At 61.6% G+C, this 54786-nt stretch carries 62 protein-coding genes and 1 pseudogene (1 of these 63 running past the window's edge); 39 read left to right on the forward strand and 24 right to left on the reverse strand.

The genetic code is table 11. From position 1 onward, the window contains the following. Positions 1 to 365: 365 nt before the first annotated feature. The 3 genes and pseudogenes from KRR38_RS27880 to KRR38_RS27890 form a co-directional block, all read left to right on the forward strand. A pseudogene (locus KRR38_RS27880) lies at positions 366 to 1424 on the forward strand (ArdC family protein); the annotation flags it as partial. Positions 1425 to 1667: 243 nt separating this feature from the next. Then, a complete protein-coding gene (locus KRR38_RS27885) occupies positions 1668 to 2066 on the forward strand; it encodes a DUF2958 domain-containing protein (RefSeq protein WP_217406653.1) in 399 nt (132 codons plus the stop codon). Between the two features lie 103 nt (positions 2067 to 2169). Beyond that, complete coding sequence (locus KRR38_RS27890; protein WP_217406654.1) at positions 2170 to 4083, forward strand: ParB N-terminal domain-containing protein; 1914 nt, start codon at positions 2170 to 2172, stop codon at positions 4081 to 4083. Between the two features lie 256 nt (positions 4084 to 4339). Here the strand turns inward: KRR38_RS27890 and KRR38_RS27895 are convergent, their stop codons facing one another. The 3 genes from KRR38_RS27895 to KRR38_RS27905 all read right to left on the reverse strand — a co-directional run bounded on the left by KRR38_RS27895 (position 4340) and on the right by KRR38_RS27905 (position 5961). After that, positions 4340 to 4555: a Lar family restriction alleviation protein gene (locus tag KRR38_RS27895; RefSeq protein WP_217406655.1), complete on the reverse strand. Its 216-nt coding sequence runs from the start codon at positions 4553 to 4555 to the stop codon at positions 4340 to 4342. Further along, positions 4545 to 5024, reverse strand: a complete 480-nt coding sequence (locus tag KRR38_RS27900) for a MucR family transcriptional regulator (RefSeq protein ID WP_217406656.1) — start codon at positions 5022 to 5024, stop codon at positions 4545 to 4547. Before KRR38_RS27900 ends, KRR38_RS27895 begins: the two co-directional genes overlap by 11 nt. 280 nt (positions 5025 to 5304) lie before the next feature. Beyond that, complete coding sequence (locus KRR38_RS27905) at positions 5305 to 5961, reverse strand: MucR family transcriptional regulator (protein ID WP_217406657.1); 657 nt, start codon at positions 5959 to 5961, stop codon at positions 5305 to 5307. A gap of 661 nt (positions 5962 to 6622) precedes the next feature. On the opposite strand from KRR38_RS27905, the gene KRR38_RS27910 reads away from it, so the two are divergent. From KRR38_RS27910 to KRR38_RS27940, 7 genes are all read left to right on the forward strand, one after another. Beyond that, a complete protein-coding gene (locus KRR38_RS27910; protein WP_217406658.1) occupies positions 6623 to 6943 on the forward strand; it encodes a DUF736 family protein in 321 nt (106 codons plus the stop codon). Between the two features lie 169 nt (positions 6944 to 7112). Then, on the forward strand, positions 7113 to 7343 hold the full coding sequence (locus KRR38_RS27915) for a helix-turn-helix domain-containing protein (protein ID WP_217406659.1): 231 nt from the start codon (positions 7113 to 7115) through the stop codon (positions 7341 to 7343). Beyond that, positions 7340 to 7924, forward strand: coding sequence for a S26 family signal peptidase (locus tag KRR38_RS27920; protein WP_217406660.1), 585 nt, complete (start codon positions 7340 to 7342; stop codon positions 7922 to 7924). Before KRR38_RS27915 ends, KRR38_RS27920 begins: the two co-directional genes overlap by 4 nt. 11 nt (positions 7925 to 7935) lie before the next feature. After that, the gene (locus KRR38_RS27925; RefSeq protein ID WP_254515012.1) at positions 7936 to 8706 is read left to right on the forward strand and encodes a lytic transglycosylase domain-containing protein; all 771 of its coding nucleotides are present in this window, start codon (positions 7936 to 7938) and stop codon (positions 8704 to 8706) included. A gap of 312 nt (positions 8707 to 9018) precedes the next feature. Next, positions 9019 to 9333 carry a hypothetical protein gene (locus tag KRR38_RS27930; protein WP_254515013.1) on the forward strand — a complete coding sequence of 105 codons (315 nt, stop codon included), beginning with the start codon at positions 9019 to 9021 and terminating at the stop codon, positions 9331 to 9333. Between the two features lie 276 nt (positions 9334 to 9609). Beyond that, positions 9610 to 11586 carry a relaxase/mobilization nuclease RlxS gene (gene rlxS / locus KRR38_RS27935; RefSeq protein WP_217406662.1) on the forward strand — a complete coding sequence of 659 codons (1977 nt, stop codon included), beginning with the start codon at positions 9610 to 9612 and terminating at the stop codon, positions 11584 to 11586. A 206-nt stretch (positions 11587 to 11792) separates the two neighbouring features. Then, a complete protein-coding gene (locus tag KRR38_RS27940; RefSeq protein WP_217406663.1) occupies positions 11793 to 12704 on the forward strand; it encodes a HEPN domain-containing protein in 912 nt (303 codons plus the stop codon). 141 nt (positions 12705 to 12845) lie between these two features. On the opposite strand, the gene KRR38_RS27945 is transcribed toward KRR38_RS27940, so the two are convergent. Beyond that, positions 12846 to 14018: a DUF3644 domain-containing protein gene (locus tag KRR38_RS27945; RefSeq protein ID WP_217406664.1), complete on the reverse strand. Its 1173-nt coding sequence runs from the start codon at positions 14016 to 14018 to the stop codon at positions 12846 to 12848. A 176-nt stretch (positions 14019 to 14194) separates the two neighbouring features. Here KRR38_RS27945 and KRR38_RS27950 point away from each other — a divergent pair, with 176 nt between their 5' ends. From KRR38_RS27950 to KRR38_RS28010, 13 genes are all read left to right on the forward strand, one after another. Continuing rightward, the gene (locus KRR38_RS27950; RefSeq protein WP_217406665.1) at positions 14195 to 15631 is read left to right on the forward strand and encodes a hypothetical protein; all 1437 of its coding nucleotides are present in this window, start codon (positions 14195 to 14197) and stop codon (positions 15629 to 15631) included. Between the two features lie 439 nt (positions 15632 to 16070). After that, positions 16071 to 17531, forward strand: coding sequence for a radical SAM protein (locus KRR38_RS27955; RefSeq protein ID WP_217406666.1), 1461 nt, complete (start codon positions 16071 to 16073; stop codon positions 17529 to 17531). Continuing rightward, positions 17528 to 18607, forward strand: a complete 1080-nt coding sequence (gene hxsC, locus KRR38_RS27960; RefSeq protein WP_217406667.1) for a His-Xaa-Ser system radical SAM maturase HxsC — start codon at positions 17528 to 17530, stop codon at positions 18605 to 18607. Before KRR38_RS27955 ends, hxsC begins: the two co-directional genes overlap by 4 nt. A 146-nt stretch (positions 18608 to 18753) precedes the next feature. Continuing rightward, positions 18754 to 19308 (forward strand): peptidoglycan-binding domain-containing protein, encoded by a 555-nt coding sequence (locus tag KRR38_RS37920; protein ID WP_375293474.1) that lies wholly within the window; start codon positions 18754 to 18756, stop codon positions 19306 to 19308. A gap of 211 nt (positions 19309 to 19519) precedes the next feature. After that, entirely contained in the window at positions 19520 to 19900 is a 381-nt protein-coding gene (locus KRR38_RS27970; protein ID WP_254515014.1) for a transposase, read from the forward strand. Further along, a complete protein-coding gene (gene tnpB / locus KRR38_RS27975) occupies positions 19897 to 20235 on the forward strand; it encodes an IS66 family insertion sequence element accessory protein TnpB (RefSeq protein ID WP_217406669.1) in 339 nt (112 codons plus the stop codon). Before KRR38_RS27970 ends, tnpB begins: the two co-directional genes overlap by 4 nt. A gap of 72 nt (positions 20236 to 20307) precedes the next feature. Beyond that, positions 20308 to 21954, forward strand: a complete 1647-nt coding sequence (locus KRR38_RS27980; RefSeq protein ID WP_217406670.1) for an IS66 family transposase — start codon at positions 20308 to 20310, stop codon at positions 21952 to 21954. Further along, on the forward strand, positions 21912 to 22187 hold the full coding sequence (locus tag KRR38_RS27985; RefSeq protein WP_217406671.1) for a hypothetical protein: 276 nt from the start codon (positions 21912 to 21914) through the stop codon (positions 22185 to 22187). Before KRR38_RS27980 ends, KRR38_RS27985 begins: the two co-directional genes overlap by 43 nt. 212 nt (positions 22188 to 22399) lie before the next feature. After that, entirely contained in the window at positions 22400 to 22795 is a 396-nt protein-coding gene (locus tag KRR38_RS27990; RefSeq protein ID WP_217406672.1) for a hypothetical protein, read from the forward strand. A gap of 12 nt (positions 22796 to 22807) precedes the next feature. Further along, on the forward strand, positions 22808 to 23161 hold the full coding sequence (locus KRR38_RS27995) for a hypothetical protein (protein ID WP_217406673.1): 354 nt from the start codon (positions 22808 to 22810) through the stop codon (positions 23159 to 23161). Positions 23162 to 23646: 485 nt separating this feature from the next. Beyond that, the gene (locus tag KRR38_RS28000; RefSeq protein ID WP_217406674.1) at positions 23647 to 24168 is read left to right on the forward strand and encodes a hypothetical protein; all 522 of its coding nucleotides are present in this window, start codon (positions 23647 to 23649) and stop codon (positions 24166 to 24168) included. 667 nt (positions 24169 to 24835) lie between these two features. Further along, complete coding sequence (locus KRR38_RS28005; RefSeq protein WP_217406675.1) at positions 24836 to 25882, forward strand: alpha/beta hydrolase; 1047 nt, start codon at positions 24836 to 24838, stop codon at positions 25880 to 25882. Positions 25883 to 26057: 175 nt separating this feature from the next. Continuing rightward, positions 26058 to 26567, forward strand: coding sequence for a DUF6933 domain-containing protein (locus KRR38_RS28010; RefSeq protein WP_217406676.1), 510 nt, complete (start codon positions 26058 to 26060; stop codon positions 26565 to 26567). Positions 26568 to 27037: 470 nt separating this feature from the next. Here the strand turns inward: KRR38_RS28010 and KRR38_RS36535 are convergent, their stop codons facing one another. From KRR38_RS36535 to KRR38_RS28030, 4 genes are all read right to left on the reverse strand, one after another. After that, a complete protein-coding gene (locus KRR38_RS36535) occupies positions 27038 to 27514 on the reverse strand; it encodes a hypothetical protein (protein WP_254515015.1) in 477 nt (158 codons plus the stop codon). 88 nt (positions 27515 to 27602) lie between these two features. Further along, on the reverse strand, positions 27603 to 28274 hold the full coding sequence (locus KRR38_RS28020) for a hypothetical protein (protein ID WP_217406677.1): 672 nt from the start codon (positions 28272 to 28274) through the stop codon (positions 27603 to 27605). Positions 28275 to 28668: 394 nt separating this feature from the next. After that, positions 28669 to 28968 (reverse strand): helix-turn-helix transcriptional regulator, encoded by a 300-nt coding sequence (locus tag KRR38_RS28025; protein WP_217406678.1) that lies wholly within the window; start codon positions 28966 to 28968, stop codon positions 28669 to 28671. Between the two features lie 34 nt (positions 28969 to 29002). Next, on the reverse strand, positions 29003 to 29602 hold the full coding sequence (locus KRR38_RS28030; protein ID WP_217406679.1) for a PEPxxWA-CTERM sorting domain-containing protein: 600 nt from the start codon (positions 29600 to 29602) through the stop codon (positions 29003 to 29005). A 263-nt stretch (positions 29603 to 29865) separates the two neighbouring features. Here KRR38_RS28030 and KRR38_RS28035 point away from each other — a divergent pair, with 263 nt between their 5' ends. Beyond that, entirely contained in the window at positions 29866 to 31071 is a 1206-nt protein-coding gene (locus tag KRR38_RS28035) for a hypothetical protein (protein WP_217406680.1), read from the forward strand. A 368-nt stretch (positions 31072 to 31439) separates the two neighbouring features. Further along, positions 31440 to 32213, forward strand: a complete 774-nt coding sequence (locus KRR38_RS28040) for an alpha/beta fold hydrolase (protein ID WP_217406681.1) — start codon at positions 31440 to 31442, stop codon at positions 32211 to 32213. Between the two features lie 1130 nt (positions 32214 to 33343). Here KRR38_RS28040 and KRR38_RS28050 read toward each other — a convergent pair. From KRR38_RS28050 to KRR38_RS28080, 7 genes are all read right to left on the reverse strand, one after another. Beyond that, on the reverse strand, positions 33344 to 33487 hold the full coding sequence (locus tag KRR38_RS28050; protein WP_217406682.1) for a hypothetical protein: 144 nt from the start codon (positions 33485 to 33487) through the stop codon (positions 33344 to 33346). A 295-nt stretch (positions 33488 to 33782) separates the two neighbouring features. Continuing rightward, positions 33783 to 34028, reverse strand: coding sequence for an AI-2E family transporter (locus KRR38_RS28055; protein ID WP_217407503.1), 246 nt, complete (start codon positions 34026 to 34028; stop codon positions 33783 to 33785). A gap of 10 nt (positions 34029 to 34038) precedes the next feature. Next, the gene (locus tag KRR38_RS28060) at positions 34039 to 34761 is read right to left on the reverse strand and encodes an AI-2E family transporter (protein WP_217406683.1); all 723 of its coding nucleotides are present in this window, start codon (positions 34759 to 34761) and stop codon (positions 34039 to 34041) included. 85 nt (positions 34762 to 34846) lie between these two features. Then, positions 34847 to 36253, reverse strand: coding sequence for a DUF2254 domain-containing protein (locus KRR38_RS28065; RefSeq protein ID WP_217406684.1), 1407 nt, complete (start codon positions 36251 to 36253; stop codon positions 34847 to 34849). After that, on the reverse strand, positions 36250 to 36759 hold the full coding sequence (locus KRR38_RS28070) for a DUF421 domain-containing protein (RefSeq protein WP_217406685.1): 510 nt from the start codon (positions 36757 to 36759) through the stop codon (positions 36250 to 36252). Before KRR38_RS28070 ends, KRR38_RS28065 begins: the two co-directional genes overlap by 4 nt. A 361-nt stretch (positions 36760 to 37120) precedes the next feature. Further along, positions 37121 to 37654: a DUF305 domain-containing protein gene (locus KRR38_RS28075; RefSeq protein WP_217406686.1), complete on the reverse strand. Its 534-nt coding sequence runs from the start codon at positions 37652 to 37654 to the stop codon at positions 37121 to 37123. A gap of 160 nt (positions 37655 to 37814) precedes the next feature. Further along, entirely contained in the window at positions 37815 to 39677 is a 1863-nt protein-coding gene (locus KRR38_RS28080) for a transglycosylase domain-containing protein (protein ID WP_217406687.1), read from the reverse strand. A gap of 241 nt (positions 39678 to 39918) precedes the next feature. On the opposite strand from KRR38_RS28080, the gene KRR38_RS28085 reads away from it, so the two are divergent. Next, positions 39919 to 40437: an MgtC/SapB family protein gene (locus KRR38_RS28085; RefSeq protein ID WP_217406688.1), complete on the forward strand. Its 519-nt coding sequence runs from the start codon at positions 39919 to 39921 to the stop codon at positions 40435 to 40437. Positions 40438 to 40463: 26 nt separating this feature from the next. Next, entirely contained in the window at positions 40464 to 41153 is a 690-nt protein-coding gene (locus KRR38_RS28090) for a hypothetical protein (protein ID WP_309141157.1), read from the forward strand. Between the two features lie 18 nt (positions 41154 to 41171). On the opposite strand, the gene KRR38_RS37140 is transcribed toward KRR38_RS28090, so the two are convergent. Then, on the reverse strand, positions 41172 to 41297 hold the full coding sequence (locus tag KRR38_RS37140) for a hypothetical protein (protein WP_256449529.1): 126 nt from the start codon (positions 41295 to 41297) through the stop codon (positions 41172 to 41174). A 330-nt stretch (positions 41298 to 41627) separates the two neighbouring features. Here KRR38_RS37140 and KRR38_RS28095 point away from each other — a divergent pair, with 330 nt between their 5' ends. The 3 genes from KRR38_RS28095 (at position 41628) to KRR38_RS28105 (ending at position 43180) form a co-directional block, all read left to right on the forward strand. Further along, positions 41628 to 42260 carry a chloride channel protein gene (locus KRR38_RS28095; RefSeq protein WP_309141158.1) on the forward strand — a complete coding sequence of 211 codons (633 nt, stop codon included), beginning with the start codon at positions 41628 to 41630 and terminating at the stop codon, positions 42258 to 42260. A 146-nt stretch (positions 42261 to 42406) separates the two neighbouring features. Further along, positions 42407 to 42814, forward strand: a complete 408-nt coding sequence (locus KRR38_RS28100; protein WP_217406689.1) for a glycine zipper 2TM domain-containing protein — start codon at positions 42407 to 42409, stop codon at positions 42812 to 42814. Between the two features lie 57 nt (positions 42815 to 42871). Continuing rightward, complete coding sequence (locus KRR38_RS28105) at positions 42872 to 43180, forward strand: hypothetical protein (protein WP_217406690.1); 309 nt, start codon at positions 42872 to 42874, stop codon at positions 43178 to 43180. A gap of 207 nt (positions 43181 to 43387) precedes the next feature. On the opposite strand, the gene KRR38_RS28110 is transcribed toward KRR38_RS28105, so the two are convergent. The 3 genes from KRR38_RS28110 to KRR38_RS28120 form a co-directional block, all read right to left on the reverse strand. Then, positions 43388 to 43690 (reverse strand): MgtC/SapB family protein, encoded by a 303-nt coding sequence (locus KRR38_RS28110; protein ID WP_217406691.1) that lies wholly within the window; start codon positions 43688 to 43690, stop codon positions 43388 to 43390. 420 nt (positions 43691 to 44110) lie between these two features. After that, positions 44111 to 44620, reverse strand: a complete 510-nt coding sequence (locus KRR38_RS28115; protein ID WP_217406692.1) for a GNAT family N-acetyltransferase — start codon at positions 44618 to 44620, stop codon at positions 44111 to 44113. A 3-nt stretch (positions 44621 to 44623) separates the two neighbouring features. Next, positions 44624 to 44926 (reverse strand): DUF1778 domain-containing protein, encoded by a 303-nt coding sequence (locus KRR38_RS28120; RefSeq protein ID WP_217406693.1) that lies wholly within the window; start codon positions 44924 to 44926, stop codon positions 44624 to 44626. A 128-nt stretch (positions 44927 to 45054) separates the two neighbouring features. Here KRR38_RS28120 and KRR38_RS28125 point away from each other — a divergent pair, with 128 nt between their 5' ends. Both KRR38_RS28125 and KRR38_RS28130 read left to right on the forward strand, forming a co-directional pair. After that, positions 45055 to 45291, forward strand: coding sequence for a hypothetical protein (locus tag KRR38_RS28125; protein WP_217406694.1), 237 nt, complete (start codon positions 45055 to 45057; stop codon positions 45289 to 45291). A 72-nt stretch (positions 45292 to 45363) separates the two neighbouring features. After that, positions 45364 to 45915 (forward strand): fasciclin domain-containing protein, encoded by a 552-nt coding sequence (locus KRR38_RS28130; protein WP_217406695.1) that lies wholly within the window; start codon positions 45364 to 45366, stop codon positions 45913 to 45915. Positions 45916 to 45987: 72 nt separating this feature from the next. On the opposite strand, the gene KRR38_RS28135 is transcribed toward KRR38_RS28130, so the two are convergent. Then, positions 45988 to 46629, reverse strand: coding sequence for a DUF1109 domain-containing protein (locus KRR38_RS28135; RefSeq protein WP_217406696.1), 642 nt, complete (start codon positions 46627 to 46629; stop codon positions 45988 to 45990). Beyond that, complete coding sequence (locus KRR38_RS28140) at positions 46626 to 47162, reverse strand: sigma-70 family RNA polymerase sigma factor (protein ID WP_217406697.1); 537 nt, start codon at positions 47160 to 47162, stop codon at positions 46626 to 46628. Before KRR38_RS28140 ends, KRR38_RS28135 begins: the two co-directional genes overlap by 4 nt. Before the next feature lie 204 nt (positions 47163 to 47366). Between KRR38_RS28140 and KRR38_RS28145 the strand changes: the two genes are divergently transcribed. The 4 genes from KRR38_RS28145 (at position 47367) to KRR38_RS28160 (ending at position 50119) form a co-directional block, all read left to right on the forward strand. After that, positions 47367 to 48104 (forward strand): DUF1223 domain-containing protein, encoded by a 738-nt coding sequence (locus KRR38_RS28145; RefSeq protein ID WP_309141159.1) that lies wholly within the window; start codon positions 47367 to 47369, stop codon positions 48102 to 48104. Positions 48105 to 48170: 66 nt separating this feature from the next. Then, positions 48171 to 48464, forward strand: coding sequence for a hypothetical protein (locus KRR38_RS28150; RefSeq protein ID WP_217406698.1), 294 nt, complete (start codon positions 48171 to 48173; stop codon positions 48462 to 48464). A 63-nt stretch (positions 48465 to 48527) separates the two neighbouring features. Next, entirely contained in the window at positions 48528 to 49346 is an 819-nt protein-coding gene (locus KRR38_RS28155; RefSeq protein WP_217406699.1) for a cytochrome b/b6 domain-containing protein, read from the forward strand. Continuing rightward, positions 49343 to 50119, forward strand: coding sequence for a molybdopterin-binding protein (locus KRR38_RS28160; RefSeq protein WP_217406700.1), 777 nt, complete (start codon positions 49343 to 49345; stop codon positions 50117 to 50119). Before KRR38_RS28155 ends, KRR38_RS28160 begins: the two co-directional genes overlap by 4 nt. Here the strand turns inward: KRR38_RS28160 and KRR38_RS28165 are convergent. Both KRR38_RS28165 and msrA read right to left on the reverse strand, forming a co-directional pair. Then, positions 50116 to 50637, reverse strand: coding sequence for a DUF1993 family protein (locus KRR38_RS28165; protein WP_217406701.1), 522 nt, complete (start codon positions 50635 to 50637; stop codon positions 50116 to 50118). The two genes, KRR38_RS28160 and KRR38_RS28165, sit on opposite strands and share 4 nt — an antisense overlap. A 24-nt stretch (positions 50638 to 50661) precedes the next feature. Beyond that, a complete protein-coding gene (msrA, locus tag KRR38_RS28170; protein ID WP_217406702.1) occupies positions 50662 to 51330 on the reverse strand; it encodes a peptide-methionine (S)-S-oxide reductase MsrA in 669 nt (222 codons plus the stop codon). A gap of 129 nt (positions 51331 to 51459) precedes the next feature. On the opposite strand from msrA, the gene KRR38_RS28175 reads away from it, so the two are divergent. Together KRR38_RS28175 and KRR38_RS28180 are read left to right on the forward strand one after the other, a co-directional pair. Beyond that, entirely contained in the window at positions 51460 to 51987 is a 528-nt protein-coding gene (locus KRR38_RS28175) for a DoxX family protein (RefSeq protein WP_217406703.1), read from the forward strand. Then, positions 51932 to 52951, forward strand: coding sequence for a GNAT family N-acetyltransferase (locus KRR38_RS28180; protein WP_217406704.1), 1020 nt, complete (start codon positions 51932 to 51934; stop codon positions 52949 to 52951). The genes KRR38_RS28175 and KRR38_RS28180 overlap by 56 nt, the downstream gene beginning before the upstream one ends. Positions 52952 to 53258: 307 nt before the next feature. Here KRR38_RS28180 and KRR38_RS28185 read toward each other — a convergent pair whose 3' ends face one another. Continuing rightward, entirely contained in the window at positions 53259 to 54332 is a 1074-nt protein-coding gene (locus tag KRR38_RS28185) for a sensor histidine kinase (protein WP_217406705.1), read from the reverse strand. A gap of 323 nt (positions 54333 to 54655) precedes the next feature. Between KRR38_RS28185 and KRR38_RS28190 the strand changes: the two genes are divergently transcribed. Continuing rightward, a protein-coding gene (locus tag KRR38_RS28190; protein ID WP_217406706.1) for a response regulator crosses the window boundary here: on the forward strand, positions 54656 to 54786 show its 5' portion. Its footprint extends 274 nt past the window's final position; only the first 131 of its 405 coding nucleotides appear in the window; the start codon lies at positions 54656 to 54658; the stop codon falls past the right edge of the window.

The following is a 54786-nucleotide window of genomic DNA, read 5'->3' on the forward strand; positions in this document are numbered from 1 at the left end:
CCCTCGCGGGTCTCGGCCTGTCGGTAACGGTCCTGTGGCGCAGGCCGGACCCTGACGGCTCCGGGAAAAGGACGCCGCGCCGAGCGGCGCGGCGGCGTTGTTGTCGGCCTCTCCCTCGGACGCGGGTCTGGGCGGCGCTCCCGGCTAGGCCCGCCGCGGACCGCCGCAACCCTGCGCTGACGCTCCGGGTGCTCCACTGCGTTTCGCCCGCCACCCATCGCGCGTCCCGCGCGACGGGACCCTGAGCGGTGCGGCGCTCCGCTCCTTCGGGCCTCTCTGGTCGCTCGGTGCCGCCCACCCCCACGTCCGGGGGAGGCCCATGGTTTTTAGAAGGGCTGGTTTTGGGGCGGGTTTGGAGGACAGCTATGCGCCAGTATTCTCAGGGTAGCGCCCGGCAGACGGGTTCGAGGGGAGCGCCTGCCAGCGCTCCTGCCGCCGCCGGCGGCATCGATCGGGTCAATCTCTACGACGAAGTGACGCGCCGGATCATCGCTGAGATGGAGCAGGGCCGGGTGCCCTGGGTCCAGCCATGGGGCAGCGGCAAAGCAGGTAGCGGCTACGGCGATGGCGGTGGAGGCGGGGGTGGCAGCGGAGGCGGGGGCCGTATCGGGGCCCCAGCCGGACCCGGCCTGCCGCGCAATGCGCTGACGGGGCGGCCTTATTCGGGCATCAACGTGTTGATCCTGTGGGGCGCGGTCATCGAACAGGGCTGGCCGTCGCAAGCGTGGCTGACCTTCAAGCAGGCACGCGATGCCGGCGGCTGCGTCCGCAAGGGCGAGCATGGCACGAGCGTGGTCTATGCCGACCGCTTCACGCCCGAAGCGGAGAAAGAGCGGGCGCGGGCGGACGGCGGCGAGGCCAAGGCCATTCCTTTCCTCAAGCGGTTCACCGTGTTCAACGTCGCCCAGTGCGAGGGGCTGCGCGCCGATTTCCTGAACGCGCTGGCCGCCGATACTGTGCCGCTGCCCGAATGTGAGATCGTGCCCGTCGCCGAGCAGGTCATTGCCGCCTCGGGCGTCGATTTCCGCGTCGGCGGCGCCAAGGCCTTCTATGTCCCTTCCGCCGACTATGTGCAGGTCCCGCCGCAACCGGCCTTTTTCGCGCAAATCAACTATTATCGCACCTGCCTGCACGAACTGACCCACGCCACGGGCCATGCTTCGCGGCTCGCGCGCAACCTGACCAATCCGTTCGGTTCCAAGGACTACGCGCGCGAGGAATTGATTGCCGAGATGGGTTCGGCCTTCCTCTGCGCCGCGCTCGGCATCGTGCCGACCGTGCGCCATGCCGACTACCTCGGCGCATGGCTCGAAGTCCTGCGCGAAGACAACCGCGCGATCTTCCGCGCGGCGAGCGCGGCGAGCAAGGCCGCCGACTGGTTGCTGGCCCGCCATGCCGAGTTCGAGCGGGGTGGCGTTGCGGCCGGGGCCGCTGGCGAGGAAGGCCCAGACGGCCCAGACGGCCCAGACCGCCCAGACCGCGATGCGCGCCGAGGCCGCCCCGACGGTGATGACACAGCCGGCGAGAGGCACGGAGGCGGCGCGCAAGGCGGTTATGGGCGAGCCGGCGACGGGCAAGCCGGCGACGGCCACGACGATGGCGCGCCGGGTGGCGGATTGCTTGGCAGGCCAGTTGGCGAAGACCGGGAGCTGGCCGCATGATCGACCTTGCCCCCCCATCTTCGCTTCGCCTTGCGCGCGAACGACATCGAACGCCGCGCTGCCATGCGCGACGACAAATCCGCGCCCGACCCGCTGCCCGTGGTAAAGCTGTTCAATCCGCTGGGCGCGGCGACATGGCTGGCGACCGAACTGGCCGAGGACGGCGATACGCTGTTCGGTCTTGCCGATCTGGGTTTCGGCTGTCCCGAGCTGGGCTCGTTCAGCCTTTCCGAAATCGCCGATGTCCGCTTGCCGTTCGGGCTGCGGATCGAGCGCGACCTGCTGTTCTGCACCGACCGGCCGCTCAGCGCATGGGCCGCCATGGCCCGCCGCATGGGCTCGCTGCTCCAGGCCGAATTCGAATTCCGCCGCGCGGCGGTCATCAAGCTTCGCCCAGGCAAGTAATATTGGGCGGATGACGCGGGCGGCCGTTCGCCGTCCATCAAAAGCCGGTCCGCCGAAAGGGATCAAACAAAGGGCGGACCGGTACCCTTGAGAGGTACGTGTTATGAAACTCGACTTCATCGACATAAGCAAGCTCAGCGTGAGCAAGGCCAATATGCGCTACGCCAAAAAGGCCCCGGACGTATCGGACATCCTGCCGACCGTGCGCCGGCGCGGCATCATCCAGCCGCTGATCGTGCGTCCGGTCCCCAACGCCGGGCGTGCCGGGCCTGTCGAATTTGTCCAGTCGCAGGATGGCCAAGGTTCGGCGAGCGATTCTGGCCTTTTCGAAATACTTGCCGGTGCCCGGCGCTTCCACGCGGCGCGGATCGTCGCCGAGGAGAAGACCGGTCTGGCCGAGGCGCTGCCTTGCGCCATTCTCGACGAAGGCGACGATGCCGCCGCCATCGAAGCCTCGCTGATCGAGAACCTCGCGCGGCTCGATCCCGACGAGGTGACCCAGTGGGAGACCTTCACCCGGCTGGTTCGCGAAGGCCGCAAGCCCGAGGACATCGCCGAGACCTTCGGTTTGCCCGATCCGATGATCCGGCGGATTCTCGCGCTCGGCAATCTGCTGCCGCGCATCCGCGATCTTTACCGCGCCGAGCAGATCGACCGGAACACCGTCCGCCATCTGACCATGGCGAGCAAGAGCCAGCAGAAGGCATGGCTGGCACTCCACGACGACGCAGATGCCTATGTCCCGACCGGGCATCAGCTCAAGGCATGGCTGTTCGGCGGGCAGTCGATCAAGGCGAGCCATGCCCTGTTCGACATCGCCGCGGCGGGCTGCGTCGTCGTGTCGGACCTGTTCGGCGAGGATAGCTATTTCGCCGATCCCGATGCCTTCTGGACGGCTCAGAACGCTGCCGTCGAGGCAAGGCGCGGCCTCTACCTCGAGGCCGGGTGGAGCGATGTCGTCATCGTCGGGTCAAGCGCCAGCGGGTCCGAGCGCTTCCATGCTTGGGAATACGAGAAAGTCGCCAAGCGCAAGGGCGGACGCATCTATATAGAGGTCCGGCCCAGCGGCGAAGTCACCTTCCATGAAGGCTATCTCAGTCGCAAGGAGGCTCGCCGCGCGCAGCAGGGCGGCGGCAAGGGGGCAGGCGAGACTGGCGGCGAGAGCGAAAGCGCCTTCAAGGCGCCGCGCGGCGAGATCACGCAGGCAATGCAGATATATCTTGATCTGCATCGGCATGCTGCTGTGAGAGCCGCGATGACCGGGCATCCCGGCCTCGCGCTGCGCCTTCTGGTCGCCCATGCGATCTGCGGTACGCACCTGTTTCGCGTGACGCCCGAACCGCAGACCACCCGGAACGAGGCGGTGCGCGAGTCGGTCGAAACCGCCCCGGCGGAAGCCCGGTTCGACGAGAAGCGGCGCGCGATGCTCGACTTACTCGCCTTCGATCCCGACACGCCGACCCTCTGCGGCGGTAATGGCGGCACCTTCGCAAGCGGCGCCGGATATGGCGGCGACCTGGTAGGTCTGTTCCTGCGGCTGCTCGAACTTCCCGATATGGCGGTCATGGACCTCGTCGCCGTGGTCATGGGCGAGGCGCTGGCGAGCGGCAGCCCCGCCATCGAAGCCGTGGGGATCGAACTCGGCGTCGACATGGCCGGCTACTGGCAGGCGGACCCGGCCTTTTTCGAGCTGATCCGCGACCGGGAAGTACTGGGCCGGATCGTTGCCGATCTGGCCGGCGAAACCGTCGCCGCCGCCAATGCCGGCGAGAAGACCAAGACCCTGAAACGGATCGCCGCCGAACATCTGGCTGGCGAGGGCGGACGCGCCAAGGTCGAGGGCTGGGTGCCCAGATGGATGGCCTTTCCCCCCAGCGCCTATACCGCGCGCGGCGGCGTCGGCACCGTCAGTGCCCATGGCGTGCTTGAAGCGGCGCGGCAGGCAAGCGCCGCATCGGAAAACGAGGCGGTGGGCGATCCATCGATCGCCGAAGTAGACGAGCGCTTCGCAGCGTGACGCCGACATGGACGGGGCTGTGCTCCGTCCATGTTTTGGTCATCTCTTCGAGATCATATCATCGGGACCCTTTCTTCGATCCCTGGTCTGTGCGCGCAACCTTGCTGGTCGGGGTTGAGGTGTCGCGTCTGGGGATCCGCACCCCCGAGATCCGCATCTGGCTCCGGATCCTTGACAACCTAAAGCGAGACCACCTTAATCGAGTGGTGCCGAATTTCGGCCGCGCGCCGCCGAAATGGCGGCGGCGCGCGGAGATTCACGCCTGCACGCGTCGGTTCCACAGCCGCCCGGCTTCCTCCGGCGACGAACGCTGCGGCCCTTCGGCGCCGCACAGATTGCACTTCACCGCGAAGTGCTTGGCATAGACATGCTCGTAGAACCCGACATTCGAAGAGGCGCAGAACGGACAAGCCGTCAATGCGATGCCGGTCTCGTCGGCTACTGCGCGTCGGGAAACCTCGCTATTCGGCATGGGCAATGGCGGCTTCCGGTTCCAGTTCCGCCGGCCCCGTCGGAGCGGCGGTCTGGTTCCCTTCGAATTGCCTGACGACCGCCTTGCGCCCTAGGCCGGTTTCCCGGGCGATGGCACGGCGCGTTTCGGAATAGGCGAGAGCGACCATAGGATAGTCGTGCGGCAGGTCCCACCGGGTCCGGTAGTCGGCTGGCGACTGGTCATGGTCGACCCGCAAGTGGCGCTTGAGCATTTTCATCCGGGCGCCGCATGCCAGACAGACAATCGCGTCGGCCTTCAGCGAGGAACGGATCGGGACGGCGGGCTCGGGCCTTGCTTCAATAGGGGTGGTCGCGGACTGCGCGGCATCTGCCAGCGCGACGTAGACCGCATCGATGACCCGCGGCACATCGGCGAGATCGACACGGTTGTGACCGAGGTGGGCCGAGACGATGTCTGCCGTCAGCTCGATAAGGGTGGTGTGGTCCATGTAGCGCGCTCCCGAATGCTTGTTGGGCGGAAAGGCTGTAGGCCAGAAATTCCGGCGAACGTGCCCTACCATCTAAACCCGAAAACGTAAGCTCGACCGCGGCTCCCCGCCCAGCAGAAACGCCGAGCGGAATGGCTCGAAAGTAGACCGACGCACGCCGCTCCGAGCGCCGCGCTGCTCAATCGCAAAAGGGATTGGGCCGAACCGGGCCAAATCGTTGGGCCGACCCGCGGCGGCGCCGGTGCTGCACAACAGCACCGGCGCCGCTCGAGTCAAACGATCAGGACTGGGGCGCGGCTTCTGTCGAGGGAGTCCGTGCACGGCGCTGCGTCTTAGGCTTGTTGGCCTTGGCCGGCTTCGCTGACTTCACGACTGCCGGACTCGAGGCTGCCTTGGCTGCGGCCGGCTTCGCTTCGGGCTTCTCTGCTGCCGGCGCTGTTGCAGTCGGTTTCGCTGCGGCCGGCTTCGTTGCGGCTGGCTTTGTCGGGGTCGTGGCTTTGGCCACAACCTTGGTACCTGCCTTGCGGCCGAGGCCGATCTTCTTGGCCAGGCCCCGCCGCATCTCGGTATAGGTTTCGGCGACCATCGGATAGTCGGCTTTCAGACCATAGCGCTCGCGATATTCAGCCGGCGTAAGACCATGGCCAGAAAGGTGACGCTTCAAAGTCTTGTAGGGCTTACCATCGATCAGCGAGATGATGTGATCCTTGGACGCCAGCGAACGGCGGGGCGAAACCGCGGGGATATATTCAGCCGCTGGCGCTACTTCTTCGGCCGATGCGGGTCCACTGGCCAGGCCGGTCACGGCGCCGTGCATCGATTGCAGGAACGCGGGAACTTCTTCAGCCGACGCTCTGGTATTGGGATTGGACAGCCATGCCATCGTCAGTTCGGTTGCCAGTTCCAGCAAGCTTGTATCTGCGGTGTCGTCGGCCATTTTCGGGAATCCTTGATGTTGGAGCACCGCCATTACTGGCGAATGTATTAACGTCAATGCATTGCTGGTACGAGTATATCGCCCAGCGCCTTCGACAGACAGTATTGTTGCCACCAGCATCGATCCTCGTTGTCGCCCGGCAGACTAACCGTCTGCACGTACAATTGAGAATCGCGCAAGTTCGAGCATGACGAACCGGGCAGTCTCGATTCCGCGTCTAAAATGTCTTCGCTGGTCGTCCTCGGCCGGCCCATCTGCGGCTATCGCCTCGACACCTTCGCTCGCTCGTCTCCGCTTGCCATCTTGCGCATTGGCGACTGAATCGGGCTCGGAATATCGCCACGAACACTTGCAGATCGCGCCGTCTCTTGCGCCGCATTCGCCCGAAACGAGCGTTCATCTTCCGTTGGCTGTCCCACCACTTGCCGGCTTGCCTGGCGTGAGACCTGGGATGGCCGGCGCCCCCCGAAACCATCGCAACGAACTGATTTCCCCGGCCGGCTTCGCCGTCCTCCTCGCGGCCGCTGCGCTCTCAAATCAGCCCGCCGCTCCGGTCCTGCGCTGACGCTGCGGCCTGCCGGTCCGGGTGTCCCCTGAAGCCATCCCTGCGGTCCGCCTGTCGCCCGGAAGTGGTTCGGGTGACAGCAAAAGGAGACGAAAAATGCCCGCAATCGGTTACGTGCAGCGCCAGAGCGACGGCAGCTTCAAGGGTTCGCTCAAGACGCTTTCCGTCAATGCCGACATCCAGATCGTACCCAATCGCGGCAAGATGGGCGAGCAGCCCGACTACCGGGTGCTGTCGGGATCGACCGAACTCGGTGGCGGCTGGGTCCGCACCGGCGAGGTCTCGCAGCGCGAATATGTCCGCATCGCGATGTCCGCGCCCGAGCTCGGACCCCGCACCCTCTACGCCAATCTTGGCCGTGCGGCCGGGCAGGACGACGAGGATGCCTTCGCCCTGATCTGGAACCCCGGCGACTGACCTGCGCCTGGCCTCGGACGACCCTCGCGCCCAGCGGCGCGGGGGTCGCCAACCGACAGGTACGATTTTGGCAGGTCGCGATTTCGTACCTCTGCGCCCGGTGGCCGCGCGGGCATCCGGGGTGTCCCAGGCGGCATGGTGCCGCTGGTTCGGACCAAGAGGCCACGTCATGGACAACGACGATATGGTTGCGCGGGCATTGCAGGCAAAACGGGGCTCCCCCTTTCTCAACACCGCCCAGGCCGCCGCCTATCTAAAGATCTCCAGCGAGCTGTTGAAGAAGCTTCGCGCGAGCGGCGAGGGGCCGCGATTCCGTCGTCACTGCCGATATGTCTGGTACCATATCGCCGATCTCGACGCCTGGAGCATCGCGAACAGCGCCCGAAAGATCGCGCCGTGAGCGGGCGCCGATCGCGCCCGGCCGATGCGCCGCTTTTCGAATGGGGCGATGCCTTGCGTGCCGCCAGAAATCGTCGTCGCAACCTTCGCCGATGGGGCGCGGCCTTTGCCGTGGGCGCCGTGGTCATGGGGCTTTCGGCGGCGTTTCCGCCAGCCCCGCGCCTCGTCTGGAACGTCTCGGCAAGCGTGCCGCTGGGGCTCTATTCAGTCGCGCCGGGCGCTGAGATCGCGCCCGGCGACATGGTGGTAGCGCGCTTGCCCGAGCCCTATCGGATGCTCGCCGCCACCCGACGCTACCTGCCGGTCCACGTTCCCCTGGTGAAGCATGTCGCGGCTGCCGCGGGCGATGAGGTTTGCGCTCTTCGTTCGAACATTTTCGTCAACGGCATTCGCGTCGCGATGCGGCGGATCGTTGATGCCGAGGGCCGCGCGATGCCGTCATGGCAGGGGTGCGTGCGCCTGAGTGGCCGCCAGCTTTTCCTGCTGATCGCCGACAATCCCGCCTCGTTCGACGGTCGCTATTTTGGGGTCACCCAAGGGTCCGATGTGATCGGAAAGGCGCGACTGCTGTGGGCGCGGTGAGGTGTCAGGCTATGGCCGTCGTGCTCGCCATGACGGTGGTGATCGGGCCGGTCAGGGCGGCGCCTGCGAATACCGCTGGCAGGGGCGATGGCAAGGCCCGGCAGGTGGCGGGCGACCGCACTAATTACGGTCCGGGAAGGGCTGACTACAGCGGCGCCTATGGGGCCGAAGACAACGTCGATGCGGTCACGCACTGGCAGCCCCTGATCGAGGAAGCGTCGCGGCGCTTCGGCATTCCGGCAGGCTGGATAGCGCGGGTGATGCGGGCGGAAAGCGCAGGCCGGACCACGCGCGATGGCCGCGCGATCCGCTCGCCCGCTGGGGCAATGGGGCTGATGCAGCTGATGCCCGCGACCTGGGCGGAGATGCGCGCGCGGCTTGGCCTTGGCAGCGATCCCGACGAACCGCGCGCCAACATCCTGGCCGGCACGCTCTACCTGCGCCTGATGCACGACCGGTTCGGTTATCCCGGACTGTTCGGCGCCTACAATGCGGGGCCCGCGCGATATGCCGCCTATCTTGGCGGCCGCCAGCACCTTCCGGGCGAGACCAGGGCCTATCTGGCGCAAGTGGCTGGCCGTGATCAACATGGCGATGGCAGGACGACCCCTGGCCTCATTGGTGGCCCCAATGGTGACTTGGCCGATGCGTCAGCCAGGCCCGCAGCTGTCCCCCGGCCGCTCTTGTTCGTTGTCCGCCGCGATGGCCCCTCCGAGGCAGCAAGTCTGGCCGAGCCGGCGCCGGCAACCGGGCTCTTCGCGATCCTCAAGGCAGCACCGTGAACGCGAGCCGGGCCATCATCGCGGCGGCGGTACCGTCTTGGGGGAAGGCGGAGAGCAGGGAAGGGGCTCGTCTCGGAATGCCCAGCATGACGGGCGGCGCAGCCCCTCTCAAGGCCCGCGGGTGCCCCCCAATTTGCTTCGCAAATCGGTTCCCCCCCACGTCCGCTTCGCGGCGCCTTCGCTATCGCTCCGGCGGCCCTGACAGGGGCTGCGCCGCCCGTCTTCGAGCTTCTGTTCTCGGTGATGAGAACGCAAGCGAAGGAGACGATCATGACCGTGTTTCAACCGATAGCCCAAGCGACGGATCGCGTGATGGCGGCGCTGGTGGCTGGCCTGGAGATCGAATTTGGCCGCGGGGTCAGCCAGGCCTTGGCGCAACGGTTTCTCGCGGCGGAAGAGTGCGATTTTCTCTGGGATGCACGGGTCGAAGAGCGCTGGATCGGTGCCTACGACAGCAGCGACGACGACGAAATCGATCTCGACCGGGTGAAGATCCTCGGGCGGCTCGATGGCGATTGGTTCGTCGCGCTGATGATCGTCGATGGCGAAGGCCGCGCGCATGGCATGATCGCCAAGCGGAGGTTCAAGCAGCGCCGCGGGGCGGAGGCGGAGTTCCTGGATGGCTGAAAGGCGCGTCATCGCAGGCCGGGGCGCGGTGCCGAATGGGCGTCGCGCTCCGGCTTTCTTTTTGAGCCCGATAATGGGAGGCGGGGAGGGGGCAGAAGGGGAAAAGCGAAAGCAAGAGAAAGACAATGCCTTGTGGGCATCGCCATGTGGTTGTCTGCACATCGTTTTTTCACGAGACATGGGCCGGAGCGCGCGAGACGGGATTGCCGGGACTAGCGGCGATGCGCCGGTTTGTGCCCATAATCACGAGACTCGCACTCCTGGCGGCGGCCTGCGATGACCGGCGAGGACGAGTTCACCCCGCGCCTTGGAAGGCAGCGCCAGCAAGGGGCAAAGCGCGCGCGCCGCTATCTTGGCCGCGTCGTCAGCGCCGCGATCCGGTCTGCGGAAAAAGGGCCGGTCAAGAACCGCCGCTTCGATGGGAGCCGCATCGGTCGCGGGGCCTCGATGGGCAGACTGCTTTCCAGCCGCGATCGGTATGGCGGTCTTCGCGCGCGCCGCGCGGTGGTCAAAACCCGGCTGGTGCGCATCGGGACCAAGGGCTTGCCGGCCGCGCGTGCCCACCTGCGTTATATCCAGCGCGACGGCGTCACGCGTGAGGGCTCGCCGGGCGAGCTTTATTCGGCTGAGCACGACACCGCCGACGGCAAGGCGTTCCTCGGGCGCTGCGATGGCGATCGCCATCAGTTCCGCTTCATCGTCTCACCCGAGGATGGCTCGGAATATCCCGATCTCAAGCCCTATATCCGCCGGCTGATGACTCAGATGGAAGCGGACCTCGGCACCCGGCTCGACTGGGTCGCGGTCGACCATTTCAACACCGGCCATCCGCACAGCCACGTCATGCTGCGCGGCGTCGACGACACCGGTCAGAATCTGATCATCGCCCGCGAGTATATTTCGCACGGCATCCGCGAGCGCGCGGCCGAGCTGGTGACGCTCGATCTCGGGCCCCGGACTGATCAGGAAATCGAGGCGCGATTGCGCCATGATATCGGCGAGGAGCGAATGACCGCGATCGACCGGCGTCTGATCCGGTCGATGGATGCGGATCGCATCGTCTCCCTGGCCGATCGCGATCCCTTCCAGCAGTCGCTTCGCGCCGGTCGGTTGCAGAAGCTTTCGGCCATGGGCCTCGCTGAGCCTGTCGGCGGTGGCCGCTTGCAACTTGCGGACGACCTCGAAGGCACTCTGCGCGCACTGGGCGAACGGGGCGATATCATCCGGACCATGCAGCGCGAACTGAGTGCCAGAAAGCTCGAGCGGGCTGGGGTGGGGCGCAGCATTTTCGGCGCCGGCGAGGCCCAGCCTGCGCCGCTTGTCGGGAAGCTGATCGCACGCGGACTTTCCGATGAGCATCGCGATCGTCATTATCTGCTCGTCGATGGTATCGACGGCCAGGCCCATTACGTCGATATCGGGCGCGGCGATGCCGTGGCGCCGATCGCCGAAGGCGCGGTGGTCCGCGTGTCCGCTCAGAGCTTTCAGGTTCGCGATGCCGATCGCGTGATCGTCGAAGTCGCCGCCGCCAATGGTGGGCGTTATTCGGCGGACCTGCATTTGCGCCATGACCGCTCGGCCACCCTGGCATTCGCGGAGGCGCATGTCCGGCGGCTGGAAGCGATGCGCCGGGCGGGCGCCGGCGTCGAGCGCGAGGTCGACGGCAAGTGGATCATCGCGCCCGACCATATCGAGCGTGCGGCCGCCTATGAGGCGCGGCGTCAGCGTGATCGGCCGGTTGCCGTCGAAGTCCTGTCCGCGGCTCCGCTCGAGCAGCTGGCGGGCGCCGAGGCGGCCACATGGATCGACCGCGAACTGGCCGCCGGGTCTCCGCTACCAGTACGCGACGCCGGATTTGGTCGCGAACTGCGCGGTGCCATGGCGGCGCGCCGGCAGTGGCTGGTCGAGCAAGAGCTCGCCGAGGCGGAGGGTACACGCGTGCGTCTTCGCGCCGGCGCGATCGCGATGTTGCAGCGAAGAGAACTGCTGCGCACCGGCGAGGCGCTCGCGGGGGAGATGGGCAAGGCCTTCGTGGAAGCCAGAACCGGGAGCACCATCGAAGGCACGATTTCGCGCAAGCTCGAGCTTGCGAGCGGGCGCTTCGCCCTCGTCGAGAAGGCCCGGGAATTTACCCTGGTGCCGTGGCGACCGGTGCTAGAAAATCAGCTCGGGAAGGTCGGTTCCGGTATCATGCGCGATGACGGTATCAGCTGGCGTTTCGGGCGGGGGCGCCAGGGGCCGGAGATTTCTTGAGGGCGAGGGCATTCGAAGCTGATTACGTCGAACTCCTCGGGGCCGATTTGTTTGGCGGGCAGCCGGGCTGCGGAGGTGTCGCACAAACAGGTCGTAAATGGTCCATTCCCATTGATTTTTGGATGGCCAGCGGCGAGAATCTCGCATGAACTTCGCTGCGCGCCAACCGGATGTGGGATACTTCGCTGAAAGCCGGGGCGGTTCGCATGCGTGATGACCTCTCCCATTTGCCCGCTAAGCAGCAGGGCGAACTCGAGCGCGCGACGCGCATTCTCCTGGAGGAATTCGAGAAGGCGATCGCGCTCGGCAATCATACCTGGAAGCGCGGCGGCAAGATCTACAAGATCATCCTGTTCGGGTCCTACGCCCGTAGCGATTGGGTGGACGATCCTAAGAGCGGCTATCAGTCGGACTTTGATCTGCTCGTTGTTGTGAGCAATCCAAAGCTGACCGACGTCGCGGAATACTGGCACGTCGCCGAAGATCGAATCCTGCGCGACGAGACGATCGAGCGCCAAGTGAACATCATCGTCCACGATCTCGACGATGTGAACAAGTCGCTCAAGCGCGGCGAGTATTTCTGGGCCGATATCGTGCGAGACGGTATCGTGCTTTACGAGCTGCCAGGACACCCGTTGGCGGCGCCTATGCCGCTTTCCAAGTTCGACGCAGTCAGGATGGCAGAACGGTACTTCGACCAGTACCTGCGTTCATTGGATCAATGGCTCTTTCTGAGCAAGGTCGCCATCGACCAAATCCCCTCTGATCAAACGTGGGCCAACAAGGCGGCATTCAACCTTCATCAGGCAACCGAGACTGCCTATGCCTGCTTTCTGCTGACGAAAACGTGCTATTTTCCGAAGTCGCACAACATCAAATTTTTGCGATCCATCTCCGAGAACAAGGAGCAAAAGTTGATCGAGGCTTGGCCGCGAGCGACCAAGCTGGATCGGCGACGGTTCGAACTTTTGAAGCGCGCTTATGTGGAGGCGCGCTATTCGGCGAATTACAGCATTTCGATCGAGGATCTTGACGCTATCTTCACCTCGGCAAAGCGGCTTCGAGACATCGTCGCGAGGCTTTGTGAGGCAAGGATTGCTGAGCTGTCACGGCGCTAGTGCGCCAAGTGCAATGCCGTCTAAGTTCGACGTTGGGGACTGACCGGAATCTGCAGAGGAATCGCAGTAATCGGCCATTCGTTCAGCCGGTAATCCCACGCACACCAAGCCTGGGGCCGCTTACTTACCAGAGTTGGAGCGTCAGCCTTGCCCAGCCAGCATTATCTCTTTGATCGCGTCGATCCCCTCCTGATACCAAAACCAGACTCCGCCAAGCAGTATAGCCATCCCCTTCCCCGGGTTCTTGAGGTTCTTTGATTTCCAAGCCTTCTGAAAAGTGTGTGACGTGACGTTCGGCACGCCCTCGGCCTGTAGCCGTTCCATCGCTTCCTTTTGCCGGAACTTAGGGCGCTCAACCTGTTTGATCGCAATCTCGATGTTGGATCCGACCGGATTGTAGGTGACCGCCTGGTCCGCGTTTTTGGCATTGTTGGTCACCTTCGGCGTCACGTGAACCCGGAAGGCATAATCCGGATCGTTGAAATCTCCGAACGACATGGGCTCTTCAATCAATGCATTCACAGCCGCCACCGACTTTGACACCAAGCCAACGCCCTTTATCATGTTCGGCGATCCAAGGGTCAGCGCCTGCAATTGGATCGTGAAGGCGAGATCGTGCGAGAAGTCGAACTTGGGTCCGAACTTCTCCTTGACGTACCGCAGGAAGTTAAGCGCTGCGGCCTGTATCTTGGACTGAACCTCGACGTTGATGTCCTCGTAGGACCGGTGTTCGACCTCATTCCTGATCGCAATGATGTAGCGCAGGTTGTTGACCATCCCCTTGGTCAGAGCTGTCTCAGGCCGACCAAGGCAGTAGGTCAGTTCCCAGTATTTGGCCTTACCGTCGATCAGCACATCAGTACCGTCGGGGTTTCGATAAATCGGAGCGACACTCTGCGCCTCAAGATGGGCATGAACAAGGTAGGTCCACGCGATCACGCCGAGGACGATGAACGTCTCAGACCGAGTAACGATCATGTTATTGTTATAGACCATGATTGCAGTTTTCATGATCTCGACTGCCTTGTGGACCTTAGCGGTGATTGGGTCCATTTCGCAAAAACCGAGTCGGTCAGCCAACGAACCGATTTTGGCGTAGTGGTACAGAAGCTCGTCGACCTCAGCCAACGACGCTGCCGCGATAGCGACGTACCGGGGCTTATCACCGCGCCGGATTTGGGCGATCTCCCGATGATTTATGTTCCGGTCAAGGTAGCTGAACACTGCCAGAACCTGCTGATCATTCATCCCTTTATGGGTGAGCAGACCCTTGATCAGGCTGATTTCTCGATCCGATAGATGTAGCTTCGCCATTTTGCCCCCAGTTAGGGCTTTATCCTAAGCCAACTCCGCGATGTCTAGGGTCTGAGGTGCAGCTCGTGCCCAGGTACGAAACGGTCATCCACAAACCGGCTTGCCATTAAATTCCGTTTTTTCTGATATAATTTGGGCACTAATCGCCCCTGAACAGACCACTGGGAAAGTAACACATGGCAGCGCGCAAGAGCCTAGTTCATCCGGTCCTCTTCTCGAACCATTATGGCATTCCGGCCGCGGCACTCAATGCCGCCGGGCTACTCGACCCGATCTTGAACAGTGACACGAAGCTCTTCATCGATCCGTTACTGCTGTGGAAGAGCCAGAACCCGCTGATCATTAGCGAGGGGCGAACCGCGGTGGAAACGAACTTCCAGAACGTCATCGGCTTGCTCGACATCTCCGAGGCGGAAGGCGACGTCGCCTGGAGGGGCGCCTACAAAGCACTCAACCTCGATGAGCGCGCCGAGACCAGCCTTGGCTATGGCGCCGCCGGCACCAGCGGAAGCTCCCGCCCGCCTGAGCTTCGCAACGGTATTTTGCGGACCGCCAAACAGATCATCACGCTGGGGGAAAAGAACCCAACGATGATCCCGCTGATGGGTTTGTTCGAGGCCGGCGTTGGGCCAGACACGCTCAGCGACATGACCACCAACTTCTTGCTACCCACGCTCGCACGAATCACGGAAGAGTTCTGCGTCGCCAATTCCCTTCCGGTGCGGGAATTTGCCCCGCAATATAACGGGCGGAAGCTGCCGGCAAACCCCTATCACGCGAGCCTGCCGGTGCTGCTGGTTCCGCGCGATCTACTGCGCGATCTGCCGCTGGCGGCAGACTGGGCCGACGTCAGCCGCGTGATTCTTGAGGTTCGCGAAATCCGGGACGCGGTCAACGCGATGTTCGGTAACTTCGCTAAGGCGACAATCAGCCAGAAGAAGGCTGCGGTTCGTCGGGTTGCACTGTCATCCCCGACGCTTCTCCGCAAACTAATCAACGCAGTCGCCGTGGCGTCCGAAAGCTATGATGAGAAAGCCGATTTGGACGGCTACTATCAGTTTAGGACGATACTCACCGAGGACCCGAGCCCGTTCCAGGGACGCCTGACCGCGCCTTCCACCCGCGACGGCACAACCTTGCTTAAGACCGTCACCGACATCATCGCCCAGTACACAGCGATGGTCGAGGACAACAACATGTGGGAGCTGTTGTGGCATGGCGCCGTGCCGCGCCACGAGCGCGCCAGCCAGCTGCTGTTTTTCGCGGTCGCCAACGTCATGTGTGCGGTCAACAATGTCGATATCTCCCCCGAGACCAACTCAGGAGGCGGCCCGGTCGATTTCAAATTCTCGAGCGGCTATCGGGGCCGGGTGCTGGTCGAGCTGAAGCTGTCCACCGGCAACGTCGTGCACGGCTACAAGACGCAGCTCGAGATCTATAAAAAGGCAGCTGCGACCAGCGCCGCGGTCTTCGTTGTCATGGACCTCGGGAAGATGGGGCGGAAGCTACGGACGATCGAGAAACTGAAGGCCGATGCCGAGGCGCGAGGCGAGAAGACGTCGGAGATCATTGTCATCGATGGACGTCGCCAAGTCTCAGCGAGCAAACGGTAAGGTCGCCTAAATTCGATATTGTGCCCGTCGCGAAAAAGCCGAATCTCGGATCGGCATGCGCGCGGAAGCAGATTTATTTCGAGGGCCGTCATAACGAGGCGCCGCTAGGATCGTGTGTCCACTCCTGACCAACGTGCCGGCGGAGACGTGGCCTGGGAACGGCAAAGTTCCAATCTAGTCGTTCAAATACTCTACGCTCAGATCAACAGATGACGGATATTAGGGAGCGAATTCGAACCGCTGAACGTCGGCTTAGTTGGGAGTGCCGCGGCGCGAGGGCGCAAACCGCAACCGCGCGCCCTATAAAGCCTGTTGTCGTGCTCTGATCGACGACGCTGCCTGCGTGGAGAAACCTGTTCCATAGCGGTTCAATCGCCTTAGTAGCGCTCGACATCATACTGGCGCGCCCGTAACTTTGGTAGGGGCGACGGGGTATGAGATGGGAAATCCAAATGAACTGGCCGCTGACAGCGAGGGGCGCGATCCGAGCACCCTTCGATTTAAGCGACGCTTGCGCTCGGTACCGGGCTTAGGTGACTTTGTCGCCAACGAGGCTGGTCGATTCTTCCTGGATGCCCGACCGACACGGCACCGCCCCCCGGCCAATGAACCTTCACCTCTAATCGAGTTTGAAATTGCTCATGGCTTTGCGGCGAGCGCCAGCGATCGTTTGGCCCTCCAAAGCCATCGCGGCCGAACGTTCGCGCGTCGTGCTGAAGCCGGCCCGCTCGATTATCTCATTCTTGTGCCAACACTGCGGTGCAATCTGGCTTGCAGCTATTGCCAGGTTTCGCGCGCCGCACTTGGTGCGGCAGGGTTTGATTGGACCGAAAGCACCGCCACGGCGACCGAGCGCATGTTTGACGGACTCGAAACCGACAGTGTGAAGGTCGAATTTCAGGGCGGCGAACCCACACTCAGACTGGATCTCATCGAACGCATCGTCGCGAGATGCGAGCGGTTTGCCAGCCGCAGCATCGTAATCTGCACTAATCTTTTGGAAATTTCGCCGGATCTGATGCGACTGCTCGAGCGTCCCGATGTCTCCATTTCGACTTCGCTCGACGGTGACAGGCTTATCCACTCTCACCAGCGCACCCAGACGGACGAAGTCACCGATCGCTTTTTCAACAACTTGGAAATGATCTTGGCACGGTTTGGCCCGTCAAGAGTGTCGGCGCTTCCCACGGTAAACCAAACCAACCCTCCCGCCGCAGACGAACTCATTGATGCTTATGTCAGGTATGACATTTCGAGCATCCACCTGCGCCCGATCAACTTTCAAGGGTTTGCACGAAAGCAGCATCCGGACTCCGCCGACGATCACACGGGCTGGTGGGACTACCACGAAGCCTTCGTGCGAAAGCTCATCGAACGCAATTTCTCGGACCGATCCCGAGTGCTCGAGGAATCCTATCTGTCCCTTTGCCTGCGCCGTATGTTCCGCATTGGTCTCGACCGCCACGTGGACCTGCGGAACCCCAGCCCGCTGGGCTTCGACTACCTAGTCGTAGATTACGACGGTCAGCTTTACCCGACCGATGAAGCCCGCATGCTCGCGAGGTCGGGTGTGATCGATCTCTCGCTCGGCGATGTTCGCCAGGGCATCGATGCTGAGCGTCGCGCGCTGCTCAATGGTCATTCAACGTCAATTGGCGATCCGGCATGCGACGCCTGTCCGTACCAACCCTTTTGCGGGCGAGACATCGTCGACGACCTGTCACGCTACGGCCGTATCGACTTGCCGCGGCACCAAACGTTCTTCTGCCAGAAACAAATGCGCCTGTTCGACCTTTGCGTGCGGCTGATCTACTCCGAGGATCCTGCCATCCGCTATTCGCTTGCCAGATGGCTCGATCTCTCTGGCGAGTATCTGCCAGCACAGCCTCAGCTCGCATGATCAACCTTGTCATTCCCGCACGCGCTGAGGCTCGCGAGCGCTTTGTTGTCAGGTTGCTTGACACACCTTCTGGTTCTTTGGAGCCAAATGACGCTCTGCTCGTCACCGCCGCAGGCAACCTCAAGATCTATTCGAGCCAATACGGCTTGTTCGAGCTGACGGCAGTCGATGACGCGAACTGGGATGGTGACGTCGTGTGTGTCGACGGCAATAGAGGATCCGCAGAGCGCCTTGTTCGTGCGAGCTCTGCGCACAACACCTTCCTCGTCACCGAGCGCTGCGATCAGCTTTGCGTCATGTGCAGCCAGCCGCCCAAAAAAAAGCACGTGGACCGGTGGCATGAATTCGAGGCCGCGGCGCTACTCGCGCCTCCAGAAAGCCTGCTTGGCATCTCAGGCGGCGAACCCACGCTGTTCAAGAACGACCTGTTCGCTCTCATCGAAAACGTAGCTGCTGCACGCCCGGACATCCACTGGCACGTGCTTTCCAACGCACAGCATTTTGGTGAAGCCGACGTGACCGCGCTCGCGACCCGCGCAATGAAAGGCGTGACCTGGGGCGTGCCGATCTATGCTGCCGACGCCAAGCGACATGACGAAATCGTCCAAAAGGCTGGCGCATTCGAAGCGTTGCGGGATGGTCTTTCGATCATGTTGACAGCCGGAGCCCATGTCGAACTTCGCACAGTAGTCCTGACCAGCAACCTGGAGCACCTGCCCGATCTCGGCCGCTATGCCGCGCTTCATCTGACTTTTTGCGATCAGTGGTCTATCATGCAGCTCGAAGCTACGGGTTTTGCAAAAAATCGCTTCGCCGAACTCTATGCCCCGCCGCAGCACACTTTTGAAGTTGTGGGCGAAGCCATCGATGAAGCACAACTCTACGGGCTGTCGGTACGTCTCTTCAACTTTCCGCTTTGCCAAGTTCCATCGGCATATCGGCGCCACGCGGTGTCATCCATTTCGGATTGGAAACGCAAGTTCGCCCCAGCCTGTGACATGTGCTCGCAAAAAGACCTTTGCGGCGGTTTCTTCGAATGGCATCCTAACAGCGCAATGGGGGTGAATCCGTTGTGAGCAATAAGCAATTCATCATTCCATCGCTGCTGCTTGCGGGCTTTGGGGCGACGGTTAGTGCTGACCCGCCCGCCGATCCTGCAGTCTTCAATGCTGGCAACGTTGAACCACCCTTTGAGGGTGCGGCATTGTTCCGCCAAAATGATATGTTCCAGCTTGCGGGCCACAGATCGCATAGTAGCCACAGTAGTCATAGCAGCCACAGTAGTCACAGCAGCCACCGGTCGAGTTCCGGTGGCGGCTATTATTCGCCTCAGCCACTATATAGCTTGCCGACGATTTCACCGACGCCGCCCCCGCCTCCGCGCCCTCACACATCTTCCCCAACACGACTTTCAAGCCCGACACGCAGTGCGACCTCATCATCACTGCGCAAGGCCAGGACCTCTTCCAGAGCTAAGGCGCCACGGCTGCGATCTGACCAAATCACGCCGCATGTGAGCACTACGGGCCGCTTCTATCGTACGCCCGATGCAGAATTTCCCGAGCCGAGCGCACCCGTCGCTTCAGACCCATTTCTGGATACCGTTCGGGCCGTCCAAAGGGGGCTCGCCGCATTTGGCTATTACCGCGGACCAATAAACGGAGTGATCGATGCCGACATGCAGTACGCATTGACGCGCTTTCAGGGCGACTATGGTTTGCGTGTAACTGGTACGATCACACCGGACGTATTGAAGGCGCTAAATATAAGATTTTAGCGTTTCAGGCGCCTGCCGATTGGCAGAACAGTTCCGATCTAGCACTCCCAGCAATCGGTAGGGCAGCGGCTTACCCTAAGCAGCATGAGGAATGGCCAAGCGATTAAGAGGAAAACAATGGCGCGAGTTAAATGGGCAGTACCCATCCGGTGGGGCCCGCCTTGTCGATGAGCTGAGGGACCGGTCTTAAGTGTGCTCGTAGGAGTGCGCTTTGGAGCGGTCGATGGGTCAGATCACAGTGTTTTCCGGGCCGGAGCGCCGCCGCCGTTGGAGCGACCAGGAACGGCTGGAGATCCTCAACCAGGCGTTTGCGCCGGGTGCCTGCGTCGCTGAGGTCTGCCGGCGGTACGATATCTCGTCGGCGCTGATCTACACTTGGCGACGGAAGCTGCGCGATGCTCATGCCAAGCCTGAACCGGACGATTTGGCGGCTCCCGGTTTCGCCGCGGCGGTGATGATCGATGACGTGGAAGTAGCTCGCCCTGATCTGCAGCCTGCGATCGTCATCGATCTGGCGCGCGGCAAGCGGATCAGCATCTTTGCCTCCGCATCACCAGCGCTGGTGGCCTCGGCGATGAAGGCGCTTCGATGATCCCTGCCGGCGCCCGCGTGTGGATCGCGATGGGCCACACGGATATGAGGAAGGGGATGCAGGGACTGGCCTTGCTGGTCCAGGGCCTCAAGCGCGATCCCCATGGCGGCGATCTGTTCGTGTTCCGCGGGCGCGCCGGATCGCTGGTGAAGCTGATCTGGCACGATGGGATCGGCATGTCGCTTTACGCCAAGCGGCTTGAGAAGGGACGCTTTGTCTGGCCATCGGCGAAGGATGGGGTGGTGTCGCTTACAGCCTCGCAACTGGCCTGCCTGCTCGACGGGATCGACTGGCGGAACCCGCAGTATTCCTGGCGTCCGCAGAGCGCCGGATAACGCGTCCGTTTTCTTCGTCGCACGCCCATTTTGGGCTTCATTCGGACCCCAATCTGTGATTCCATCGCGGTCGTGGAAGCTGTCGTTTCGCCCCTTCCTGACGATATCGAAGCGCTCAAGGCGCTGCTTGCGAGTGCGACCCAGCGAGCCGATGAGGCCGAGGCCAAGCTCGCCAATGCCCATGCCCGGGAGAGCGCCACCGAGGCGGTGATCGCGCACCTCAAGCTGCAGATCGCCAAGCTCAGGCGCGAGCAGTATGGCGCCAGCGCGGAGCGCACCCGCCGCCTGCTCGACCAGATGGAACTGCAGCTCGAAGATCTCGAGGCCGACGCCGCCGAGGACGATCTGGCTGCCGAGTTCGCGACCGAGAAGACCGCGACCGTCACCGCCTTCGAACGCAAGCGGCCGGCCAGGAAGCCGTTTCCCGAACACCTTCCGCGCGAGCGGGTCGTCATGCCAGCGCCATGCTCTTGCCCGGCTTGCGGGGGCAGCCGGCTGTCGAAGCTGGGCGAAGACGTGACCGAGACGCTCGAGGTGATCCCGCGCGCCTGGAAGGTCATCCAGACCGTGCGCGAGAAGTTCTCCTGCCGGGACTGCGAGACGATCACACAGCCGCCGGCGCCCTTCCACGTCGTGCCACGTGGCTGGGCTGGCCCCAGCTTCCTCGCCATGCTGCTGTTCGAGAAGTACGGCCAGCACCAGCCGCTCAACCGCCAGGCCGAGCGCTTCGCTCGCGAGGGCGTGCCACTGAGCACCTCGACGCTTGCCGACCAGGTCGGTGCCGCCGCCTTTGCGCTGATGCCGCTCTATCGGCTCATCGAGGCGCACGTCCTCGCCGCCGAGCGATTACATGGCGACGATACTACCGTGCCCGTCATGGCCAAGGTGAAGACCGATACGGCTCGATTGTGGGTCTACGTGCGCGATGATCGGCCGTTCGCCGGCGCCGGCCCGCCCGCAGCGCTGTTCCACTACTCGCGCGATCGGCGCGGCGAGCATCCAAGGGCGCATCTCGTGTCGTGGTCAGGGATCCTGCAGGCCGATGCCTATGGCGGCTACGGCGAGCTCTATGCTCCCGGTCGCGTGCCTGCGCCCGTGCTCGAGGCCGGCTGCTTTGCCCACGCCCGGCGTAAGTTCTTCGAGCTGGCCGACGTCGCCAGCGTAGCCCGCAAGAAGAGCCGCGGCGAGCATGCCGGCATGATCTACCCGATCGCGCTCGAAGCCGTGCAGCGGATCGATGCCCTGTTCGACGTCGAGCGTGCAATCAACGGCAAAGACGCTACCGACCGGCTCGCGGTGCGCCGCGAACTGAGCGCACCTCTCATGGCCGAGCTCCATGCTTGGCTCACCACCCAGCTCGCCAGGCTCTCGCGCAACCACGACCTCGCCAAGGCTATCAACTACATGCTGCGGCGTTGGGAGGCCTTCACCCGCCTCCTCGACGACGGCCGGGTCTGCCTCACGAACAACGCGGCAGAACGCGCTCTGCGCTGCGTGCCCCTTGGTCGGAAGGCTTGGCTGTTCTGCGGCTCCGATCGCGGCGGCCAGCGCGCGGCCATCCTCTACACACTGATCCAGACCGCTCGCCTCAACGACGTCGATCCGCAGGCCTGGCTCGCCGATGTGCTCGCTCGCATTGCTGAGCATCCGGCCCTCCAGCTCGATCAGCTGCTGCCGTGGAACTGGAAGTCATCGAGCCCAGCCTCAAAAGTGGCCTGATGGCAGCCCCTTCCATGGTCTTCACAGCCCGCTATGCCGCACGACGCCTTGGCGTCGATATCGATGTAATCGAGGAACTGGCTGAGCAAATGTCCCCAGAAGACGGATGCGTCAGCGTCGTTGATAGCCTCGACGAGAACGCGGAGTCCGTCACCGCCTTCACGCGCCGAGGGCTCGACTACCTCGAAGAGCTACTTGATGATCGCCGCTCAGAGTTCATGAAAGACGCCTGACATCGCCGCGGCCCACGCCGGATGGATACAATGGGCAGGCAATATTGGGGCGATATTATTGCTTGTGGCGGCAGGGTCTTCAACGGCCAGCGCCCAGTCCGATCCAAGCCGCACGATCGATTTTCAGCGGCGAATAGGGCCTTGGCTGATCTTGGGCGATCACGAGCTCGGCACGTGTTTTGCCACCTTGCAAGCGCTGGGGGGGACAAGCCTTGCAATCAATGCCCCCCCCGACGAAGGACGAGTTCGATTTCATCCTCAAGAACGAGGCCTGGAAGTCGTTAATCGACAACGCGAATATCAGGCTTGAGGCGCTCTTCCTGGACAGTGTCAACAAGGTGACAGACCTGTGGAACCTTGATTCCGTGAGCCATTCCGAAGCGAGCAATGGACCAAGCATCATGTTCTCGATCCTTCGCGCGAAGAACGACCGCGCTGATTTCGTGCGGGGTTTCCAGGCAGCAAGCAGCATTGCTTTCTTCAAGGAGGGCACATCAGTCATCGTCGCGCGGTTTGACCTCCCACAGTCAAGCGCAGCGATCGATACGCTGAAGCAGTGCCGTACTCGGCTACAAATTTCCGAAGACTTCGACCCATTTGCAAAGTAGGCGACGTAGAAAGTGGGTTCGGCAATGACCAATAGGAAACTACTGCTAGCATTTCTGTTACTCACCGCTTGCAGCGAGACGGAGAGCAAAGAGGATTTACGGGCTCGTATCGACGACCTTGAAACGGAGAACGAATCTCTCCGCTCTCAACTTTCCGATGCCGAGTCGAACGCTCGCGAGGCGCAAAGTGCAGCTCAGACAGCCAAAGATTCTGCCGAGAATGCTCAGGCTGAAACGGCCCGGTTCGATAGCGAGGATTGGCATAATGTGGTGGGCGACGCAAAGAGTGCTGTCGACGAAGCTGCGAATACCGCAGGAGCGGCCGCCTCAGCTGCTGACGACGCTGCCGACGGTTTCGTTCAATGAAGATCATATTCGATATGTGGCGTGACCATGCGAAGAGAGGACGTAGGGTAGCGATCACTTTGCTTGGCCTGTCTCTGACAGGCGCCCACCCTCAGCAGGGACACATTTCACAGACTACGGTTGCGATATCCTCGCCCAAATCTGCAAACCTTAGCGCAAGCGCAACGCGTACCTCCGAACTCAATGCCCCCTGCAAAAATGGAGAGGACCGGCGTAGCTCAGAACTCTGCGCTCAATGGAAGGCCGCCGATGCGGCTGAAGAGTCCTCTCGCTGGGCCTACTTGACTTGGCTTGCAGGATTGGCGGGGCTGGCTGTCGCAAGCGGCACTCTCTTCGCCGCTCTTCGTGCATCCCGTTGGGCGAAAGCTGCTGCTGTGCATACTGAAGCTGGAGCAAACCATTCAGAGCGGTCTGCGCAGGCCGCGGAGGAGGCCCTGGAACAAGCCAGGTTAGCTTCTCGGACCGATCTGCGAGCATGGGTCAGCGTGGAAGCCCATTTTCTGGAGTATAAGCGGACCAAGGACGGCGCTCATTTCTCAATCGATATCAACTTAAGTAATTTAGGAAAAACCCCGGCACTCGATGTGGCGATCAGTCACAAAATATACCCTCAGATCAGCATTGTAAACAATCACGGTGACACGCCTCAATTGGCCAAATTCCCAGATTACCCGATGGCTCCGCTCATGCCGAATGGCACGACGAAACAGAGATTTGGCCTTCGGATAACAAATGAGCAGATCGAGGATGCAATCGAGATAGCTGCGAAAGAGCGATGTGCAGTCATGGTCGTGATTGATCTTATAGCCTATTACCGAACGGTTTTTGATGAAATCGGAACCCGGGAAAGAACTACTAGCATTCGCTATACCATTCATCCGGATATCAGCCCGGAATTGGAGAATGCGTGGCGCACGATTGGGCTCCGTTGGCTAGGTGAGCAGGGTCGTTCCGGAACTGGACTCAGTTTCAGCCACGATAAGTCCGCCCCAGCGCATCTTAGCTGACGGGCGTCACGAGCAGTCCTCGACAATCCATGATGAACGTAGGGCAGGTATCAGGACGTGAAATCGAAGATCCGAATGACGACTATGTCGGCGGCGGTTGTCATGGTTCTAAGCGAAGCGTCTCGCCGGTTTCCTCTATGCGAAATGTCCCATCCGGGCGTCGAGCGACGGCTCTACCGTCGGCCATCACGTAATCTAGCTCATCACCGTTCTGCATCACGACGACAGTGTGAAGCCGACCTTCCTCACCGCGAGCTTCGAGCCTGTCTGTTATCCGCCACCTTCTCATTTCCCACTCCGCCAAGACGAACGTTCATTCGAGTTGTCATGAAAGGAGCCCCGGCGGCTGGCTCGGGGCTCCTGTGTTCATCCATGCGAGCGTCCCCGTCATCGGCGAACACTCCGCCAACGTCTCTTTCTTCGTTTGTGTTCCCGACGAAATCGAAACGAAAGTGAGATCGGTCACGAGGAGCTGAACGAGCGGTCGCTTTCAGGGGGTTGGAAAGTGCCCGCGAACGGCAGGGATGTTGGCGGGAATGGCACATCCTCCTAATGAAATGATCTCCCAAGAGGTACGAAGCTTAGCGGTAGCGCTATCATTCTCAGTTCTTTAAGGATTGCAGCGACTCTCGGGCATGCTGGGACATTGAAGAATGGGGGAGATTTGATGGATCGGCGAGAGCTTCTGAAACAGGCCTGCGCGCTGGGGGTGGCGGCGCCGTTCATCATGCCCGGACGGGCACTTGCTGATACCGATGACGCGATGATCCTCGCCTCCGTTCATCCGGACCTGCGCGAAATTGCCAGACGCATTTTACCTTTCGGCAGGGCGCCGCTGAACATTACGACGCTCGCCCAGCAGCGTAAGGGTGCGGAAGCTTATGGTCCCAAGCCATCGGCGGACGTGCCCTACGAACGGCGAGTAATTCCCGGTAGCAAGGGTCAGCCTGACGTCGCGATCTATCTCATCAACGCGGCGGCTGGTGCCGCCCGGCCGGCGATCCTGTTTACCCATGGCGGCGGCTTTGTCACGGGGACCGCGCTAAGCAGCGTCGCCAGCCTGCAGACGCTGTGCAAGGAACTCGAGTGCGTGGCGGTATCGGTCGACTACCGACTGGCTCCGGAAACTACCTTTGCCGGTTCGATCGAGGACAACTATGCCGGCCTGAAGTGGCTACACACCAACGCGGCGCAGCTCGGCGTCGATAACCGCCGCATTGCAGTCATGGGCGAGAGTGCTGGAGGCGGTCACGCTGCGCTTCTCGCGATCACCGCGCGGGACCGCGGTGAGGTTCCACTCTGCTTCCAGTGCCTGATCTATCCGATGTTGGACGACCGTACCGGCGTGAGCCGGCAGATGCCGAGTCATGTCGGCAACATCGTCTGGACCGCCGAGAAGAACCGCTTTGGCTGGGAGAGCTTCCTCGGGGTCAAGCCAGGAGGTCGCTCTGTTCCCGGCGGCGTGCCTGCACGCGTTTCGAATCTGGCGGGGCTACCGCCTGCATGGATTGGAGTCGGCTCGATCGACCTGTTCGTGGATGAGGATGTCGATTACGCGCAACGTCTCAACAACGCCGGTGTGCCGACCGAACTCATTGTAGTTCCAGGTGCATTCCATGGCTTCGACAGCCCGTTCTTCCCCGCGAAGATTTCGCGATGGTTCAACTCGGCAAAGCTTGACGCTTTACGTCGCGGTTTTGGCATTCCAGGATAATTTCGAACGAAAGGAGCGTAGCAGGCCGCGGCTGAGTACCCATCAACGGAAGGTAACTATTGGCAATTGCTCAGCGAGCCAGGAACGTCAGATCAGTTGGCGCTTGTCGAACGTAAGCAGGTAGCCAATTCCCACCGCTGGACTCGAGCGGGAGGCCAACTTACCGTTTGGCGCGATGTTTCACCTGCATTCCACCAAGAAGCTCCTTGATCGCATCAAGCCAGAGATTTGCATAGCGGGTGAGAGCGATACCGCGCTGGGCAATTGGTATGCGACCGCTCTGTTTTGGAAACCCCAAGTAGCATTGCTGGTATCGGAGAAGACCTTGCTGCCGGTGTTGATGCCGCTGGCACCGGCCGCCACCTTGGGACGTCGCCTTCCTGGCCAGCTCGGCGCCGTTCTCAAGGAGCATGGCATCCCGGCCGATTTCATCGCGCAGGAACTGTGGCGTATGAATGAGGTTCGTTACGCCAAGACCGCAAACCGGAGCGTGGTCGGCATTCTCAACGAATTTTCCCGCCAAGCCGAATTTTGGCTGGCCGCCTATGCCTACGAGAAGGGTGATGACGACGACTTGCTAGCCATTTCCGCAAAGCTCGCAGAAACGCCGTGTGGGCCACTTTATAGCACCCATCTTTCGCCGGATAAGGCTCTTCAATATTTGGTGAGCAGCGGCGCACAGTGAATGTAGGTCCGTCTAATGGTCGGCACCGGTGTTCATCGAGGATCTTGTCAGGGGCTGCGAGCGTTCTCAAGCGCGAGGCCGCGCGCCGGATGAACGGGTGGCAGCTAACAACGCCTCGATGGGGACCTGGGAACGGCAGCAAAGTCGGCGAGAGCGGGCTCTTCTAGAAGCGTCGCTCCGTACTATCGGCGGTGTCGCAGGTCCCGGAAAACGCATAGTCGGCAGTTCCGCGGATGGAGATGCGTCCGCTTCTGCGGTCGATCGATACCTGAGGCTTATTCAGGCCATTGAGGCGATATTGGGCCGTGATGCGATCGCGTCCGCGAGAGACACTGCCGAGTTCCCACCAGCCGTGGTCGCCCCGCGAATGAATGGGCGGGATCAACTTTGTCGGCAGGCGGATGCGCCCACCGCCATCCCAGAGCTGGACCATGACCGAGGCGTCGAAGTCCTGAGTAGTCAGATCAGTCCTATTCCCATAGGTATAGCGCCCCCCGATCGTAGTCCCAGGAATAACCATAGCGGGTCGCTAGGGTGGGCCTTTGCCCTTCGCCATAGCAAACGAGGCCTAGGTCGAACCACTGTCCGCCGGGATGCTGGGACGAACCGGGCATTGATCTTGGACCGTCGGGGGCCGGTTGGGCAAGGGTTGTTGGTCTTGCCGCCGACTGGCCGCAATCGGGCACCGGCGACAAAGTAATTGCGTCGTAGCGTCCGTTCATCGTGACGACCGTCACGCAGGTTCGCGTGCGAACGTTCCACCAGTAGGTCCACACCCGGTCGTCACCGCTTTGCCCGCGGATGTAGTCATAGCCGCGCGAGCGCAGCGCGTTTTCCGCGCCGGCGGCGCGAGCGCCGACGAGATCGCTCAGTTCTGGCGGTGTTTGTGCCCCGGCGGTGCTCGACACCGCAAGCGCGATGCCGGCGGCGAAGATCGAACGGGTCATGGCAGGGCTCCTCTCGAGGAGCGAGCATCCTACTTTCATCGGTCGGACAATCAACGGCTTACGATCCCTTCATGCCCAGAAGCCGTCTTCAGCGAGTGAACAAGAATCCGATCACAAGCAAGAGCCCAAAGGCATCGACGAAGCCCCTGATGGCAGAACCAAACGCGCGCACCTTGCCGCGCCCCATCTGCGCCGCAAACCATCGTGTTTCGACTGCAAGGTAATATACGACCGCAATTAAGATCAGCAGGAGGCCAGCGATGTGAGCGCGATCCTCAGGCAGACCCACCAGAATGGTGCCGAAGCCCAAGCCGAGCGCGAAAAGGCTCGCTGGATAACACTGAGCGTAGAATGGCAGGCGCAGCGTGCAACGATCCAGCGCTAACCCGCGGATGCGCACAAATTGGACCGACATCATCAGCGGGAACATCGCAAAGACGAGAAGCCGGAATACGAGAGCGCTGGCGTCGTCCGTGATCATCTTCGCAAGCCCATGCTGGTTCGCGATCAACCGGTCAACGTCTCCTGCGGCAGTCGCAACTCCGTGCGCAAGCGCGAGGGATAGGGCGAGGAAGAGCGGAGGACTGAGAGCATCTGTATACTGCTCGGCTTCGGGCAGGCCCAATTGCCGGTCGGCATAGTCCATCATTTCCAGCGGATGGATAAAGGTACGCCAAAGCGTCAGCGGCAAGAAAACCAGCCAACTGATCACTTCGTAAAGTAGCTCGTCGAGCGAGCTGATCCATTTCATGAAGTCCATGCCGCATCATTGATCCCGCATAAGCACCTGGCAACGGCAAATGACGAGTATGGGAAAGCAAGGCTGCGAACGGCCGGCCGCTTTGAGGTAAGGCGTTTGAACAGGTTGCCGGCAGCAATTTCGGCGGGCTCAGGCATCAGATGCGCCTTCTGAACTGCCCTCGCCGTTATGCCTTGGCAGGATGAGGATTTAGGTACGCAACAATGACCGCCGCCACAACGCACTGCGGAGGGCTGGCGCAATCTCGATGTCGGCGTGAGCTTGTATGAGCTCCCAAATGAGGGCCACGTCTCAACGGATGCGAACCTGGGCGTGCGTTTCAGTCCATGAGCGGTCCGGTTCGGGTATCGAGCGCCATTCTCGCCCCTCTTTCCTTTCCGCCAGTTCAGCGCAGCTAAGCGCAATCAAGCGCTGCGAATTCACTCTCCAGGCCTTGCAGACCCTGGGAATATAGAGCCGGAAAATCATCGAGACTAAACACGGGAAACACCAGCAGCCTCGAGGCTATCGCCATGGCGACCATATGTGTCCGGTTGCGGGCGCGCAGCTTCAGCCGCATCGCATCAATGTGGGTCTCGACCGTACGGTGCCCGATCGCGACCTTCAGCGCTATTTCCTTTGCCGAAAAGCCTTCAGCCAAAAGGCCCAGAATTTCGAATTCGCGCTTCGTCAACGCCGGCAGTATCTCGTCCAAATCCGTCCGTCCCCTCGTTCGAGATAGTCTTGCCCTAAATCCTCATCACAGGATCCGGGGTCAGGTCGGGGATCATCCGAGCCTTGCGCGTCCGCAACCCGGCGCCGACGAAGCCGAAGCCAAGGATCATCATGGCCCAGGTCGATATTTCGGGCACAGCGGCGGTCGCGCCTGCCAGGATGGGCGTGTTCGGCGTGCTCTCGAAAGCTGCGCTTTCGAGCATCGAGCCAGCGAACCTTGCATAACCGTAGAAGTAGTCAGATCCGACCAGATAACGCAGGCCAAGGTCGCTGTCCGTCAGGGTGAAGCTCGCGCGGCCTGCGACGGGAACAGAGCCGAACCCCGGAAAGGAGGCTGGCCCGAAGGTCGTGGGCGGATCTGTGAACGCCACCGACGGGGCGCCGAAGACCGTGGTCACCTGCGCCGTGCCCGAAGTCTGAACCAGCACCGGGCTGGGATCGAACTGTTCTCGCGAATCATAGGACAAGGTGAAGGTGTCGCCCGGCGTGACGCCGAAAGTGAACGGGCTGCCCGAGAAGTCGACATTCGAGGCGACTACGACCACTGCAGCCGAGGCAGGCAAAGCGAAAGCGCTCGCCGCAAGCGCGGCGACGTACAAGGCGGTTCGAGACATCGTGGAGTTCCCAATCGCCTTGGCGCTGTGCGAAGACTTGAAGTCCTAACTTCCTGATAATTAGTTAGTTCCGCGCCTTGCCGCATTTCAGCGGTGGTCGCTGTCTTCGGCACTTCGATCGCGAGGTCGAAGACGCATTAGTCGATGACACCCTGACGCAACAGTCGCGCCCGTCACGGCATCATCGTTCTGAAAAAGACCGGGAAACTTCCTACCGGCACCGCGTTGAATCGGGTTGCTCATGACAGAATGAGGGGCCGGCCATGCCCGAGGACAAGAAGACGCCTGAAGACAAGAAAGGGCCCGCGGACAACAACCGAATCGAGCTCTCCGCCAACTTCCAGTTCAGGGCTGCCGCGTCGGCCTCTACACCTCCAGCCGGCGCAGGCGCCACGAAGTGTTCGGCTTCTTATCGCAGGCCCGTGCTCGCTCCGATTTCGGACTGCGTATCCAAGCCCCCGCACCTGACCGATCTTCCTATCGGCTATAAAGCGAGGCAGCGCGAACCCGGCGACGATCTCGAACTGCCGGCACATCTCGACATCCTGGGTGCCCGCATACCAGTCGATATCCAGCATATTTCGTCAAGCGGCGCCGTCATCGAAGGTGCGATAGAAGCCGAACCTGGCGCGCTCGCGACCCTCACCGTTGACCCAATCGGGTCGATTGATGGGCTGATCACCTGGCATGCCGGGGACCGCTGCGGATTTCTATTTGCCGATCCCATCGACCTCACGCCGCCAGTTGCGCACCAAGTCCGCAGCGATCCCACATCCGCTCCGCGGATGAACCCGGTCTTCGCCGAGATGCCAAACCCGCTGAATGAAGAATCCATCTTCGTCATGGCCGATGGCGACGATCTCGACCGCTATGTGTTCGAGCTCGAAGAGAGCCGTTCGCGGCTTGCCCCGGTCGCGACGAAACGGGAGCCGCAGCGCGGCTTGGTAGCCGGCATCGGCGTTCTCACCCTTGCTGGCCTGGCGACCGCATTTTTCGTGTGGTCGCCCGATCGTCGCTCGTCTGCCGCGCCGTTCAGAGAGCAAGCCGTTCGAACATCCGCGGCGCAATCGGAAATGCAAGGCACGGCGGGGCCTTCCGCCGAGCATGCCCAACGCGAGGGCGCCAGACCTCGGATCGCCGTGCGATCGCAGCGAGAAGCGACTGTCGATCCTGCTTCGCGCTCTCCCGCTCGGCCAACGCCGCTCGGCCCGGCGACGATGCCGGAGCGGCAACCGATGGGTCCTGCTCGTTCCGAGCTGGCCGCTGAGCGGGATACGAAAGACTTCGATCCCTACGCGGGCCGCGTCGCCAGACCCCTAACGGGGCGCAGCCTGCAGTCGGCGCTTGCCGCGGACCGGCTTGCAACGAAGGAACTCAACATGCGGCAGCTTCAGAAGCTAGAAGGAGATAGCTTCGACCAAGGAACTGACGCCGAGCGCTCGGATGCGGCCGAACGGTCAGCCGACTGACCAACATTAGAAGCAACGAGTTCACCGATGTCGTTGTCGATTGGATCCTCAAGCCGACGCCTTCTAGCTACTGGCGCACAATTGCGCGCCCGCTCAGTCCGCTCGACAAAAGCGCTTGCAAGTTCCGCTATTAGACCACGTCCGGTGTCATGGATCTGAAAATCAACCTCGGACGGCGGCAATGTCGGCGGATGCCGAGAAGGTGGCCGAGAGTTGCGCGACGGCGGTAAACACCATTAGCGACGGTCGAGCGCAACACCAGGCGACGGCAAAGCGGCCATCCGCGTAAGAATGTTTGGCGCCGAATTCGTCAGGGACCCCATCAGCCGATCCTGTGCGTTAGCGTTACGACAACCAGAAAGCGCAAGATGCATCATGTTCAGCGCGGCGCAGGCCGGAAGTTACTACTCGTTCACGGCCTTGGCGGAAGTTGGCAATCGTGGACTACGATACTTGATAAGCTAAGCGCTCATCGCACTGTGATTGCGATCGACCTACCCGGACACGGCGCCACACCTGCTGAAGCCGATAGCGGAACCTTCATCGGTCTCGTCCGGAGCGTCGAACGCTATATCGCCGCCAATGGGCTGACGGGGATCGATGTCGTCGGTAGCTCGATGGGTGCGCGGATCGTGCTTGAACTGGCACGGCGCGGCAACGTCGGCAATGTCGTGGCGCTCGATCCGGGCGGTTTTTGGCGTGGCTGGGAGCGAACCTTCTTCAAAGTGACCATTGGGCTGTCGGGCCGATTGCTGCGCGCGATCCGACCACTGCTGCCGACCCTCAGCCAATATGCAGCGACGCGCACGGCGTTGCTGGCACAACTGTCGGTGGCGCCATGGGCGCTCGACCCGCATATCGTAGCGACTGAACTGACGGGACTTAGCACCACGCCGACATTCGGCGCTTTGGTCGATGATCTTGCCGGAGGCCCCGAGCAGGTCGGCCCGGCCGCACAATCCACCGGTCGCGTCGTGATCGGATGGGGCAGCCAGGATCGGCTTTGCCTGCCCCGCCAGGCGATGCGTGCCAAAGCGGCATTCCCATCGGCCGATCTGCACTGGTTCGAGTCCAGCGGCCACTTCCCCGCATGGGACAAGCCGAACGAGACCGTCGCGGTAATTCTTGCCGGAACGCAATGATCTCCGAAGTTCGAACGCGCTGACGCCTCAATGGAGGCAGAGAGCCTGCTTACCGGATCTGGCGCAAACTGCCATGCTGCGTTTGCTGAACGAACGTATGGCCCGCCCCGTTTGCAAGGTTGGATTTTCGAGTGATCTGATCAGTCTGGGTCAACGCATACGCTCGCATAGAACCGCGCCGGCATCGTCCACCACGCACACCGACGTCTCCTTCGCCGAGACGTCCAGACCTGCAAACTGAGCCATCGCCATCACTCCTTCCCTCGATGCACGAGGTCAGGCTCGACCCCGACCGGGGCATCTTCCGTGAAGGGCTGCTACCTTGTCTGCGCAAAAATCGCGGCCGCCGCGATACACCATCTTTGCAGGTCTGCCATCAAGCCTTGGATTGTCTCTTTTATCGGCGCCAGTGGAACCCGATTATAAGACGTACTTGCAGAAATCGCAAGCCGCATCCCGCATTTCGCACTTGCACAATGCTAACCTAGGTGAGAAAAGAAACGGCCTTTCAGGCATCCTCTCCCATAACATTCTAGGCTCGGCCGAACTGGCCGAGCCATTTTTTTGGCTAGGGCCTACGTCGGCACGCCAAGTGTTGGTGGCTGAACAGCCGGGGGCTTTCAGGCCAACTGTCCGCGAGCTCGACCGACGGCAATCTTGGCGGCTCTTGCCGTTCAGGCGCGAGACCGTCTGGCGACCGGCCATAGATGACCCAATTGATCCTGCGGACCGGTTTATCAAGATTCCCGAAGTGTGCCGGCGTGTCGGGCTGGGCAAGTCTATGATCTATGAGATGATCCGGTAGGGCCGCTTTCCCGAACCTTATAAACCGTCCCCTTTCGTGTCCGTGTGGAGCGAGCAGGAGGTCGTAGCATGGATCGCCGACGTTAAGGACGGTTTCGGGGGGAGGCGCCGGAAGTTCTGACTTCGGTGCGGGGCGACCGGCCGGGCATGGTGAGCCCGTCCGAACGACCGTGGCCTTCCGCTTAGCCTCGGGAAAATCAACTCGTGACGCTGGCCCGCTCAGCCTGCGTGATCGGACGGGTCGTTACAGGGGGCTCGGTTTCCGAGGCGACACCCAAACCTTGCCGAAGTGTGCCGTCTGGGTTGAGGCGCGGATCGATGCCTGGTTAACCGCGGTCGATCAATCCCGCGATAAGGGCCGGGCACACCCGCTTGCGCGTCTCGTGCCGCAGCGCCGCCAAAGATGGCGTCAGCCAAAATTCAAGATCGCTGCGAAAATCCTCTGCTCCTCTGCCATCGCCAGCGTCCATAAAGCTGGCTCCCGATGAATCAGGGAATCTCTTCTTGGGAATCACAAAGATCACATTTCTGCTAAAGTAGTGCTAGAGTAATTTTCGGCCTCGAATGACCCGCTGGGATAATGACGTCGCAGGGCGATATAAGGCGTTTTCGTGTCGCTGGCATGTGCTTGAGCCGTTGGAAACCTATGGCGCAGCCTCGAGCGAATTGACCGCCGCTGAGCGATCGGGCGAAACACAAAGCAACAGCACCGGGCCTAGACGCGCATACTGCTCGGCGTGGGCGCTTCTCTGCATCCAGTTGGAACTAGTCGGACAGCAGTTTGGCGATCCATCGGCTGCGCTCAAACTGATCACAGATAAGGACCGTAGCTGCAGTGAGTGGTACCGCTATCAGAGCGCCAGCAAGGCCCCAGGCCCAACCCCAGAAGGTCATCGCCACAATGATCGCTAGCGGGGAAAGCGACAGCCTTTTGCCTTGCAGGATCGGATAGACGAAGTTGCTTATGGCTATCTGCAACACGGCGAAACCGCAAAAAATAACGATGGGCATGCCAAGCCCATCAAACTGTAAGGCAGCGTATAGGGCCGGGGGGGACTATACCGATGATGTTGCCGATGACCGGGATAAAGTTGAGCAGGAAATTGAGCAATCCCCAAACGATCGGCATCTCCAGACCAGTCGCCAGCGCCCATAGCGTCGATGCGATGCCGGTCATCAGGCTCGTGGCAAGCGTCGTGCCGAAATAGCGCCGAACTTGCTCGGAAATCGATACCATCGCGCCGCGTACGGCAGTGCCGACATGCGGCTCAAGTTCGACTTCGATCTTCGCGTTCAGCCTTGCTACTTCGGGCATTCCCAGGATGACCAACAGGCCGATGAAGCCGGCGTAGGTGACGAAGCTGTAGACGCTTGAAGCCAGCGCTTGGGCGAAACCGAATACGCGGCGCTGATCGAGGAAGCCCGCACCCGTCTTGATCCCCCATTCGCGCGCTCGATCGATGGCCAGATCGTAAAGTTCAGCAATTTTGGGCCACTGCGCACTCAGAACGCCGAGAAGCTGCCCGACCGAAAGGTACACGGCCGCGGCGAAAATGGTCAGAATGATAACGAGCGCTGCGATGGTCAGCACGTAGCTGAGCCAGCTCGGCAGTCGCCGATCCAACCACAATTTGAGCGGCCACAGGGCCGCCACGATGACGGCCGCGAACAGGAGCGGCATCGATACCGAGTAACTGGCGCGCAATGCCGCGACGACGAGGATCAAGGTCGCGATCGTCAGCAATCGGGTCCTATAGGTATCGGTGCGAGCTAGCAAAAACGCGTTCCTCATCCAGAGCCTCTATGACTGGCCAGTTGGTGATCGGGCCTCAGGCGGAGCCACCCAACCATACCGCCTCGTGTTGCAGGCGCCGCTGATAGTCCGGCTCCGCCAAAGCCCGCAGCAAGGACTGTGCCCGGTTCGCCACGGCCTCTTGATTGAAGCCATGCAGCTGGCGCTGGGCCAGCAGCTCCAATCGCTCGATGTAGGTTCCGACGGTAGCAAGACGTTTGGAGTCCTCGCAGGCGATCGCGATTTCGCCCAGAGCATTCAGGAAATTGAGCGCAGCGACCATGTCGCCGGCACAGTATTGCGCGAGCGCACCGAAACCTCGGTCCATGAAATGGCTGAATGTCTGAGGCCGCGCCACGACCCGCAGCGCTCCGCTTTCGTCCTCGCGCAAATGCGAGGGCACGTCTCGGCCTGACAATTCCGTCATGGCAGCGCCGAGCCAGTCAAGGCAGGTCACAGCAGTAAAAGGATCGTTCACGCCCGGAGACAGCGCGCGCGCGGCGATCTCGACCAACTCATCGATGAGGAAGCGCAGATCCTGCAGCGCCGTGCGCTGCGAACCGATGGCGAAGGCGTCCGACAGCTTCCGGCAAATATCCTTGTCGCAGCCTTCGGGCGGCCATACTTCCAGCAGCGCACGCCCCCGATGCACAAAGTCGCCTGGCTGGTAGCGCAGACGCAAAACGAGGTCATGTTCCGCCGCGAGCGCGAGCAGATCCTCGTCACGCATGACCTGGATATAACCCGTGCTCCGCGCCGCTACCAATTTACCGTTCGGGGCATCCCCATCGCTGGTGCCGTGGCAGAGAGCCGGCGACGTTGGAACGCCATCTCCGGAGTCGGCAGTTTTCGGCTTGCCGATAAAGCGGGGAAAGCGATGTTCGACCTCGTGAATCAAGAGTTGCCCGACGTCTTCGATCACGCTGTTGATGTGAAGCTTACTTGGAACGTGATGGATAAAGAAAATGAGCACTGCGATCGAGCAGATCGCCAGGAGCACCGCGACGAGCAGCGCAACGTTGGGGACGAAACCGACGCCGCCGGCTTCTTCCGGGGAGCGGATCGTGCGCAGGACGATAAGGCAATAGAGGAAAGTCGCGATGAAGGTGCCCAAGGTCACCTGATTGCCGCGATCGCGCATGAAATTGCTGAGGAGGCGAGGGCCGTATTGGCCCGAGGCGTAGACCACGGCGGCTATGGTCACCGAGAACACGGTGCCGGCCACGGTGATCATCGAACCGCCGATGGCCGCAAGGACCTGGCGCGCTCCGCTTGGGCGGGAAGCGTAGAACCAGGCGAAGCGGTCCATCCATGCCGAACCTTCATGGCTGTCGAGCCAGATCATGCACCCCGCGAGCAGTACGGCAGCACAGGCCATGATCGAAGGCAGGAACCAGTAGCTTTGCTGAAGCATGTCCCTGACACGCAGAATGCGCGCCCTCATGCCGAAGCACCCTGCGGCAGAGCGGTCCTTGCGCCGGCGCTTCGCCTCGAGATGACACTGAAACTTCCGTCGGTCTCAAGCACGACAGCGGCGACAGCTGCCAGATCGCCTATTCCCGCGCCGCGAACGGCCGCCTCAATTTCCCCTCGCACGACGCGCTCGTCGCGCAGTGCGTGCTCGATGAATTGGCCATCGCAAAAAAGAATGCGGGGGTTTGATTTTACCAGACGCGAAATGAGCACGTAGCGTCGGGCACTCAAAGCCACGGCAAGCTGCAACAGTGTCAGCAGTGCAAAGGTTAGCACGCCTTCCACCAACGCGACGTCCTTGCTCAATATGACCGTCGCCAAAGTGGACCCCAAGCCTACCGTCACCACGAGGTCAAAGGCGTTCATTTTGGCGAGGGTGCGCTTGCCGGTCAGGCGCAAAATTAAGATCAGCGCAGGATACGACATCGCCGACATTACGACGATCCGCAAAAGGCCCTGCCACGTATCGAAGAGCATTGGCATCTTTCCTCTGTGCCCATCTGCGCAGTTGCTGCGGCACTAAGCCGACGCTGCGCCATGAGGTGCGGCCATAACCAAAAAGCGACCTTGCCACCGAAGACGAGTCCGTTGTCCGGCGAGGCGGGGCGAGCACAACGGTCAATAATGAGCGGGTCGTGTCGCTGCGGCACGAACACTTCTCAGGACGTAACGTCCCAATGACAGGAAAGTCCCAGAAGAAAGCGACGGGTGCTAATGATGTCCACTGGGGATCAATCCGGCGTTAGATCATTGTGATTTCATCATGACATTTCCGACGAAACCGCACGGCTCAGCAATCGCAGATCGGCACTCGCTCGCGCCTGCAACCGCGCGGGCACTAGTGGATAGGTCGCAGGGTATCGACGCCGGCCCTCTCGTCGGTTTCAGGAGACGGCGGGGCGCTTCGGCGGTCGCGATATGAAGGCAGGACGGGAGCATCGCGTTCTGTGGGAGCAGCCTCGAGCCTCGCGATTTCCCGCTTCATCTCGGCAATTTCCCGCACCTGCGCATCAATGATCCGATCGGCCAGCAATCGAACGTGGGGGTCCCGGATCTTTGCCCGTTCGCTGGTCATGATGGCGATTGAATGATGGGGGATCATCGCCCGCATATAGCTGAGGTCGTCGACCGTGGGCTGGCTGCGAATTAGCCACAGCGACATGGCGAAGGCTACCGCAGCGCCCAGGCTGATGGCGATATTCGCCCGGCGATTTTTGTACATGCGCCACTTGAAGGCGATCATGATCAGCGCCACGACTGCTCCCACCAGGAGCGCCATCCACATTCGGGTCTGGCTAAACGACACGTGCCCCGATGCATGGGTATTGAGGTACATGAGACCGAACATGACGACGGTGGACGTCGCGATCATGGCCCCGAGGCGACTGTAACTTATATGCCGGCTCCTTTAAGAGCCCACGCGTCGATTTGGCTTCACTTGCGCACGAGCGCTGCTGCTCGCACGGGCGCTACCTAAGCGTCGTGCCAAACTGGCGTTCAAGGTAGCCGCCGGGACTACCGCTCCTTCGTAGCTACAACGACCAACTTCCCCACGGCGGTAGCACTCGGCGAAGGTCCCACCATTCCGGCTCCGTATCTTGCCACGGAGCGGCTTCCTCTGGCCAGGTGTCCCGCAGTTCCGCTTGGGCCTTGCGAGCCTCGGCCGCGGCGATCTGATCGCTCAGGGCAACCTCCATAAAGTCATGCCAGATTTTGGCCGGTATGCCCCCGCCCGTCACGGTCTTCATCGGGGCTTCATTGTCGTTTCCGACCCAGACGCCCACGACCAGATCTTCAGAAAAGCCGACGAACCATGCGTCTCGGTGATCCTGGGTGGTCCCCGTTTTGCCGAAAGCCGGAAGCGGCAACCTTGCCGCGGTTCCGGTGCCGCCCTCTACGACGGCATTTAACATGCCGAGCAGCGCCGCGCGCTCTTCGTAACCCATTGCCGTCCGTGCCTGGAAAGCATCGTCAGCCGGCATCCCAATGGGCCTTACCGGGTAGGACCCCGCGGCAACGCTGGCGTAGGCTCCAGTAAGTTCGAGCAGCGTGGTTGGTGAGGTCCCCAAGGCAATGCTCGGCAAAGGCTTGATGTTGGCGCGCAGGCCAAGATCATGCGCTGCCTGGATGACCTCTTCACGGCCTACCTGTTCCGCCAAGCGCACCGCGGCGACGTTGCTCGATTGAGCAAAAGCGCGGGTGAGGGGGATTGGACCCGCGTACCGGTTGGAATAGTTTTTGGGCGTCCAGCCTGCGACTGTCAGCGGCCGGTCGTTGACGAGCGTTTCGCTGTCGGCACCGTTTCGAAGCGCAGCGAGATATACGAACAGTTTGAAGGCAGAGCCCGGCTGACGCTCTGCCTGGACCGCCCGGTTAAACTGCGAGGTGCGATAGTCTCTGCCCCCGACCATGGCCACCACAGAGCCATCGGTGCGCATGGCGACGAGGGCGACCTGCCCATCCTTCCCAAGGTTGCGGGCCTGTCCGATCGCTTTTGAAACCACGGCCTCCGCGGATCTCTGGAGGCTGCTATCCAGCGTGGTCTTGACGACCATGTGGCCGTAGCCCGTCGTCGCGCCAGCGAGCGCTTGGGGAGCCACCCAATCAGCAAAATAGCCGCCCGACAGAAACGGCAGCGTCGGTCGCGGCTTGGCCGCTACGACCCGGTCCGCTTCCTGCCTGGTCAACTGACCGGTTTCGGCCATCGCTGCCAGAACTAACTCCGCGCGCGCCTGCGCATCTGCGAGATGACGCGACGGGGCAAGTCGAGAAGGCGCGTTGACGACCCCGGCCAGCATCGCCGCTTGAGCAAGGTCAAGGTCCTGCGGCGCTCTGCCGAAGTAATGCATCGCGGCAGCGCCGAGGCCATAGGTCCCATCGCCGAAATAGGCGCGATTGAGATAGGCCGAGAGAATTTGCGTCTTTGTGTATTGATGCTCTAGTCGCAACGCGACGATGGCCTCGCGCAGCTTGCGGCCAAAGCTGCGATCGTTGCCCACGAATGCGATCTTGGCCAATTGCTGTGTGATCGTGCTCCCGCCCTGGGCCGCCTCGCCGGTCAGGAAGTTCGCCGCAGCCGCACGCACGATGCCGCGAAGGTCCAGGCCGCCATGTTCATTGAACCGCCGGTCCTCGATCGCTAAAAAGGCGGCCACCACGAGCGGCGGCAGTTGCGCCGCGTCGACGGGGGCCTCGCGGTAGGCACCTCTTCGAGCGAATGGCTCTCCCTGTGCATCCAGAAGGATCAGTGAAGGCCGGATGTCAGGTTGTTCTTCCAAGGACAGCCTGGGACCGAACTGTACCCAAGTCGAAATCGCCAGCACTCCTGCTAAAGCCACAAGTGCAACAATGCCAATGACTTCCCGGGCATGACGCATTAAAAAATTACGTTGCAATCCAAATCCTTAATGAGCGCTCTCATATCTAAGGGCAAAGCTTTCCGCTGCAAGGACGGTTTACAATCTGCGACAAATCCGTTTCGCCATCCGACCAATGAGATGAGATCCGCTGGCCGAACATCGTCTTACCTCTTGTGATCACGGATGCGCCCCCCGCTAGGCCGGACTCTTCGGGATGGCCCATCCTTGCGTCAGCGACCGAACGGGCACTTAGCGCGGAACGCGACGTTACTCTGGAATGGAAGCCGGCACCTTTGTCCCTATTCACCTGGCGTGGAGCGATGTCGCGACGAGATTTACAGCGGCATTCCTGCTGTCGTTTGCCCTCGGTATGGAGCGCTTCATTCACAAGCGACCGATCGATTTCAGGCCATTCATAATCATAGCACTTGCCTCTTGCGCACTGATGATCGGTATCATGGAGCTTCCGTTTCGTGTCGACGACGAGCAGATCTCGATCGATCCAGCCAAAGTGGTGAGCGGCATCATGACCGGGATAGGCTTCCTCGGGGCCGGTGCGCTCTTTCACGAGAAGAAAAACGTTCAAGGCACAGGCTCCGCATCGGCGATTTGGGGTGCAGGCGTCATCGGCATCGTCTGCGGACTTGGTCTTATCTGGCTCGGCCTACTGCTGGCGATCAGCGTCACAGCGATCCTTGCTCTGAGCCGCCCTTTCACCGAGGAATATGCCGCAAAGTCCAAGCGGGACGATGATCGAGGGGATGATGATCATCCGGACAGCAAGCCTGCGGGATGATCGATGCGCGATGAGGGGACACTGATGTGACCGACGAAACGTCTCGAAGCGATGCACTCGAAGAACAAGGACCCAGCGCGAAATCGGAAGCCAGAGCCTTGGAGGCCGCGGCGATTCGACGCAGATGGATCACCCTGGGTGAGGTGCTGGCAGTCGTCGCCGCTGTGATATCGGGCCTGACGCTGTGGAACAGCTGGAGCGAACGAGCGGATAACGAAGCCGCAAAGAACGCCGAAGCGTCTCGCAGTTCGCTGCGAGCCACAAGGCTGGTCCTGACAGCTACGGCAACCAATGATCGCAAGCTCATCCTTAGGCCGTCCTCCCCCGATCAGTCCATCCAAAGTCAATCGGTGGCGTTTCCGTCCTCTTTAGGGGTGACGCCTACGCAGACGACTGGTGAGCCGCGGCTTGAGGCAGCTTGGTTTGCAAATGCGTTGAAAAAGTTTCGCAGTGAGGCGGGACTGCCTGACGACAGTCACGGGGACGAACGGATGCCTGTGGCGATCACGACCCGGTATCTGGTCGAAGGCGAACCTCACGAAGATGTCACGATCTACGATGTCGGCTATTCGGTTGCCGGCCGGCTACTGAGCGGTCACACCGTCACACTTCGCGGACTCTCGCTCGTCTCACGGGTCAAAAATGATGACGCACAGAAACTTCTTGATGCCCGCTGGGCGAAGCTGACGCCGCCGTCAAAACGATCTCCCTCTTGACCTGTCAGTCAGGTCTTATCAGGTTTCGGTATGCTCGAAACCGAATAAAATGGCATGTTCCCGCAAGGATAGTTCGGGATGATTGGCCTGAAAGTCAGCCACGCCGAGCTTTGCCAGGTCAGGCATGTTGGACAGGACCGTCATCGATCGGCATTTCCAGCGAGTAGACGCGTTCACCATCTTTAATTGCGAAAAAAAGCATGCTGCACGGTCCTCCTGATAAGCGGCATCCGACCGCCGGCATCGAAGTTCGGCAGTGGGGCTAATAATCGCCGCATAACGATGTTTAAACGCCTGCGAGGGCGAGAGGCTCCACCGGCCTCCTGAAAAGCGCGCCCGCGCAATAGTAGGACTTCGGAGCTCCGCTGCGCTGACTACGGGCAGGGCCGGGCATGCGCGCATCTACGGGGTGGCAGCTGCCGCCACTTCGCGCGCCGTCATCGATATGAAAGACCGCTCGGTCCGGTTGCGGGCATGTTCGGAGGCGTGATTCGAGCGCTTTTTGCCAAAACCATGCTTGTCGCCGGGACATCGACCTGGCGTCCGTTAACGTGGCTGCGCGCGCACCCGCTTCTTCGCGCAGGGCTGTGCGGCTGCATCGTCGCAGGGCTGGGCATGACGACCGGACTCGCCTGGGGTACCGGATATCAGACCGGCAACGCCGTCATCGCGGGAATGGGCGTACCGGCGTGGTTTGGCGCTGCCAAGTTCCTCTCGACTCTTGCCACCGCCATATCGGGTGTGCCGGGCGGCATATTCGCCCCTTCGCTCTCGGTCGGCGCGGGTCTTGGCGACATGCGGCGTAGCGTCTTTCCTGACTATCCTCCCGGCGCGATCGTGCTTCTGGGGATGGTCGCCTACTTCACGGGGGTCGTGCGCGCGCCACTGACCGCGGTCATCATCATTTCCGAACCACGGCAAGTCGCGGCCTCATGCTGCAACTTTTCGGCGCAGCCCTTATTGCGGATCTCTCAGCGCAGTTCGTCAATCGCTAGCGTCTCTTCCATCGCTGTCTTTGCGATTTGCCGCGCAGGAGAAGGAACGGTAGCCGGGCCTCGCATCGTTCCCTCAGCTTCACAAACTCGGCGATTAGTCCGAGCGATTTGAATAAATCGCATTGCAACAACGAAGTTCATCGACTGTGACTGATACAGAAGCGAAAATGATCTTTAAATTTTCAGATCCTGGAACTGATCCGGGCGGGGTCCGTTAGCATTATATCCCCGATAAAATCGCTGCAAAAGAGATTGACGATGCGAACTATAATGATGGTGCCGATTGCTGCCGCCATTTCACTTGCAGGCTGTGTCGGCGATGGCGGTTCTCGTTATGGCGTCAATTCAAGCTACAGCGGTTATGACTATAACAGGCCCGATCCCGCCTATGGCGGTTACGATGCTGGCCGGTATTACCGCGACGATCGCCGCTATCGCGAGCGCCGCCTGTCCCGCAACGATCGGGTCTACCGCGGGCAGGATGGTCGCTACTATTGCCGACGGAATGACGGAACGACCGGACTCATCGTTGGCGGGGTCGCCGGAGGTGTCCTCGGCAACATCATCGCGCCCGGTGGGTCTGAAGTGCTTGGCACCGTCCTAGGCGCTGCCGGCGGAGCTCTGGCCGGTCGGGCAATCGAGCGTGACGGCGTGAAGTGCCGGTAAGCTCCCCGGTGCAGATCAGAACACGCCAATCTAGGCTTAACGGATTTAGGAGTGGCAATGCGTAAATCTGCCGTCTTCATTGCGGCCGTTGTGTCGGTCGGAGCTCTTTCAAGCTGCGAGAAAAAGAGCGACGATCGCTTAGCAGAGCGGGTCGAGAACGCAGCTGATAAGCGGGCAGAAGTACTCGAAAGCAGCGCCGCCGCTCTCGAGAGCGATGCCGCCGCGCTCAATGCGAGAGCGGACAAAATGCGGGAAACAGGCGAGAGCCGTGCTGACGCGATTGATGCTGCGGACCTGAACGCGAAGGCGATGTCCAGCGCCCAAAAGGACGCCATCGTCGCCAATGAGTCGCCTGCCGTTCAGTAGCTGTTCGCCATGCATTCTTGGCGGGCCTGCCTCTGCCGTCCGCTTGGCACCGGAGGTCAACCCGACCTCGCATGATGGAGCGGAAGCGATAACCTCCGGAGAGAGCCGTTGGCGGAAATTCTCACAACACTCTTCAGCCGCGGCGCTGCGCCGTATCCCACATCCGCGTGGAGACTAGGCTCGATCATCCCTAGGCTTGCCGGCTCATCAATTATCCTTGTCTGACCGGTCGCGAGCATCGGGCTCGAGCCACCGTTTCTCGGCAACGCGATGCAGCGTCAGCATCACCACGGCGACAAGGACGGCAACCGCTACAAGCGGCCACTGTGCGGCGCCGCAGGCGATACCGATCATCGCGGCCAGCCACATGTGGACCGCTGTCGTGAGGTTGTGCACCTTCAGTCCGCTCGTGACGTGAGCCCGGCGGCAATCATTCCCACGAACGCGCCTGCCCCCCTCTATTATGCGCAGCGCGTCCATGCGCGAGTTCTCGCCCCGGCCGAGCTGCATGTACCTACTACCGGCACTGCGGGGGGCATTTGCCCGGCTCGTTGGGAAACGAAGACGGCGTTCTATTCGCTCATGCTCCTAGGGCTTCGATCGCAGGGAAGAAGGGCCTTATGTCCAATAGGCCGAAATTGCCCTGGTAGCTGAGGTAGTCCGCATCAAGGATCGCAGTTACGCTATGGCGCCTTTGCCGGCGATTATGGCTTCGCCGCGTCTAGCAGAGCGATGTCTGCAGGTTCCGTACTGTAGTCGATTGATTCGGTCAGCTTGAAGGATATGGCCTGACTTCGTGGGATGCGTTTTGCCCGAAATCCGGCAACGCAGGAAACCGTCACAGCGCGGCTACGCCGAGGTGGCTGAATCACTGGCCTCTTGGGAGCGGCGAGGTCGGCGCTTCAACGACTGCAAAGCCAGCGCCCGCTCTCACTGCTGCGACACGCCAAGCGAAGCGGCGATGTTCGAAATCGACCGGAACAGAGTGAGCGGATCATCCTTGGACGGCAGGAAACCCCATCCCCGCCAGAATGCCGCTGCGCCGTCGTCCACTGCGTTGACTACCAGCGCCGGTCCGCCAATGAGCCCAGAGGCAGTGACGCAGCGCTCAAGGGCATGCTTGAGTAAGCCGCTGCCGATGCCCTTGCGGGTCCATCGTTGATCCGTGGCGAGTTGCCCGAGCAACAGGCACGGAACCGGATCGGGCGGCTGGCCGGTGCGGATCGACCGGGGTAGTCGGAGCGGTAAGATCGAGGTTGGCGCAAGCCCATAGTACCCGATGACACGGCCGCCATCGTGCACGACCATGACTGCGGTAAAACCTTTCTGCTGGTTCGAGAGGGCACGTGTCTGAAGCCACCGGTCCAGGGAGACTTTGCCGCAGGAGAAACCGGATGTGTCATGACTAGCCGTCAACGGCTCTGGACTTGAGATCGCCAAGGATTACTCCCCGGTCGTAGGGCTGTCGGCCTCCCAGGGCGCGGCACGGCGGAACAGTTCCACAATTTCGGGAACGGGGACTGCAGGGCCGGACACGGCCGCCATGAATGCATCGAACCCTTCTGGGCTCATTCGGATCGGCGTCGTTTCCATCAGCACATCCTCGGCCGCCCGCACGGCGGCATCGCGCATGAAGTCGGTGCGCGAACGCCCGCGCAGCCTGGCCGCGCGATCGATGATAGCTATGTCAGCGTCCGGCAGTCTGATCGACAGCGGATGCTCTTTGCGTTGCACTGGTTGCGGCATGGATCACCTCTGGCGAACGACATAGTGGATTGTAATGCATTTTACAATACAATGCAACCGAGCCTTGAAGGCACCCGGTCACTCAGTGATGATCGAAGATTACTTCTAAACAACTTGCCTTGGGACATGTGCGGGTCAAAGCCATTCGCCAACCCAACGGGAGGGCGTATCTCGTTCGCGATCAGGAAGCGGCGCATGGATTGCTGAAGACGAATGCCGGTTCGATCGTCGCTGTCAGCGAAGCGAACCGCGGCGCGGTGGTCGCTGGTGCCAAACTGGCCATTTCGAGCGAGCCGGCGGGCGGTTTGCCAAGCGGACAGCCGACGGGTCCGATCCTGGCGATCGGCTCGCTTATTTCCCTCTGATGCGTCCGCGGGGCCACGCGCTCCGTGCCTTCGCTGCAGCTTCGATCGGGAGCAGCAAGCAGGAGAACGAAGATGCCTTCAATCCGTCTTACCCTTCTCGCCGGCGCCATTGCCATTGCAACGGTCAGCGGCGCGGCCATTGCCGCCAATCCGATGGTCGGGGGCGCCGCCATGTACCCGACGAAGACGATCGTCGACAATGCGGTCAACTCCAAGGATCACACGACCCTCGTCGCCGCAGTCAAAGCCGCGGACCTCGTCGGTACGCTGTCAGGGCCGGGACCCTTCACCGTCTTCGCTCCGACCAATGCAGCCTTCGCCAAGCTCCCGGCTGGCACGGTGGATACTTTGGTCAAGCCCGAGAACAAGGCGATGCTGACCGGCATTCTGACGTATCACGTGGTTCCCGGCCGGATCACCGCGCAAATGATCGCCGCGAACGCGCGTGCTCATCACGGGACGGCGACCTACGCTACTGTTCAAGGTGAGAACCTGACCTTCTCGCGCTCCGGCACCGGCTGGATGATCATGGACGGCAAGGGCCATCACGGCATGATCACGATTGCCAACGTCATGCAATCGAACGGCGTAATACTCGTCATCGATACCGTGATGATGCCGTAATCGGTTGAGCGCCGGCGGGCTTGCGATCGCATTTTGCCCCGTGATCGCAAGCCCGTCCCGTAATACTGGATCTCACCAGCGTAGGAAGCGAGGGCCGACGATAGCGCCAATTGCAGCTGCAAGCAGGATCCCCAGCGAATACCAGGTGAGCACGAACAGGGCCGATACCTCAGGGCAATGGAGGCAGTAGAGCGTTGCGGCCCAGGCTCCTGCGGCGAGCCCGGCCGCGGCGCCGGTGGCGCGCAAGCGGGTCGGCGCGAAGCGTCGGAACGACCACAAGAGACCCACGAATATCGGCACGGCAAGCATGAGGACGAGCCAGGGGCACTTGGTCCAGGAGTGGCCGAGCCACATGGCGAGCCAATCGGCCCGCGGGACATGCGCCATTTCGGCCATAGCTATGCCCGCGAGCAAAATGAAGGGAACGGCGACCGGCCAGAAGGCGCGAAGGGCGACGGGTTCGGGCCGGGCGAGACGCGCCACCGCCGCGATCGCGCTCGCTCCCAGGGAGATCGTGTAGGCCCACTTCATCCAGAAGTTGATGCCGCGCATCGCCAGGCCAAGATCGCTACGGAAACCCAGCACTGCAGCAACCAGCAGGGCGGCAACGCCGCCGCCGATCAGCAGGCCGAGCAACAGCCGGCGCCCCACGGCGCGCCGCGGCACCGGTTTCAGATCCTTCGACAGTTGTTCGATCAGGGAGTCGGTATTCATGGACGCTCCCCTCGAATGCGCGCTGCCAGAGATTTGAGACCTCGGTGAACCGAGACTTTGACGTCGGATTCGCCGATCCCAGCGCGGCTTGCGGCCTCGGAAGTGCTCTGCCCCATTATCCGCGTCCGGTGGATCGCATCGGCCTGCTTTTCCGGGAGCGTCGCGAGCAGGCGATCGACGTCGATCGACGCGCTCACCTCGTCCTCGAACCCTTCGAAAAATAAGAGGTCCTCTACCACTTCGATGGGGCAGGTCTGCTTTGTCCGGCGAAAGTGATCGATCATCCTGTAGCGTGCGATCGAAAACAGCCATGCCAGGAAAGGCCGATCCCGGTCGAAGCTCATGCGGCGGGTATGAACGGCGATCAGCGTTTCCTGCACGAGATCCTCTATGACGTCACTGTCGGCGACGCGCCGCCGGTAAAAGGCGCGCAGCAAGGAAACCAGCGCCCGCAGCAATGCCGCATGCGAAGCAGCATTACCGTCGAGGCCCTCGGTCATCCAGGTCTTGAGCTGATCTTCGCCCGGCTGCATTCGCGCTCCTGGAGTCTATTCGCAGGGAACCGGCGTATGGTTACAACGCACTGCGAATTTTTGCGCGCCGGTTTGTTCAATGCATCCTTCAGGGCGATGGCGGCCACACTGAAAATTTTCGCGGACCTGTAACCGGTCGCCGGTTTCGCACGAACCCTTTGTAGCACTGGCCAATCCGGCCGGTCGTTCGAAGGGAAGCAGCTCGTGTGGCCGCGCAGACCTCTAGTCATCGCCATGCTGGCCGGCTCGATGCTTGCGGCATTGAGCGGCTGCGGCAAGTCCGAAGCTTCGCCGGTGCCCCAGAGCGCTGCCGGTGGTTCGGCGCGCAGTCCCGTCGTCGTCGAGCTATTCCAGAGCCAGGGCTGTTCGTCCTGCCCTCCCGCCAATGCCGATCTCAATGCCATCGCCGATCGCCGCGACGTGCTCGCGCTGTCCTTCGCCGTAACCTACTGGGACCGTCTCGGCTGGAAGGACACTTTCGCTTCGCCGCTCTTCACGGTCCGTCAGCAGGACTATGCCCGCGCGGGTCGAGGCGAGGTCGCGACGCCGGAATTCATCGTCAATGGCGTGTCGGCCGTCCTCGGCAGCAATCGCCCGGCGCTCGATGCCGCGATTGCACGGTCCGCCACCGCAGCCCCGGGTCCCGAAATTTCGGCCGCTGCGGCCAGCGTCCGTGTCGAAGCGGCTGCAGGCGGAATGCCGGCGACGGTCTGGCTTGTTCGCTACGATCCGCGAACGCGGCAAGTGCCTATCCGGGCAGGCGAGAACAGTGGCCGCACGCTGCCCCACCGCAACATCGTCCGCGAGCTTGTGCGCCTGGGCGAATGGAAGGGCTCGGCGGTCACGTACCCCCTCGTTCCGGCCCGCGAGACAGGACTGGTTACCGCCGTACTCATTCAGCGCGGCAATGGCGGCCCGATCGTCGCTGCCCGCAAAGTCTGACAGTTCTTCAGCCGCAGGCGTCGCGGCTTCCCTCAATCAATGACGCCCATTCAAGGAGTTAATCCCATGCGTATTTTGACTGTACTCGCCCTTTCGGCGATGCCGCTTACGGCTGCAGCGCCTGCCTTCGCCCAGGATGCGATGATGAAGGACAGTATGCACTCGGGCGCGATGGCGCACATGTCGGCTGCCGATACCCGCCGGATGAACAGCTGCAAGGCGATGTCGCACGACGCCATGATGCGCAGCGCCTCGTGCCGCCGCATGGCGCAGATGCATCCCGAGATGATGCATCACGACAGCATGATGAAGCACGACGGCACCATGGCCCACGACAACATGATGAAGTCGGGTCACTGAGCCCTGACCGGGAGGGCGCTCGAATGGGTCCTCCCGGCCATCTTTCAATCGGGAAGGTGAGCCATGCACGATCCTCAACAGCGCAGCTTCGGAGGCGGCGACCTGATCTATCGGCAGCGGCGCCCGGTGCGCCTCTGGCACTGGATCAATGCCCTGTCAGTCTTCGTCATGCTGATGAGCGGCCTGATGATCTTTAACGCGCATCCGCAGCTCTATTGGGGCCAGTACGGGGCTAACGCCGAGACGCCCTGGCTGGCGATCGGTGCCAAGGACGATGCGGGCTTCTTGAAACTGGGGCCGGTGACCATTCCCACGACCGGAGTGCTCGGCTTGTCGGGCGGGGTCGAGCGGGCGTTTCCGCCGCTCGTCACCATCCCCTCGAGCTACGACCTGGCAGGCGCCCGGCAATGGCATTTCGCCTTCGCCTGGCTGCTCGTGGTCCCTGGCCTGCTGTTCTGGCTTTGGGGCCTTATCACGAAGCATGTGCAGCGCGACCTCGCGCCGACACCGGCCGAACTCCATCCGCGCCATCTGTGGCAGGATATCAAGGATCATGCTCGGCTACGCTTCCATACCGGCGAGGCGGCACGACGCTACAACGTGCTCCAGAAGCTCAGCTACATCGGAGTGCTTTTCGGCCTGCTGCCTGCAATGGTGCTGACCGGCCTCACCATGTCGCCCGGCATGGATGCCGCCTGGCCCTGGCTGCTCGACCTTTTCGGCGGCCGTCAGTCCGCACGCTCGATCCATTTCATCTGCGCCGCGCTGTTGGTGCTCTTCATTGTCGTCCACCTGCTGATGGTCGTGCTTGCCGGCCCTCTCAATGAGCTGCGATCGATCATCACCGGTTGGTACCGCCTACCCAAGGAGAAGGCTCGATGACGATCGTAACGCGCCCCGTTCTGACACGTCGGCGCCTGATCGGTTCGATCGGCGCCGGTGCGGGCAGCTTGCTGCTTTCAGGTTGCGACAGGATAGCCGCTTCGCCCACGGTGCAAAACGTCCTGGGAGCAGGCGAAGGACTGACATTTCGTGCACAGCGCCTGCTGTCCGACCGCACCGCGCTGGCCCGCGAGTTCTCGGCGCTCGACATGTCGCCGGTGTTCCGTACCAACGGCAACACTGCCCCGACCGCCAACGGATACGAGCGCCATGCCGCGGAGAAATTCGCAAACTGGCGGCTTGTCGTGGACGGGCTGGTGCGCCGGCCCCAGTCGCTCTCCATGGCGCAGATCCGGACAATGCCCGCGCGCACGCAGATCACCCGTCACGACTGCGTCGAAGGGTGGAGCGCGATCGGCAAGTGGACCGGACTGCCATTGAAATTGGTCCTCAACGCCGCCGGCGTGCTGCCCTCGGCACGCTACGTCGTGTTCCACTGCGCCGACGATTTCGATGGCGATCCTTACTACGAGAGCGTCGACCTGATCGACGCCTATCATCCCCAGACGATCCTCGCCTGGGGCATGAACGACGAACTCCTGAGCGTTGGCCACGGCGCGCCGCTACGGCTGCGCGTCGAGCGCCAGCTGGGTTACAAGCAGGCCAAATATGTGATGCGCGTCAGCCTCGTCGCCTCGATGGCCGAGATCGGTGCGGGCAAGGGTGGCTACTGGGAGGATTCGGCCGGGTACCAGTGGTACGCCGGAATCTAGGCCAGCTTGCGAACGCGGCCGTTGAAGTCGCGCTTGCCGATCGCAACGCCCTTCATCCGCAGGATGTCGTAGGCGGTCGCCGCATGGAAATAGAAATTGGGCTGTGAGAACGAGAGCAGGAATTCCTCTGCCAGGAAATCCATGTGGTTCTCGCCGAACTGGAAGCGCATGGGCCGGCCGATGAAGCTCTCCATCTCGTCGCGATCGAGCGCTTCGAGTGCGGCGACAGTCTGGGCAACGCGCTCGCGCAGTCCTGCGAAAGTATCTGGCGGCGTCGTCGCGTCGGGAGAAAACGTCCCCTTGCGCAAGCCTTCGATCGCGCCGAGCGAATGAACCGCCGTCGACTTCACCTGATAGGCGAAAGGGAGCATGTCCTCCGCGAGTTTCGCCTGGATCAACGTCTCGGGTTCCAGACCCTTTTCGTTGCAGAAGCTCTCGGCCTTGTCGATGAGCCGTGAGACCGAGCCCAGGATCTGGAGGTAGGAGGGTATCGTCGCGGCATAGAGCGTGAAGACCATCGTTTTTTCCCAGGACAGGCGTGATCAGGATTTCCAGCTGGCCGGGAATAGCTTGTGCAGCGCTTCCACCTTCGGCCGATCATTGAACACGATATAAGGGTAGTTCGGATTGCGGGCCATGAAATCCTGATGATAAGACTCGGCGGGATAGAATGCCCGGTTCATCTCGATCCGCGTCGCGATCGGCCGAGAGAAGGTATGCGCCGCACTGAGCTGGCCGATATAGGCCCGGGCTACGCGCTCCTGCGCAGGTGAGGTGGGAAACAGCGCCGTGCGGTATTGAGTGCCTGTATCGGGGCCCTGGCGGTTCACTTGCGTCGGATCCGCCACCACCGAAAAGTAGATGCGCAGCAAATCAGCATAGTTGACCTGCGCCGGGTCGAATACGACGCGAACCGATTCCGCGTGGCCGGTCGTACCGCTGGAGACCGTCTCGTAGCTTGCGGTCGACGCAGCGCCGCCTGCATAGCCAGACGTCGCGCTGATCACGCCCTTTACGTGCGAGAACACGCCTTGCACGCCCCAGAAGCAGCCCCCGGCAAAAACGGCGGTTTCGCGGTGGCCGGTCACCGGCTCGGTCATTGCGGAGGCGGGCGCCTTGACCGCGCTTTCCGCAGCGTTGCCAGCGCCCATGAAAGAAAACGTGGCTACGCTCGCCAGCAGGGCGAGCACGACAGGTGCGGTACGAAACATGAGAAGCTCCTCGGCTATGCTCTTGCTCGTAATACGCGCGGGCGGGGCCGCCGGTTACATCGCCGAATGGATTTATCTGCGCGATTGGCCTGTAACCAATTCACTTTGCCACGCGAATGAGCGGATATGATGGTCAAACATATCCGGCAGGTTCGAAATATACGCGCGGACGCGTTCTTGGGTCTGGGCGAGCGCGGATATGCGTGGGCGCAGTTCCCGCTACGCCTCATAGTCGGATATGGCTTCATCGCTCACGGCATTGCCAAATTGGAGCGGGGCCCGGACAATTTTGCCCATATCCTCCAAGTGCTTGGGGTTGCCGAACCTCATCTGTTCGCGTGGCTCACCATTCTGGTGGAGGTGCTGGGCGGGATAGCAGTCCTGCTCGGTGCCTTCGTGCGGATCGCCAGCCTGCCTATGGCGGTCATTCTCATCGTCGCGATGGTTACGGTACATCTGCCCTACGGCTTCTCCTCGATAAAGCTGTTGGAAGTGACGCCGGCTGGGCCGAAGTTCGGACCGCCCGGCTACGAGACAGACCTGCTCTATCTGGCGGGGCTGTTCGCTCTGGTCACGGGAACGCCGGGCCCCTGGTCGATCGATGGCCTTCTCGCAGCTCGCCGCCTGGCCGGCTCGGCCGCCGATCCAGCCGGCTGAAAAGCGTCCGCCAGTGCTCCCGCATCATATCCGCAGGTCTCGCGTCAGCGACGCCGAATTGTTCCCCGGCATCGAGCATTCTGCTGGGCTCGCATTTCGCGAAATTCCGGCGCTGGCTTGGGTCGCGGACGGCGACGACCTGCCGAACTCGTTTCATCGACGCCTTATCCTCGAAGGCATGAGCTGGACGGCGGTGGACGACCTGGACCTGCCGATCGGTTTTCTCAGCGCCGAAATGTTTTGCGACGATCTCCACATCTGGGAGCTTTCGGTGCACCTGGACTGGCAGCGCGGGGGCGTTGGGCGGCATTTGATCGCCTGCGCTGTCAAAGACGCGAAAGCGAAAAACCTGGCTTCGATCACGCTGACCACGTTCATCGACGTACCCTGGAACGCGCCTTACTACAGTCGGCTAGGCTTCGAGATGCTTGACCGACACCGGCTTGCTCCCCGTCTAGCGGACGTGCTTCGACAGGAAGCCCAACGGGGGGTTCGCTCCGGAAACACGCTGCGCCATGCGTCTGCCCCTTTGCAAGGGGGAGGCCGGGTGAACATCATAACCTGCCACGGCCTGTCACCGGCCCAGATCGATGAGATCGAAAACAAGCTCTACGCATTCAACAGCGCTGTGATTGGGCGCGATGACGCTCACTCGATCGGTTTCGTGATGCGCGATGAAACCGGCGCAATGCTCGCGGCAATCGCAGGACATAGCTGGGCCGGGATTGCGGAGATCAAGCAGTTTTGGGTCGATAGCAAGCATCGCAACCGAGGTTGGGGATGCGCGCTTCTCGGCGCATTCGTCGCCGAAGCGCGCACGAGGAGCGTGCGCCGCGTCTGGGTCGCCACTTTCGATTTTCAGGCGCCTATGTTTTATGAGGGGGCCGGCTTCGTTCGTGTAGCCGAGCTTGGCGGATGGCCTGAAGACCATGCTCACATCATCCTGAGCAAAGAGCTGATCTGAACTCTTACTGGTGCAAACATCTCGGTCTCGTAGAGGCGAAGTGTGGCCCAACTGGAAGGATACGTTTTCGCTTAATGGGAAGCGACAGCGGCAACTTTTTCAGCGCAAGAGGTAGCCATGCAACCAGCGCGATAAGCAATCCCACGCCCGTCAGGGCCAGGATGTAGGGCTCCGGCGGCCATGGAGGTATCTGCATCATTCCTAGGTAACTCGCAGCGAGGAAGGGCGTGGCGCCACTACCAATGCCCCGCTTCACGTTTCGCTCTTGGGTGGGTGCTAGTCGGCGCAGATCAGCGCTTCCGACTTTCTATATCGCGCGTGTCTCGGGGATGGCATTGGCGTCGGAGGCCACCGAACTCAGTTGCGTGTGGCTAACGCATACCGCGGTCCCGGGATCTCTTCCTCGCACGCTGATCCTGGCCTTCAGCTGGTTTGCGAGTGCCTGGACGATGGAGGAACCCAGGCCGGAGGTGGCGAGATCCGGGGCAACCGGCATGCCGACCCCGTTGTCGGCTACGGCAAGCGTCCAGTTTGCCGCATGTGCAGAATAGTCCACGTCAATCTGACCGCGCCTGCCGTCGGGAAATGCATGCTTGAGGGCATTGATGACGAGTTCCGTAACGATCAACCCGAGGCTGACCGACACATTCGCTGGCACTGCGACATCGTCCGAGCGGACTTCGAGGGCGAGTTGATCAGTGTCGTGGATCATCGAGGCGGCAATGCTCTGGCAAAGCTGGGTCAGATATGGTCGCAAGGCCACTTCGCTCAGACCTGAGGCGGCAAGCTGATCCTGGATCGATGCCACCGACATGACACGGTTGTGCGCATCCTGGAGATGCCGCCTGGCTTCTTCCGACTGGACCTTGCGTGCGCTCTGCATCAGCACGCTGGCGATGATCTGCAGGCTGTTGGCGACGCGGTGCTGAAGTTCCTGCATCAGGACTGCCTTCTCCCGAAGCAGGTCGTCCTTCAGCGTCTCCGCGAGCCGCGCATCGGTGACGTCGGCTATGGAGACAAGGATGCAGACATTCGCATCGCTCGCGTAAACGAGCTTCTGGGCCTTGACGACAAGCCGCCGGGTTCCGCGCTCCTGCGTCGGCAGGTCGAACTCGTAGGCTTCTATGGCATCGTCCGAGGTCAGGCTGGCTGCGAGGACCGAGCGAAGCCGCTTCAGGTCCCAGCGCCCGCTATCCAGTTCGAAGATGGAACTCCCGATCGTCCCCTCCGGCGGAAGCTGGAAGCTCGCGTAGAATGAGTCGCTCGCAGCCAAAAGCCGCATGTCGCCGTCGACGAGCAAAAGCGGCGCGGCCGAGGACGAGACCACCGCGAGCGCGAGCTCAAGCGCCATATGGGCAGGAGTTGGGGGCGGATTGGGCATGAAGGAGCTTTCAGGTTGGCATCGCCGAATGATGCCAGACTCTCGCCGCAGTGTCGGTTGGGCACGGGAGGAGCTAGCATAGCACGCATGATAAAGGCTGTCGCATTCTTTAGGCATCGTCGGAAGAATATTTTAAATATGTCGTCGGGCCGCGTGATGAAACATAATTGGGAACAAAACACTTCGCATTTATAGTGAGTCTGGCGATTCTCATATTATTTGATATTTATTTGATGGTGATAATTTTCCTGAAAGTTCCCCCCGCCTGAGGAACTTTCAAGCTGCAGCATGGTTTGAGGAACTTAGGGGTTCCACAAATTTCCATGATCAACGCTGAGACGTCGACAGTTCCCGCACGTGACGCCCCCGCCGTCATCCTCGTGGTGGAGGACGAATGGCTGGTCCGGATGGTCATCGTCGATGCCCTGCGTGACAGCGGCCGGCTCGTCGTGGA

The sequence above is a fragment of the Novosphingobium sp. G106 genome, from assembly GCF_019075875.1.
In the GTDB taxonomy this organism is placed as follows: Bacteria; Pseudomonadota; Alphaproteobacteria; order Sphingomonadales; family Sphingomonadaceae; genus Novosphingobium.

What these genes read in the sequence shown, in the direction of transcription:
- KRR38_RS27890 (WP_217406654.1), top strand. Translation starts at nt 2,170, where the DNA reads ATGAAACTCGACTTCATCGACATAAGCAAGCTCAGCGTGAGCAAGGCC.
- KRR38_RS27895 (WP_217406655.1), bottom strand. Translation starts at nt 4,555, where the DNA reads ATGCCGAATAGCGAGGTTTCCCGACGCGCAGTAGCCGACGAGACCGGC.
- KRR38_RS27900 (WP_217406656.1), bottom strand. Translation starts at nt 5,024, where the DNA reads ATGGACCACACCACCCTTATCGAGCTGACGGCAGACATCGTCTCGGCC.
- KRR38_RS27905 (WP_217406657.1), bottom strand. Translation starts at nt 5,961, where the DNA reads ATGGCCGACGACACCGCAGATACAAGCTTGCTGGAACTGGCAACCGAA.
- KRR38_RS27910 (WP_217406658.1), top strand. Translation starts at nt 6,623, where the DNA reads ATGCCCGCAATCGGTTACGTGCAGCGCCAGAGCGACGGCAGCTTCAAG.
- KRR38_RS27915 (WP_217406659.1), top strand. Translation starts at nt 7,113, where the DNA reads ATGGACAACGACGATATGGTTGCGCGGGCATTGCAGGCAAAACGGGGC.
- KRR38_RS27925 (WP_254515012.1), top strand. Translation starts at nt 7,936, where the DNA reads ATGGCCGTCGTGCTCGCCATGACGGTGGTGATCGGGCCGGTCAGGGCG.
- KRR38_RS27930 (WP_254515013.1), top strand. Translation starts at nt 9,019, where the DNA reads ATGGCGGCGCTGGTGGCTGGCCTGGAGATCGAATTTGGCCGCGGGGTC.
- rlxS (WP_217406662.1), top strand. Translation starts at nt 9,610, where the DNA reads ATGACCGGCGAGGACGAGTTCACCCCGCGCCTTGGAAGGCAGCGCCAG.
- KRR38_RS27940 (WP_217406663.1), top strand. Translation starts at nt 11,793, where the DNA reads ATGCGTGATGACCTCTCCCATTTGCCCGCTAAGCAGCAGGGCGAACTC.
- KRR38_RS27945 (WP_217406664.1), bottom strand. Translation starts at nt 14,018, where the DNA reads ATGGCGAAGCTACATCTATCGGATCGAGAAATCAGCCTGATCAAGGGT.
- KRR38_RS27950 (WP_217406665.1), top strand. Translation starts at nt 14,195, where the DNA reads ATGGCAGCGCGCAAGAGCCTAGTTCATCCGGTCCTCTTCTCGAACCAT.
- KRR38_RS27955 (WP_217406666.1), top strand. Translation starts at nt 16,071, where the DNA reads ATGGGAAATCCAAATGAACTGGCCGCTGACAGCGAGGGGCGCGATCCG.
- hxsC (WP_217406667.1), top strand. Translation starts at nt 17,528, where the DNA reads ATGATCAACCTTGTCATTCCCGCACGCGCTGAGGCTCGCGAGCGCTTT.
- KRR38_RS37920 (WP_375293474.1), top strand. Translation starts at nt 18,754, where the DNA reads ATGTTCCAGCTTGCGGGCCACAGATCGCATAGTAGCCACAGTAGTCAT.
- tnpB (WP_217406669.1), top strand. Translation starts at nt 19,897, where the DNA reads ATGATCCCTGCCGGCGCCCGCGTGTGGATCGCGATGGGCCACACGGAT.
- KRR38_RS28005 (WP_217406675.1), top strand. Translation starts at nt 24,836, where the DNA reads ATGGATCGGCGAGAGCTTCTGAAACAGGCCTGCGCGCTGGGGGTGGCG.
- KRR38_RS28010 (WP_217406676.1), top strand. Translation starts at nt 26,058, where the DNA reads ATGTTTCACCTGCATTCCACCAAGAAGCTCCTTGATCGCATCAAGCCA.
- KRR38_RS36535 (WP_254515015.1), bottom strand. Translation starts at nt 27,514, where the DNA reads ATGACCCGTTCGATCTTCGCCGCCGGCATCGCGCTTGCGGTGTCGAGC.
- KRR38_RS28020 (WP_217406677.1), bottom strand. Translation starts at nt 28,274, where the DNA reads ATGGACTTCATGAAATGGATCAGCTCGCTCGACGAGCTACTTTACGAA.
- KRR38_RS28030 (WP_217406679.1), bottom strand. Translation starts at nt 29,602, where the DNA reads ATGTCTCGAACCGCCTTGTACGTCGCCGCGCTTGCGGCGAGCGCTTTC.
- KRR38_RS28035 (WP_217406680.1), top strand. Translation starts at nt 29,866, where the DNA reads ATGCCCGAGGACAAGAAGACGCCTGAAGACAAGAAAGGGCCCGCGGAC.
- KRR38_RS28040 (WP_217406681.1), top strand. Translation starts at nt 31,440, where the DNA reads ATGCATCATGTTCAGCGCGGCGCAGGCCGGAAGTTACTACTCGTTCAC.
- KRR38_RS28050 (WP_217406682.1), bottom strand. Translation starts at nt 33,487, where the DNA reads ATGGACGCTGGCGATGGCAGAGGAGCAGAGGATTTTCGCAGCGATCTT.
- KRR38_RS28055 (WP_217407503.1), bottom strand. Translation starts at nt 34,028, where the DNA reads ATGCCCATCGTTATTTTTTGCGGTTTCGCCGTGTTGCAGATAGCCATA.
- KRR38_RS28065 (WP_217406684.1), bottom strand. Translation starts at nt 36,253, where the DNA reads ATGAGGGCGCGCATTCTGCGTGTCAGGGACATGCTTCAGCAAAGCTAC.
- KRR38_RS28070 (WP_217406685.1), bottom strand. Translation starts at nt 36,759, where the DNA reads ATGCTCTTCGATACGTGGCAGGGCCTTTTGCGGATCGTCGTAATGTCG.
- KRR38_RS28075 (WP_217406686.1), bottom strand. Translation starts at nt 37,654, where the DNA reads ATGATCGCGACGTCCACCGTCGTCATGTTCGGTCTCATGTACCTCAAT.
- KRR38_RS28085 (WP_217406688.1), top strand. Translation starts at nt 39,919, where the DNA reads ATGGAAGCCGGCACCTTTGTCCCTATTCACCTGGCGTGGAGCGATGTC.
- KRR38_RS37140 (WP_256449529.1), bottom strand. Translation starts at nt 41,297, where the DNA reads ATGACGGTCCTGTCCAACATGCCTGACCTGGCAAAGCTCGGCGTGGCT.
- KRR38_RS28095 (WP_309141158.1), top strand. Translation starts at nt 41,628, where the DNA reads ATGTTCGGAGGCGTGATTCGAGCGCTTTTTGCCAAAACCATGCTTGTC.
- KRR38_RS28100 (WP_217406689.1), top strand. Translation starts at nt 42,407, where the DNA reads ATGCGAACTATAATGATGGTGCCGATTGCTGCCGCCATTTCACTTGCA.
- KRR38_RS28105 (WP_217406690.1), top strand. Translation starts at nt 42,872, where the DNA reads ATGCGTAAATCTGCCGTCTTCATTGCGGCCGTTGTGTCGGTCGGAGCT.
- KRR38_RS28110 (WP_217406691.1), bottom strand. Translation starts at nt 43,690, where the DNA reads ATGCAGCTCGGCCGGGGCGAGAACTCGCGCATGGACGCGCTGCGCATA.
- KRR38_RS28120 (WP_217406693.1), bottom strand. Translation starts at nt 44,926, where the DNA reads ATGCCGCAACCAGTGCAACGCAAAGAGCATCCGCTGTCGATCAGACTG.
- KRR38_RS28130 (WP_217406695.1), top strand. Translation starts at nt 45,364, where the DNA reads ATGCCTTCAATCCGTCTTACCCTTCTCGCCGGCGCCATTGCCATTGCA.
- KRR38_RS28135 (WP_217406696.1), bottom strand. Translation starts at nt 46,629, where the DNA reads ATGAATACCGACTCCCTGATCGAACAACTGTCGAAGGATCTGAAACCG.
- KRR38_RS28140 (WP_217406697.1), bottom strand. Translation starts at nt 47,162, where the DNA reads ATGCAGCCGGGCGAAGATCAGCTCAAGACCTGGATGACCGAGGGCCTC.
- KRR38_RS28150 (WP_217406698.1), top strand. Translation starts at nt 48,171, where the DNA reads ATGCGTATTTTGACTGTACTCGCCCTTTCGGCGATGCCGCTTACGGCT.
- KRR38_RS28155 (WP_217406699.1), top strand. Translation starts at nt 48,528, where the DNA reads ATGCACGATCCTCAACAGCGCAGCTTCGGAGGCGGCGACCTGATCTAT.
- KRR38_RS28160 (WP_217406700.1), top strand. Translation starts at nt 49,343, where the DNA reads ATGACGATCGTAACGCGCCCCGTTCTGACACGTCGGCGCCTGATCGGT.
- KRR38_RS28165 (WP_217406701.1), bottom strand. Translation starts at nt 50,637, where the DNA reads ATGGTCTTCACGCTCTATGCCGCGACGATACCCTCCTACCTCCAGATC.
- msrA (WP_217406702.1), bottom strand. Translation starts at nt 51,330, where the DNA reads ATGTTTCGTACCGCACCTGTCGTGCTCGCCCTGCTGGCGAGCGTAGCC.
- KRR38_RS28175 (WP_217406703.1), top strand. Translation starts at nt 51,460, where the DNA reads ATGGTCAAACATATCCGGCAGGTTCGAAATATACGCGCGGACGCGTTC.
- KRR38_RS28180 (WP_217406704.1), top strand. Translation starts at nt 51,932, where the DNA reads ATGGCCTTCTCGCAGCTCGCCGCCTGGCCGGCTCGGCCGCCGATCCAG.
- KRR38_RS28185 (WP_217406705.1), bottom strand. Translation starts at nt 54,332, where the DNA reads ATGCCCAATCCGCCCCCAACTCCTGCCCATATGGCGCTTGAGCTCGCG.